The sequence below is a fragment of the Salinisphaera sp. T31B1 genome (genome assembly GCF_040361275.1).
In the GTDB taxonomy this organism is placed as follows: Bacteria; Pseudomonadota; Gammaproteobacteria; order Nevskiales; family Salinisphaeraceae; genus Salinisphaera.
On record NZ_APNH01000003.1, the window covers coordinates 108,152 to 165,822 of the forward strand.

Sequence of the window (57,671 nt, forward strand, 5' to 3'; positions counted from 1 at the left end):
TGACCTGGACCAGCAGCTGGTCCGCACCGGGACGCGGCACCGGGACATCGTCACGGTAGACGAGCTGTTCGATTCCCCCGTGGCCGATAAGCTGCATCGCGGCCATGCGATCTGGAACAAACGGCTGGCTCATGAAAGACTCCGCTGGAGCGGCGTCGCCTTGCGGCGCCTGGATAGGCACTCGATGTTAGTGGCTCGATCGACGGATGCAAAACATGAACGACGCGCATGCCCATGAAGCACATGGCCGACGGCTGCGTTGCGCCTGGCCCGGCGACAACGCGCTTTTGTGCGCCTACCACGACGGTGAGTGGGGAGTGCCCGAGTACGACGGTCGGGCGTTGTGGGAAAAGCTGATGCTCGACGGGTTTCAGGCCGGTCTGTCGTGGCTGACGATATTGCGCAAGCGCCCGGCGTTCCGGGAGGTGTTCGCCGGTTTCGAACCCGACGTGGTGGCTCGCTTCGACGAGCGCGACGTCGAACGGCTGCTCGCGGACGCGCGGATCGTGCGCTCGCGGTCCAAGATCGAGGCGGTGATCGGCAACGCCCGGGCATGGCTGGCGATGGAGTCGTCCGGTGAGGCGTTCGCGCCGTTCGTGTGGTCGTTCGTCGGCGGCGAGCCGGTATGCGGCGACGGAGTGCATGTGCCGACCGCCACGCCGGTGTCGGCCGAGCTGTCGAAAGCGCTCAAGCAGCGCGGTTTCAAGTACGTCGGCCCCACGATCGTCTATGCCTGGATGCAAGCGGTCGGCATGGTCAACGATCACGCCGAGCACTGTTTTCGACGCGACGAGGTCACACGCGAGGCGCGGCCGCTCCGATAGCGGATTCATGAACGCAACCGGCAGGGACATATGAATTGTCCGGGTTTCACCAGGCCCCGGCGCCGACGGCTGTCAGTCGAGACGGCGGATGTCGTAGCCACGTTCGCGTAACAGTGCGATCAGCCCGTGCGGGCCGACCAGATGCGCAGCGCCGACCAGCACCATGGCATTGTCCGGACTGTGCAGCACGGCCGTGATCGGCGTCAGCCAGGCCCGCGTGCGATCGAAGATCAGCCGGTCGTAGAGGGCGGGATAGGCATCGGCCTGGTCGGTGACTGATGCGGTAAAGCCCGCTACGTCGCCGTGGTGCCAGAAGTCGTAGAGTTCCTGAGGCGCAGCAGCCAGTTCGTCGGCGTTGTCGAGCGTGGCCGACAGCTGATCGCGCGACAGCGCCTCGGGCATGTCAGTGACCACCGCCAGATGAGCGGCGACCGGCTGCAGCGGCAGGATCGTCTTGCCGTCTGCCTGGGCGCGCGCATAGAAATTTCCGTCCAGCCCGAGATCGCCTCGAAAGCCTGCGTCGCCGAATGCCTTGGCCTCGATCGCCATGGACACGAACCAGGGTCGCGCTGCGGCCATACGCTGGCTCGACAGCCCGAGCCGTTCCAGCAGTGCTTCGGTGCGTCGATACGTGTCGGCATCCAGATGACCGGCCAGGTCACCCTCGTCGTAGCGGGCGGCGGCGAGCATCGCGCGCCGTGTCTGATCGCTTTGCAGCGCATCCTGGTCGGCTTCCACGACCAGCAAGGCCGAGTCGGCATACGCACGCTCGTAGGCTGTGGGCAGCGGATAGGCGCGTTCGGGAAGCAGATGCAGTGCGCCGGCCAGATAGACTGTGTTCGAATGGCCCTGGATGCGCCATACGAACGTCTGTGCCTGGGCCGCGCTGCCCACGAACAACGCCATCCAGACGACAAGCCGGAGGTGGCGGTGCATGAAGTCTATCCAGGATGGGCCGTGATTCACATTAACCGGATACGACGCCCGTGCTCCAGCGGTTGCCGGCGGCTGGTCGGTTACTCGAGCTGATCGTGATCGTCCTGGGTGAGCAGATAGGCGATCCGTCGGGTGCTGCTGAACTGGCGACCGCCGATGATGAAGGCTGCGGTCAGCGGCACGGCCAGCAGCGCGCCGGCAAAACCCCATAGCCAGCTCCAGAACAGCAGCGACAGGATGATCGATACCGGTGGCAGCGACAGACCGCGCGATTGCAGCATGGGATAGACGAAGTTGCTGATCACGATCTGGAGCACCGCATATCCTGCGAATACCACTGCCGGCATCGTCCAGCCGTCGTACTGGATCAGCGCATACAGCGTCGGCGGAACGATCCCGGCAATGTTGCCGACCACCGGAATGAAGTTGAGCAGGAAATTGAGCACGCCCCACAGCGTCGCGAGATCGAGCCCGATGGCCAACGCCCATGCCGTCGATGCCACGCCCGTGATCAGGCTCGAGATCACCGTCATGATCACATAGCTGCGGAAGTTGGCCGCGATGCGCAGCGAGGTGACATACAGCTCGCGGCTCTGGTCCCGATCGAACTCGTGGGCGAATTTGCGACCGAGGGCGGGGATTTCCGGCAGCCCCATGATGACGATGACCGCGATCAGGCCCAGATAGCTCAGAATCGTGTAAACATCCGAGAGCAGCGATCGCGCGATACCCGTCAGGCGGTCGAACCCGCCGCTGTTGCCGAACACCGGTAATCCGTTGGCTTCCGCCCAGCCGGTATACCGGTTGTAGAGCGCGCGAAACTCCTCCTGATGATCGTAGAAGTGCTGCGCGACCTGGGCCACGGCGTAGTACATCAGCGCAAAGAAGCCGAGAAACAGCACCATGAGCATGATGACCGTGCCGATATAGCTCAGTACGGTGGGCATACGCGCGTCGAGCCAGTTCTTTACCGGCCAGGCCGTGGCAATGATGAACAGGGCCGTGATCGCGGGCATGATCACCGGGTAACCGACCCGCATCGCGCCAATGGCCAGAATTACGCCGATCAACGTCAGCAACTTGAGGTGCACGGACTCGTTGTGCATCGGGCTCCTTGCGGCAGGGGTTGCGCGGACGGCCGGTCGGCCGGTATCGCATCATCCTACCGGCCGCGACCAACCGCGGAGCAATCCGTAGAATGCCCCGGTTGGCTTCAGCGGCGGAAAGAACTCACCGCCGCGCGACGTGCGGGCGCGACAGGTATGGCTTTCGGCGACGCCGACTGCTGCCCGGCAGGCCCGCCGCCGCGACGGGTGACCCTGCGCAGGCCATGTACGACGCCCGCCGTGCCCACGAAGCCTGATCCGTCTCGCCCCGCGCAGTCGCCGATCACGATAGGACCGCCGGCGTCGCGCGAATCGAACGGATAGCGGTCAGCGTGTCGTGTGCGTCGTGGCCGCGAGCCGTCGTGCGTCGAGCGCCTGGGCCCGAGCGGCAGCGTACACACACACGCCGGCCGCGAGCGCAAAAACGACACATACACCCAGTACGCTCGTCCACCCGATCTGCTCGTACAACCACACCATCGCGCTCGAGCCCAGCGTGCCTCCTGCGAACACGGCCGCCACGAACAGTGCGTTGACCGTGCCGGACTGGGACCGGGCGAAGTAGTCGTTGAGCAGCACGATCTGTGTGGCTTGCAGAAAGACCATGCTGCCGCACAGCATCACCACGCCGACGACCAGTGCGGCGAATGCGCCCAGAATCACACCGAGCAGGCCCAGCGTGAACACGATCGAAGCCGCGAGCGTGGCATTGGGCAGGCCGCGGCTGACCCGGGTGATACGCGGCGCGCCCAGCGACGTGACGATACCCACCGCATAGCCGCCGTAAACGATCGCCAGCATCAGCGTGCCGCCGCGTTCGTAGCCGATCTCGAACGGGAGACAGGTCAGGATTGCGGTCAGCGTGGCGAACGACAGCGCCAGGCCAAGATAGGACAGGCTTACCGCGCTTTGCCAGCTCTTGCGCGCGACGACGGGTGCCGGTGTGGTGCCCTGAATGCCGTTACCGGTGATCTTGAGTTCCGAGGCCAGCGTCGGCGGATGACGCAGCAGCGCCGCCGAGAACAGTAGCATGGCCGTGATTGCCAGGCTGCCGAGCTGCCAGTGCGACAAGGCGATCGAGCCCACCGCTACCAGCCGGCCGCCGACCCCGCCCACGATCGTGCCGGCCGTATAGAACGCCAGATCCCGCGCGCGATTGTCCGAGCCGCGAATATTCGACGACCCGGTGATCACGGCCGGAATCAGCAGCGGCAGCAGCAGTACCTGCAACCCGCGGATGACGAAATAAGCGTTCGCCGAACTCACCAGCGCCTGAGCGGCAAACAGCGCTGCCAGCGCCAGTTCGGTGACCAGCACCAGTCGCATGGCCCGGGCCACGGTGATGAACCGCCCGAACAGCACCGGACCCGAGGTCAGCACGATGAACGCGGCGGTCATGGGCATTGCGCCCCACAGCGCCGACAGATCGAACGACGACTGGATACGCGCGGCCAGCGGCTGCGGATAATAGATACAGGCCGCAGCGGCGGCACCGGCCACGGCGAGCTTGAGAGCGTCACGAACAGCGGTCATGCGTCGTCCATCGGAAAGAACCATTGAGGTTCACCAGGCCAGAATGTGGCCTATACATCAAGTTCTATGCGCCCGCTGATGTGCCCGGCCGAGCCAAATATGCGCACGACCGTCGCCGCGCAGCGCGCAGACACGGCTCCTCGCCGCGCGGCGCGAGTCGTCGTTCGGCCGAGTTGTATCAGTCCGCTGGCTCAGTCCCGGTGGGAGTGGGGCCTGGCGAGCACGCACTGTCGCAGCGCGAGCCATTGGCAAGAGCGAACGGCGTTTTCTGTCGATATCCGAATTCCGTCAATGCTGTGACACAGAGAGGCCGTAGCGACGGGGGGCCGGCGCCTGGGGAGGGTGTACGCCGCCCGTCCGAGCAGTGGCAACGCGATCCGCCCGCGTCGATGTTCGACGGCGCCATGCCCGGTGGCCGCTGGGCGTCGGCGTGCACCAGCGTTCGCTGACGCGGCGGGGTCGTTTTTCCTTTACCGACTGGCGTGTGTAAACGCAAGGCCGTCGTATCTCCATGCGACGTCAAGCGGCCGACCGATGCTCGAGCGCGCCACGGCACCTCGCCCGCGCCCGCAGCCGAGGATCAGTTTGGCTCGCGCAGACGCTGACGCAACGCCGCGTTCTCGGCCTCCAACGCTTGCACCCGTGCTTCGAGCTCGGCAACCCGCGCGGTTGCCGCGGAGCCGCTGCGATTGGCGGCTGCCTTTTCGGCATGCGCCGATCGGTCCACCGGCCCGCAGAGCTGATGCATCAGCTCTGCTTCCTTGCGGCCGGGCGTACGCGGCAGCTCGACGAGCAAGGCGCTGTCGTCCTCGCCGACCCGCTCCGCGACGGCGGCGGTGACCGCGGCGTTGTCGGCAAAGTCGTGGAGGCGGCCGCTACGGGCGCGCAGCTCACCCGGTGTCTGCGCACCGCGCAGCAGCAGCAGGGTAAGCACGGCGAACTCGGCGCGGTCGAGCTTCAGATCGGCGAACTGGGTGTTGCACAGTCGCTGCTTGTATTTTTCCGTGCCGTTACGAAAGTTCTCCTCGATATGCAGCAGACTGCGCTGGCCGAGCGCGCGGCAGGCGCGCTGAACTTCGGCCGGCTTGAGCGACATGACCGGATCGCGTGCCGATTTCTGGTTGGCCGCGTTGGTGAGCGCGTTGAGCGTCAGCGGGTATTGATCCGGCGTGGTGACCGATTTCTCCATGAGACAGCCGAGAATCCGAGCTTCGATATCGGTGAGCGTGGGCAGCATGGCATTCGCGCATTGAAGACAGGGGCGACCATGCTAGGGCTTGTCGGGGTTTCGTACGAGCCCGGCCGGTGGCGTACAGCCGGTTCCAGGCGCGCCGCGCCACGCGATCCGGGCGCTATCGGAGCGCGATCGCCGCGGGGCACGGTGCCGGGTGGTGTGGAATCAGCGGGCCGGCCTGCTCGCAATGGCCAGGCGATGCGCATGAGCGTACAGGCTGGACCCGGCTCGGTGTCGTGGTCGCACCTGCGTTCGAGGCGTTGCCCCAGGGGATGGCCGGTTGGTCGAGTCGGGATTCGGCCGGTGATTCAGAAGGCCTGGCCCCAGCTTTCGCCTGCCAGCGCGAGGACCTGTTCGATCTCGTCGTCCGGTACGGCCTGTGCGTCGCCCTTTTCCAGAGGGTCGTCGTGGAATACGAACAACCGCGAGGCGAACTGCGCGAACGGCAGGCTGGCCTCGCCCGCGATTTCTCCGTGGCCGCGGGTCGCGGTAACGATGCTCTGGCCCCAGTCCTGGCCGCTGTCGTTGTTTGGGTTGTAGAAATACACGCGCATCTTGTGGTTCGGGTCCAGCCCGACGCGCAGGATAGTGATGGCATGACGGCCGACATAACGCGCTGCGCTGTCGGTGACCGCGATGCCGGCCGGCTGCGGGTGGATCACCGGCAGATTGCCGTTGTAGTACGGGTGGTAACTGGCATAGAACTGACGGATGAAGTCGTCGTGGTGTTCGATCTTGCCGGTGACATGGTGGGCGACGGTGCGAAAGCCCTGGCCGACCCACCAGCCGTAGAACGCCGGGTTGATCCAGCGATGCAGGTCGTCGTCGCGCGCTCCGCAGAGCCGTCCCATCTCGATATAGATTCGGTCGAGATGCGGTACCAGCACCATCGAAACGGCATCGACATCGAGCGGCCGCTGTTTGGCCAGACCGGCGTCCAGGCCCTTGGATGAGACGGTCTCGCCTTCGAAACGGATGAGGATCTCGTCGTCACGAGCGGCCCAGGCGATCAGCTGCAGCAGATAGTCGGGGTCGTTATCGGCCCACATCGACAGCCCGATCACCGACTGGCAGGTCGGATTGTTGCCCTGACCGACGCCCAGCGGCTGGCCGAGCAGCTTGAGCACGCCGGCCAGCAGATACACGCGCGGTTTGTGAGCGGGTCCAAAGGCCTGTGTCAGCATGTCGGCGGTTTCGGCCGACAGCGGCAGCTGAATCTGTCGCCACAGCCCGGCGGCGACCGGCGCCGAATAAAGCACCGCTCGTTCGATCAGTCGTGCCAGCCCGTAAATGGCCTCGGCGGTTTCGACATGCACGGCTTCGTCGATGAGCGTATGCACCAGCGCCTGGTAGCACAGCAGTACATCGCGGCCTGTCGTGCTCAGTCCGAGCGCGATCGGAATCAGCTCGTCGCCTTCTTCGCCAAGACTGCGCAGATGGCGCAGGAAAACCGCGTGATAGACCGATGTCAGGCCGCTGTCGTGCATGGCCTGGGCGAAGCCGTGGGCTTCGTCGGACAGCGCGCCCGGCTGCATGGCGGCCAGGCGTTCGGCATACAGCTCGATGCCCGGATCCTCGCGACAGCCAGGGGTGGGCGCAAACAGGCAGTCGACCAGCCGCGCCGCGTCCGGGTTGTCGGTTTCCAGGGAACGACCGTAGAGACACTGGGCGATCTGTACGACCATGGTTCGGGCGCTGGATACGTCGATAGGGCGCTGGTCGAGAATCCGCCACACCTCGGCGACGAGGCTGTCGAGGATGTTCTCGTAGCCCATGCGCTCGACCAGAAAGGCATACAGGTTCTGGACGGCTCGCGTGAGCTCGGGCTCGCGTTCGCGATCGGATTCGGTGAGCTGCCCGGACAGCAGGTCCAGGTTCAGTGCCATGACCTGTTTTATGAAATGCTCGGCTCGTTCGGCGCTGATGCCCGGGTGTTCATAGTCGCCGGCGGCTACGGCCAGCAGACGCAGTTCGCTGAGCGATTCGATCACGGTGATATGGGCATCGCCGGCGCGCAGCGAGCGGCGGGCCAGCGCCGGCTGCAGGATCGAGGGCCGCGCCCAGTCCGTGCCCGAAAACACGCCCGCCGACTCGAACTTGGATACGCGCTCGTAGAGCACCTGGGCGCCGCCGGGTTCGGCCAGTACCGTGGCAGCGGCGGCAAGTACCCCGTGGGCAGGAATCGCCGGATCGGTCTGGCGGGCCTGGCCCAGCTGCAGCAGGGCGGTGTCGAGTGCGGATGTATCGGGCATCTATCGTCGGCTTTTCAGAGCAATGGACGCTAGCCTGCGCGCTTTCGCAGGCTGCGGCAAAGTCGTCGGCCGGAATTGCGCCCGAGCCGGGGCTAGCGGTAGAACAGTTCTGGCAGGATCTGGCTCAGCCACGGCAGGCAGGTGATCAGCGCCAGCGCGACCAGCGAGGCGAGCAGGAACGGCACGATCGCCACCCAGATTCGTTCGATCGGCTCGCCGCTGACGCGCGCGCTGACGAACAGGTTCACTGCCACGGGCGGAGTGATCTGGCCGATGGCCAGGTTCAGCGTCATCATCACGCCGAACCAGACCGGATCCCAGCCGAGCTGCTGCATGACCGGGATCAGCACCGGCAGGGTCAGGTAATAGATGCTGATTGCATCCATGAGCATGCCCAGCACCAGCCACATCAGATTGAGCAGCAGCAAGAACCAGGCGCCGTTATCTGCGATCGACAGCAGGGCATTGCTCAGTGTGTCCACCAACCCGACGGTGTCGGCGGCCCAGGCGAACAGGCCTGCCCAGGCGACGATCAGCAGAATAACGCCGCTGGATACCGCCGAGCTGACGAGCGTGGCATGGATATCGCGCCAACCCAGGCTGCGATAGATGAATACACCCACGAACAGCGCCCAGAACACACCCACGGCGGCGGCTTCGGTGGGCGTGAACAGCCCGCCGTAGATACCGCCCAGAATGATGACAGGCGTCATCAGCCCCCAGAAAGCATCGCGGACGGCGCGTGCGGTACCGCGCGGCGGCGTGTCGCTGGCGTCAGTCCGGCCCCAGCCTCGCATGCGTACCGTGATGATCGCGGCCACGCCCAGCAGCAGGCCGGTGAGCATGCCGGGAATGATGCCGGCCACGAACTGTTCGGCCACCGAGCCGGACACGATGGTGGCGTAGATGATGAACGCGATCGACGGGGGAATGATGATCGAAACTTCCGAGGCCGCCGCTACCAGTGCGCCGCCGAACGGGCGTCCGTAGCCCTGGCGGGTCATCATCGGGATCAGGATCGGGCCGAGAGCGGCCACCGTCGCCGGCCCGGAGCCGGACACCGCGCCCCAGAACATCGCCACGACCAGCGTGGTGATCGCGGCACTGCTGCCGCGCTGGCCGAACATCGCCATGGCCAGAGCCACGATGCGCTGGGCGATGCCAGCCCGGTCCATGATCGCACCGGCGAGGATGAAAAACGGTATCGCCAGCAGCGGAAAGTTGGCGATGCCGGCCTGAAAATTGAACGACACGATGCCCACGCCCAGATCGGCCTGCCAGATCACGAACACTGCGGCCGCACCCAGCGCCACGCCGACCGGCACGCGCAGGATCAGCAGCAGTGCGAAGATCGCAATCAGTGCCCAGTGCGGCATGGCCTGAACGTCAGCCCCGGCGCCAGACAGCGGCCGCGCCCAGCAGGGCGCGCACGGCCACCCAGGCCGAGAGCACCGGCGTCGGCCCGGTATACATCCAGTTCGGCCAGCCGAGCGCCGGCGAGGTCATGCCCAGCAGCAGATCGTCGGCGAGCTGGTAGTAACTCAGCCAGGCCAGCACGGCGAACAGCCCCGCTGTGACGACGAAGCCGAAGACGACGGCGCCCCGGCGCAGTGGCTCCGGCAGGAATTCCGTGGCTGCAACGAAGCGGATGTGCGCGCCTTCGCCGCCCTCGCGCAGGCCGATGGCGATACCGATGAGGGTCAGCCATACGAAGGCATTGACGATGATCTCGTGGGAAGCCGCCAGTGGGTAATGCAGCAGGTAGCGCGTCAGCACGTTGGCGAACGCCAGCGTGACCATGGCGGCGAGCACCAGGGCAGCCAGACCCTCCTCGAGCCGATCGACCCAGCGCGCTGCGATCACGCCGGCCGGCTCGCTATTTCGGCCGGCGTTTCATCTCGTCCGCGCCAGAGTCCGTGGCCGGTCGCGATCGCGACGCGGCCACAAGACACGGCAGACGAATCCGACACCGGCTAGCGCGCCTGCTGCTGATCGGTGCGCGCGGTATCAACCAGCTTGGCGCCGATGGTGTCTGTCCACTGGTCGACCACGGGGGCCACCTTGGCCTTGAAGGCGGCCAGCTGATCGTCGCTCAGCCGAGTGATGGTGACGCCGTTTTCCTCGAGCACTGCGTATGGGTCGGTGACGTCCGGCACCTCGTCGTGCTCTTTCAGCCAGGCGAGCGCGGCGCCGTCGTCCAGGCCCACGCGGGCCAGCGCCTTCTGATACTGCGCGGCATCCTCGGCGGACCGGCGGATCGCCTGCTTGATATCGTCGGGAAAGGCTCGCCATTCACGGCCGTTCACCGCATAGATGAGCGGGTCGACCACATAGTTCCATACGGTCAGCTGGTTCTGGCCGTACTGCCAGAGCTTGTAGGGCACGATCACGCCCGCCACCGGGTTTTCCTGGCCGTCGACCACGCCCTGCTGGAGCGCGGTCAGCGCCTCGGAGTAGGGCATGGCGGTCGGATTGGCGCCCAACGCCTGGAAGGTGTCGATGAACAGCTTCGAGCCCACCACGCGGATCTTCAGATCGTGCAGGTCGTCGGGTTTGACGATCGCGCGCTGGCTATTGGTCAGCTGGCGATAGCCGTTTTCGCCCCACGCGAGCGGCTGGACGCCCAGTTGCTCCAGACGGGCAAAGATCTGCTCGCCGGTCTTGCCATGGACGACCGCGTCCAGGCTGCCCGGCTGGGAAAAGAAGAACGGCAGGGAAAAGAGGTTCAGCTCTTTGACCTGCGGCGACCAGTTGATCGTCGAGGCCAGGGAGAAATCAGCCACGCCCTGTCGCAACAGGGTGAACTCGTTGGTCTGGTGGCCGGCGAACAGAGCGCCGGAATAGTAGACCTTGATGTTGATCCGGCCGTCGGTGCGCTCCTTGACCAGATCGGCGAAGCGCTGTGCGCCCATGCCCCAGGCGGTGTTGGGCCCGACCACCATGGACAGTTTGTACTGGGACTTGAGCGCCAGCGCCGGCGTGCTCATCAGTGTCGTCAGACACAGTACGGCCGCGAGACGCATCCATTTGTTCGACATGATTCTCCCCTGCATCGGTAGGCACTGGGCGCCCGGTGTGGCCGCTCGGTGGGCCGAGCGGTTCACGACCGCCCCCGGCGATCTGTTGTTATGCGCGAAATCGGTACGATCCAGGCTGCCCCTGCGCCATACAGTCTTTTCCGCGCGAGAAGTTTAGGCCTGCCGTGTTCCCACTGGCAACCGCGGCGCTCATGCCCCGGCAAGACGGTTACAAAGATGGCTCGCCAAGGCGGCGCCGGCGGCCGCCACGCTCACGCGCAACAGGTCAGCTTCGGCGCGCGTGTGCTGGATGGTTGCGAACGGCGGCTGCAGCGGCGGCGTTCATTCCGTAGCGGACGCACAGTCCAGACAGCGCAGTACCGTAGGGTCGTGTTTCAGACGGGGCGCCGCGATCGGTTCGTCGCAGTCCGTGCACAGTCCGAACGTGTCGCTATCCAGACGTTTCCGCGTGCCAGCGATACGCGTCAGGGTCTGGTTGGCCCGTTGGCGCGCGGCGCGGCTCATCGCCTGGGCCTGTAGCGCGTCCATGCGCGACAGCCGGCCCTGACGGGTCTGGTCCAGTTCTACCGCTTCGCCGCTGTCGCGACTGGCGTCGAGATAGTGCCGCGTCTCGGCTTCCATGGCATCCAGACGAGCGGTGAGTTCTGCGCGGGAGGGTTGTGCATCGGTCATGCCCGTCATGGTTGGCTCAATCGCCACGGTCTGCAAATCGCACGTGGCCACGGCGCCGGGCGCGGCTATGGCAGAATCGCGTCTTGTCTGCTTTTCACGATCGTCGGGGAAATGGTTTGGTGAATACGATGAATATCCGGTGGGCCCGGTCGGCAGCGCTGCTTGTCGCCGGTTTGGTCGCGCTGGCCATGGCCGGTTGCAGCCAGGACGAAGGCGCGACCGTCGACGGCATCCATCTAGTCCAGGCCGACGCTCTGACGGTCTGTACTCATCTTCCCTACAAGCCGTTCCAGTTCACCCGCGACGGCGATGTGGTCGGCTTCGACGTGGATATCCTCAAGCTGCTTGCCGACGACCTCGGTGTCGAGGAAAAGGTCGTAAGCATGGACTGGAACCAGATCACCTCGGGCGCGGTGTTCGCTGCCGGCAAGTGCGATATCGCCATGGGCGGGGCGACGATCACGCCCGAGCGCGCCGAAGCCGTGCTGTTCTCCGACCCTTATTTCAATGCCACGCAGGCCCTGCTGGTCAAGGATGACAGCGGCATTTCCGGGCTGGCCGATCTCAAGGGCAAGCGGCTCGGCATACAGACCGACACCACCGGCGCGCTGTATGCGAACAAGCATGCCGACCAATATGGCTATACCACGGTCGTGTTCGACGATCTGGCGCTTGAGACCGCGGCCGTGAGCGCCGGCCAGGTCGCAGCCTCGATCGGCGACAACGGCCCGCTCTACCAATACGCGGCCGACAATCCGGGCACGGCGGTCGCCGCGGAGCTCGACACCGGCGAACACTACGGGTTTCTGGCCGAGAAGAACGACGACAACGCCCGCAAGCTCGTCGATCGTTTGAACAAGCTCATCGCCCAGGCTCGTGAAAGCGGTGCCTACGATCGCATCTACGAGCAGTGGTTCGGTCACAAGCCCGGCCAGGCCGAAGCCCCCAGCCAGGCCGACGACGCCGGCAACGCGTCCTGATTCGCCAGGTGGACTAGCGATGGCCAGCGAGCGCAACACGCGTGGCACGCCCCGTCGCGGGCTGAGTCCACGCCGGCGCGCACAGCGCGTGCGCGCCATCCAGTACGCCGTACTGGTCCTGTTCGTGGCCGGGGCGATCTTCATGGCCGACTGGGCGACCATCGGCCACACCTTCTTCGCGCCCGGACTGATCGTCGATACAGTCGTCAACGGCCTGTGGCTCGCGCTATGGAACACCGTCGTCTATTCGGCCGGCGGGTTCGTGCTCGGGCTGGTCGCCGGGACCGTACTGGCGTTGATGCGGTTGTCCGAGATCGGGCCCTACCGCTGGCTGGCCACGATCTATATCGAGTTCTTCCGGGGGCTGCCGGCGCTGGTGGTGTTCATGGCGTTTTCGCTGCTGCCGCTGGCGTTCCCGGGTCTGGTGATGCCATGGGCGCCGTATGGCACGGTGTGGGCCGCGCTCGGTATTGTCGGCAGCGCCTATATGGCCGAAACCATCCGTGCCGGCATCCTGGCGGTGCCGCGTGGCCAGATCGAGGCCGCACGATCGCTCGGGCTGTCGGCCGGTCAGACGCTGCGTCGTGTCACGCTGCCGCAGGCCTTCCGTATCATGATTCCGCCGCTGACCAACGAGCTGATCATGCTCATCAAGGATTCCTCGCTTGTGTTCATCGTCGGCCTGTCAGCGGCCAATTTCGATCTGACCAAGTTCGGCCGGGCCGCGGCCAATACCCACGTCAACATCACGCCGCTGGTGGTCGCGGGTGTGGGCTATCTGCTGATCACGCTGCCATTGTCGATTCTGGTGCGCCGCATGGAAGCCGCGGCCGGACGTGGCCGATGAGCGCATCGTCGCCGTCGCTGGTCGACATCCGCGGGCTGAACAAGTCGTTCGGCGCCCACCACGTGCTGCACGATATCGACTTCTGCGTGGAACGCGGCGAGGTCGTCTGCGTCATCGGACCGTCGGGCTCCGGCAAGTCCACGCTGCTACGCTGCGTGAACCTGCTCGAGCGACCGCAGTCCGGTGCGGTGATCGTGCAGGGCGAGGATCTGACCGATCCGGACTGCGATATCGATGCCGCTCGACGCCATATCGGCATGGTGTTCCAGCAGTTCAACCTGTTTCCGCATCACAGCGCGCTGGCCAACTGCATGCTGGCACTGACCACCGTGGCCGGCTACAAGCGGGACGCCGCCGAACGTATCGCCCGTGCCAATCTCGAACGCGTGGGCCTGGCTGACAAGACCGATGCGTATCCGGCACGCCTGTCGGGCGGCCAACAGCAGCGCGTGGCCATTGCCCGGGCGTTGTCGATGGACCCGGCGCTGATGCTCTTCGACGAGCCCACGTCCGCCCTGGACCCGGAGCTGGTCGGCGAGGTGCTGGCGGTGATGCGGGGCCTGGCCGACGACGGCATGACCATGATCGTGGTCACCCACGAAATCGCGTTTGCGCGCGAGGTCGCCGATCGGGTGGTGTTCATGGACGGCGGTGCGGTCGTCGAGCAGGGGCCGCCGGCTCAGCTGCTCAGCGAACCGCGCGAGCCGCGGACGCGGGATTTCCTGCAGCGCGTACTGACGCCCGCACGGGCGCGCTGAACGACGACCGGTCGGCGGGCCGGGCTTTTCCGGTGCCGCCACGCCGCGGCCATCGCGATTGACCGCAGGCGCTGTACGCGCCAGCGTTGGGCCATCGTTTTCAATCCGGATCGGCAATGGACGACATTCACAATCGCGTGGCGCTGGTGACCGGCGCGTCGCGCGGCATCGGGCATGCGGCGGCAATCGCGCTCGGCCGCGCGGGCTGCCGAGTCGCGCTCGGCTACCACCAATCCCCTGAGGCCGCAGAAACGGCCGTACAGACGATCGAGCAGGCCGGCGGGACCGCATTCGCCGTACAGGCCGACCTCGCCGAATCCCGCGCGATCGCGGCCATGGTCGATACCGTCGAGGCAAGGCTCGGCGAGGTCGAGATCCTGGTCAACAATGCCGGCATCAACCCGGTCTATCCCCTCGAGGAGATCGACGCCGAGCGCTGGGCCGAGACCCTGCAAGTCAATCTCACCGGCTGTTTCCTGCTGTCGCAGCGCGTGCTTCCGGCAATGCGCCGACGCGGCTGGGGCCGCTTGATCATGATGTCGTCGGTGGCTGCCCATATCGGCGGTGTGATCGGGCCGCACTACGCCGCCAGCAAAGCCGGCCAGCTCGGGCTCATGCGCAGCTATGCCCGTATGCTCGCCACCGAAGGCATCACGTCCAACGCCATCGCGCCGGCGCTGATCGAAACGGACATGATCGCCCACAACGACGCGATCACCCCGGACCTGATCCCGGTCAAGCGCTTCGGCCGGGTGGACGAGATCGCCGACATGGTGGTCCACATGGCTCGCAACGCTTATATGACCGGCCAGACCGTCAATATCGACGGCGGCATGTATATGAGCTGAGTCCGCTGCGGGTCTCGACTCGCAGCTCAGCCGGCAAAGGTGAGCCGGGCATCGGCGATACGCGCCAAGCCGGCGTAACGCCAGGCATGGTTGACCGTGCCGTGGCCGACCGCGAGGCCGCGATACAGCGCGATGCCGCGCGCGCCGGTGTATTCGCCGATGATCCCGGCCAGCGATGACATCCCGTCGGCGAGGTCGCACCCCTCGAACACGCCGAGGCAGACGGTCCTCAGGCGATCTTCGTCGAGCGACGCGATCAGCTGGTGAAAACTGCGTTCCAGCCGGAACTCGGCTTCGCCGACGTCTTCCAGTAACAGAATCGAATCCGTTTCCAGTCGCAGCGCGGCGGCGGTGCCGACCATGCTGGCGAGTGTGGTCAGATTGCCGCCGACCAGTTGGCCGGCCACGCCCGTCGTGGGGGCCGCCGTCGAGGCGAGTGACCAATCAGTCGCCCGGCCGTGCAGCAGATCGACCAGTGATGCGATCGAGGCCGCGCGCTGTTCTTGTTCTTCGGCTGTGTCTCCGGGCATGGCCAGTTGGGTGGCGACCGGGCCGTGGATGCCGGCGCGTCCGTGCTGGCGAAAGGCTTCGAGCAGCACGGTGATGTCTGAAAAGCCGATGAGCGGGATATCGCGCGGGATGCGTGACCAATCAATGTGATCGACCAGGTGCGCGCTGCCGTAGCCGCCGCGCAGGCACCAGACGGCAGCGACATCGGGCAACTCGAATGCCCAGTGAAGATCGGCCAGGCGAGCCTCTGCGGTGCCGGCAAGGTAGCGGTGGTGATCGCGGGCGTGGGCACCCAGCTTCGCATCGATGCCCGCCGCCTCGAGCACCGTGAGCATGATATCGATACGTTCGTTCTTGACCCCGCCGGCGGGGGCGATCAAGGCGATGCGCTGGCCGGCCAGCGGGCGCAGCACCTCGGCCAGCCGTGCGAGCGGGGCGCTCAGTTCGTGGGTGTCAGAGGTCATGCGTGTGTACCCGCGGGCCCAACCGTTCGGTAGCCATATCGCGCAGATGCTGGTGATGGGTGAAGAACAACACCTGGGTCTTTTCGGCGAGCCCCGCCAGCGCGTCGAGCCCGGCCATGGCGCGTTCGTCGTCGAAGTTGATGAACAGATCGTCGGCCACCACGGGCAGCGGCGCGGCGCGTTCCAGATAATCCTCGATCGCGGCGATACGCAGGGCGAGATACAGCTGGTCGCGCGTGCCTTCGCTCATGCCGATGGGGGCCACGCGTGAGCCGTCCGGCCGTACGCCGACGATCTGCAGTTCGTCGCGCTCGTCAAATTCACCCGTGAGCCGTTCGAAGGAGCCGCCGGTGAGCTGGTTCATGAGCGCGGAGCCGCGCTCGATCAATGGGCGCTGCTTGTCCATTGCATAACGCTGGCCGGCCCATTTGAGCAGCAGCGCGGCGGTGCCCACGCGCAGGTAGCGCTCGGCGGCGTCCTCCATATCGGCGAGCGCGGTCTGGCGCTCGGCCGCGGCGGTTACGGCGCGATCGTCGCCGCCGATGGCTTCGAATTCCGTGCGGGCTTCGTTGCGGGCATCGCGGGCGGGGCCGAGTTCGGTTTCGAGATCGGCCAGCTGGTCGGCCAGCGCATCGATCTGTTCGCGCAGGGAATCGAGATCGCTGGCTTCGACCGCTGCGATGAGGTCTGCCACCGGCTGGCCGTCGCCCTGTTCGGCCAGTGTTTCTGCCGTAGCGGCGTGTTCGGAGGCCAGCGCCTGGCGGCGTTCGGCGCGGGCGATGACGGTTTCCAGCGACTCGGGGTCGGCCACGCCGGCCTGGCGGGCGAGTGCGTCGAGCTGGCGTTCGGCCCCTTCGCGCGTGGCCTCGTGTTCGGCGATGCGTTCGCGATGGGCGGCGCGGTCGGCTGTACGAGTTTCGAGGCGGTCGTATTGCGACTGGGCCTCGCGCAGCGCGGCGGTGAGGCGCTGTACGGTCTGTTCGGCCGCCTCGCCTTCGCGGGCCTCGCGGCCGGTGGCTTCCAGCACCTGGGCGAGCCGGTCCTCGAAGCGGGCCTGGCGGTCCTGCTTGTCGCTGCGTTCGGCGGCCAGGTCGCGGCTTTGTCGGGCGCGTTCGTGGCCGGCGTCCAGTACGTCGAGCGCGGCCCGGCCGGCGGCGGCATCGAGTTCCGCACCCAGCCCCAGTTCGGCCAGCGCGGCGGCCCAATCGTGCTGCCAGTCGTCCAGTGCTGTCCTGGCTTCGTCGTAGTCGGCCTGCAGCTTGTCTATCCGTCGCGCCTGTTCGCTGCGTTCGCGTTGTAGACGCTGGCGTTCGTCGCGGCGCCGGTTTTCGCGCTCGACGAGCTGGCGGGCGTGTTCGATCAGCTCGGCAAGCGAGGCCTCGGCGAGCTGGCTTTCGTTGACGCCGAGTGCGGTGATCTGCGGCGTGGCGCGTTGCCGATGCTCGGCGATACGCGCGGCCAGCTCGTCGCGGGCGGCTTCGGCGTCGATGCGCTCGGCGCGCTTCTCGAGCACCGCATCGCGGCGATCGAGCCAGTCGCGCATGGCGGCGGGTCCGGTGGGTTGCAGTTCCGTGGCCAGCCAGAGCGTGGCCCATTCGGTGCGCAGGCCGTCCAGCCGAGCCTTGGCTTCATCGCGCCGGGCCGTGGCCTGTTCGAGCGCCTGTTCGCGTTCGGCGACCTGGCGCTGGCGCCCGGCGTCGTCGGCGATCGCCTCGGCCCGCTCGAAGCGGGTATCAGCCAGGTCGTCGGCCTCGCGGCTGGTGCGCTCGAAGGCGTCGACCGGATGCTTCTCGGCCGTCTTGTCGAGCTTCGGCGTATCGGCCGTGTCGAACAGATCGGGCTCGCGCTGTTCGACATAGCGACGGCGCACGAGCTGCCATGCCGCATCGCGTTGTGCGCGCGTCTCGGCCAGGGCTTCGGCGCTGGGCAGCGCGTCGTCGGCGCGGCGCCGGGCGAGGGCGTCGCGGGCGCGTTCCACTTCGTCGGCCAGTTCGTCGGCGCGCTGCGCATGGCGCTTGTAGGCCTCGTCGGCCTCGGCGATTTCAGCCTCGAATTCATCGATCCGATCGCGGGCCGGCACATGCAGCGCGGCCAGCGTGTCGCTGTCGGAAACCGCCGGCTTGAGATGTGCCAGCCGCCGCTCGATATCGCGATTCAACCGGTCGACATCGCTCTGGGCACTGCGCCGCTCGGTTTCGAGATCGCCTTCGCGGGTGGCCGCAGCCAGCCAGGCTTCCAGTGCATCGGTGTCGGCCGCCATGCCCAGCGCCTCGGCTTCGGCGGCCTGTTTGGCATCGGCCTCGCGCGCGGCGTCCAGATTGGCCGCGGCGTGGTCGACGCTCTGGCGGCGGGTGGCTTCGTCGGCGGCGAGATGGCGGGCCCGGGCGAGGGCGGCCGCGGTGGGCCATTCGGCGGTCTCATCCGCCCAGCCCAGTTCGGCACGATCCTGGGCGAGGGCATGGGCCAGCCGGGCTTGTTCATCGTCGATCTCGGCGATGCGCTCGCGATCGGCAGCGATCTGGCCGCGTTGTTCGGCCAGGCGCTCGATCGCCTCGTTTGCCTCGCGCAACGCCGGGTCGTCGGTGAGCGATTCGATTTCGCTCTCGAGTCGCGCAATCTGGTCTTCGATGGAGGCGATCGCCGCGCGGGTGGATTCGATGCGCTCACGCGCGGCCTCGAACGTCGGGCGCGCGTCGGCGTCCAGCGCCGGGGTGTCGCCGAGTTCGGCCAGCTCGGCATCAATCTCGCGATAACGCCGCGCCGGCTGGGCCACGCGCCGAATGCGTTCGAGTTCGCGCCATTGATGATTGAGCGCGCGGCGGCGTTCGGCCAGTTCCTCGTAGCGGGCTTCGGCGGCCTCGAACGCCTCGCGCCGGCGCTGCCAGTCGCCGACCGTGACTTCGTGTTCGCGGATATCGGTATCCGCCGTCTTCAGCCGAGCCTCGGCCTGGTAGTAGCGCCGGTTCTGCGAAGGGTTGGGTGACCACAGGCCGTCGGCCTCCGCTACCAGCGCCTCGCGTTCGGCGAGCACGTCGGCCAGCCCGGAGCCGGCCGATAGCAGCGCCGTATCGGCGTTCGCATCCGCCGCGGCCAGCGTCTCGCCGCCTTCGCGCAGACCTTCGTGATCGAGGCTGAACATGCGGGTGAAAAACGCCCGGTCGGCGCCGGCGAGCTGGCGTTCGAGATCGCTTTCGAGCGCGTTTGCGGCCTGGCCTTCGGCGTCGAGCAGCGTGTTCTTGCGGCCTTTCTTGCGGATCGCCTCGATCTCGGTGTCGCCCGTTTCGATACGCGCGCCAATGCGCAGCGCGTTGTAGGCATGCACGAAGTTCAGCGGCGTCTGGGTGGGAAAGCCGAACAGGAAATCGCCGATCGCGTTGCGGGCGGTGGATTTACCGGCCTCGTTGGCGCCGAAGACGATATGCAGATCGGTTTCGCCGCGCGTGAAGGCCAGCCGCCGATCGGTGAAATGGCCGTAGGCGAGCAGATTGAGGTCCGCGAACCTCACGTCGCGCGCTCGTCGGCGGCCAGACGCGAGAGCAGATAATCGCCCGCGCCGTGGATCAGCGTGGCCGTATCGCCGTCGATGGCCGCGCGTAGCAGGGCGTCGTCGGCGTGTTCGCGAATCTCGTGCGGCAGGCGTTCGGCCAGTCGGCGGACGTCCTTCTCGATCATCTCGCGGATATAGGGATCGTCCACGGCATCGTCCAGCAGGCGCTGCAGCTCGCCGAGCGCATCCTGGCGTTCGCGGCGGGTGGCGGCATCGAGCTGCGGCGCTGTGGCCAGTTTGATCTTCTCGACATAGACCTGGGCGGTGCCCAGCCCGGCGGCGGCCGCGCGTGCTTCGGCGAGCAGGCGTTCCGGGGCAGCGGCGAGCTGGTCGTGCAGGGCGGTGGTGCCCGTGAGATGCAGCCGCACGGCAAGCAGCCGGCCTTCTACCGCGTCCGCGCCGGTTTCGATCGCCCGGCGCATGGCGGCGATCACATCGTTGAAATCGTCGGCGGCGGAGACGTTGATCGACGTCTCCGCCCAACGGGCGACATCGCAATGAATCGGCCGCAGCGCGGCGACGCGCCCGTCTTCCACGATCACTTCATAGGCACTCTTGGCCCCGGTCTCGCGGATCGAGCGGCCCTGGAGGTTGCCGGAAAACACCACATGCGGGTGCTCGGCCAGCACCTCGGCGCCGTGGACATGGCCGAGCGCCCAGTAGTCGTAACCCTTGGCGGTGAGCTCGTCGAGCGAGCAGGGCGCATAGTTGGCATGCCCGCCGCGACCGCCCAGGCCGGTATGCAGCACGCCGATATTGAACACGCCGGCCACCGGCGCCGGGTAGCCGGGCACCAGATTGTCGGTCACCGCGCGTTCGGCATAGCTCATGCCGTGCAGGGCCACGTCGAGGTGTTCGATGGTCTTTGTTTCGGCCGCCTCAGGCGAGAACACGTGCACGTTGCCGGGCAGCGACAGGCTGCGTGTCATCTGGTTCTGGGCGTCGTGGTTGCCGTGGATCAGATAGACGGGGATCGATTCGCCGGCCAGCCGGTGCATCTGGCGCACGAAGAACACGCCGGTCTGATAATCGCGCCAGTCGCCGTCGTAGACATCGCCCGCGATGACGACGAAATCCACCGCGCGCTCGATGGCCGCATCCACCAGTGCGGTGAGTGCTTCGCGCGTGGCCAGCCGCAGCCGTTCGGCCACGCCGGGCACGTCATCCGACAGACCGCGCATGGGGCTGTCGAGATGAATATCGGCGGTATGGATGAAGCGAAACGAGCGCAAGGACGAGCCGAGCCGGCGAACTGTGCGCACATCTTAGCCTCGCGGATCGGCTGGACCCAACGCCGGGTCTCGCATCCGCGGCGCGGCTCGGGCAGAGTCGCGTTCATGTCGATTTCTGTTCGTATGCGTGCCGCGCGCACGGTGGTGGTTCTGAGCGCGCTGTGGCTGGCGGGCTGCGCGACGCTGCGTACGCCCGAGGTGCCGCGTCGCCCGGCCGACGAGGTGCGTGCCGAGCTGGTCTCGCTGATGCCGGCCAGCGTGGCCGATCGCGCCGGCTGGGCCGCGGATATCGAAACCGCGTTCGCCGCCCAGAACATCGAGGCGTCGACGCCCAACCTGTGCGCGACGCTGGCCGTGATCGCACAGGAATCCAGCTATCGGGCCGACCCGGTGGTGCCGGGTTTGCCGCGTATCGCCCGGGGCGAGATCGAGCGCCGGGCGCGTGCGGCGCATATTCCCGACTTCCTGCTCGACAAGGCGCTGGGGCTGGAATCCTCCGACGGCCGGACCTACGACGAACGCCTGGACACCGTACGCACGGAGCATGACCTGAGCGATCTGTTCGAGGATTTCATCGACCGCGTGCCGCTGGGCAGTACGCTCTTCGGCGGTTTCAATCCGGTGCATACCGGCGGGCCCATGCAGGTGGCGATCGATTTCGCCGAGCAGCACGGCGAGGATTATCCCTACGACGATGCGCAATCCGTGCGCGAGGAAGTATTCAGCCGCCGTGGCGGGCTGTATTTCGGTATTGCCCATCTACTCGGTTACGAAGTGGACTATCCGAGCCCGCTGTATCGCTTTGCCGACTACAACGCGGGTTGGTACGCCAGCCGCAACGCAGCCTTCCAGCGCGCGGTGAGCCAGCTCAGCGGCACCGATCTGGCGCTCGACGGCGATCTGATCGCCTACGGCGCGTTCTCGATCAGCAATACCGAACGCGCGACCAAATCGCTGCGGGATCGCCTGGATATGGACGAAGGCCCGATCCGGCGCGATCTCACCGAGGGCCACGGCCCGGACTTCGATCGCACGCGGTTATACAAGCGGGTTTACGCCCTGGCCGATGAAGCGGCCGGCGCGCCGGTCGAGCGCGTGATTCTGCCTGGCATCGAACTGGAGAGCCCGAAGATCACGCGCAACCTCACCACCGCCTGGTTTGCCCAACGGGTGTATGCGCGCTGGCAGGCCTGCATGCAGCGCGCCGCACCGCGTTGATCGAGTGCGGGCGACCGCGGCTGGCTGCCGGTTGAACAAGGAACGCCGCCGCGGCGAGAAAAACCGCGGCGGCGTGTCGGGCGGGCGTGGCTAGGGCGTGACGATGGCGAAGTCGCGATCGGGCGCCTGCAGCAGCGAGAAGAAGCGGCCGAGACTGGCGCGGTCGCCGTCGACCTTGAGCTGCTTCGGTGACAGCTTGCCGCCGATCAGTGCGAGCAGCGCCGGGTGGGTGAGATGCACGGTGGCGTTCGCATCGTCGGCGAGCGGGCGTTTCCAGTGGTGGAGCACGCCGTTCTCGATGGTCAGTACGTGATTCTCGCCGAGGTCCTTGAAGTCGAAGTTGATGGTGAGATCGCTCTTTGCGGCCTCGGGGCCGTTCAGCCGCGCGGCCATGGCATCGAAGAAGCGCTCGATCGGCACCTGGCGCAGCAAGCCGATGCCGCGCGACATATCCAGTGAGGTGCCCTGGGCGCCGTCGCGCAGTTCCTTGGCACCGGTGAGATAGACGTCACGCCACGGCCCGGATTGGGCGCGATAGCCGAGCTGGTCGTAGGTCTTGGCCAGAAGCGCTTTGGCGGCGTCGTTGTCCGGCTCGGCGAAGACCACCTGATTGAGCACCTCGGCGGTCCAGCGATACTCGCCCGCGTCGTAGGATTGCTGTGCCTTGTCGACGACGGCGTCTGCGCCGCCCATGAATTCCACGTACTTCTTCGCCGCTTCGGTCGGCGGCAGCGGGTCGAGATTGGCCGGGTTACCGTCGAACCAGCCGAAGTACCACTGGTAGACCGCTTTTGAATCGTGGCTGACCGTGCCGTAGTAGCCGCGGTTGTGGAACGGTTTGGCCAGGGATTCGGGCAGGGTGAGCTGTTCGGCGATCTCGCGCGGCGTATAGCCGGCGTTGGCCATGCGCAGCGTCTGGTCGTGGATGTACTTGTAGGTGTCGCGCTGGATCTTGAGATAGTTCACGATCGTGTCGTGGCCCCAGACCGGCCAGTGGTGGCTGTTGAACACCACCTCGGCCCGGTTGCCGTAAAGCTGTAGCGCCTCGTCGATATAGTCGCTCCACTTGAGCGCATCGCGCACCTTCGCGCCGCGCAGGGTATAGATGTTGTGCAGCGTGTGGCTGACGATTTCCGCGCCGCAGAAGGCCTTGACCTGGGGCAGATAGAAGGTCAGCTCGGCGGGCGCTTCGGATTCGGGCGCGTACTGGAAGTCGAACTCGAGGCCGTCGACGGTCAGCGTCTGGCCGGTGTGGTCGATGATGTCCGTGGGCGCGAGAATACTGAAATGACCCTTGGACGGCGCCTTGCCGAGCCCGGAATCCACATGCCCGCGCGGGCCGCGCGCCAGCGCGCCGCCGTACATATAGGTCGCACGCCGGCCCATCGCCGGCCCGGCCAGCAGGTTTTCGCTGGTCGATTCGGCCATGAACCCCTTGGGCGCGATGATGCGCACGTTGTCGCGTTTGGCCTGCTCCGCAGTGAGCACGCCCTCGATACCGCCGAAATGGTCGATATGGCTATGGGTGAAGATGACGGCGACGATCGGCTTGTCGCCCAGGATGTGGGCCTTGGCCATGCGCCAGCCCGCGGCGGCCGTTTCGGCGGTGGTCAGCGGGTCGACCACGATCCAGCCGCTGTCGCCCTCGATCAGGGACATGTTCGACAGGTCGTAGCCGCGTAGCTGGTAGACGCGGTCGGTGACCTTGTACAGGCCATGCAGGTCGTTGAGCTTGGCCTGGCGCCAGAGGCTCGGGTTGACGGTATCCGGGGCGTCGCCTTCGATGAAGTCGTAGGCGGTCATGTCCCAGACCGTATGGCCGTCCGAGTCGGCGATCACGAGGTTCGGATCGCGTGCGATCAGGCCGCGCTCGGCATCCTTGAAGTCGGCCCGGTCGTCGTCGGCCAGGCTCTTGGCAACCGCGGCGTTGGCCTGGCGGGTCGTCGCAGTCGCTGCGACCTGCCCTGCGCCGTCCTCGGGTTCAGCCTGGGTGGCGGGTTGGGCGCGCGCCAGTGGCAGGCCGCCGCTCAGCGCCAGTGCCGCGATTACGGCGACGGTGTATCCGGTTTTCATGGCGGTCTCCTTGTGGCGCGCCGGTCACCGTTCTCGTGTCGGCCGGGGCGCTGCAGCGCGTGTGACTCTGTGCTCAGAAATAACGATCCTCGCGCGGGAGGGAGCGGCGCGTATTGACAGCGCATGCCAAATTTTTAACTTTTGGTGACAGCGCCGTGCCGGCGCGCCTGAAGAGCAATTCGATGACGAGCCTGGTGCGTAACAGCGCGTTGGACGGTTTCGGCGCATTCGTACGACAACTCGGCGGCGAGCCCGAGCTGCTGCTTGCCCGATGCGATATTCCGCCGGATATCGAGTCGCGACAGGATGCGTTCCTGTCGTACCGTTCCTTGATCCAACTGTTGGAAGAGTGCGCCGACCGTTTGTCCTGCCCGGATTTCGGCATGCGCCTGGCCGGCACACAGGGCATCGGTATCCTCGGGCCGCTCGCTGTGGTGATCCGCCATTCGAGTACCGTCGCAGAGGCGATCGACCAGGCCGCCAGATATCTGCACGTGTTCAATCCGGGCCAGCGCGTGACGGCGCGCCGGGTGGGCAGCGCGCTCTGTCTGCGCTTCGAGATACTGCTCGAGCATCTGGCCTGTCCGCGGCAGGCCAACGAGCGCGCGCTGGTGTTTTTGAAACGGCTGACGGAACTGGGCGGCAACGCGCCGCTGCCCACCCGCATACTCTTCGCACAGAGCCGACTCGCACCGATGCCTGCCTACAAGCGATTCTTCGGTGACACGAGTCTTTGCTTCGAGCAACCCGTGTGTGGTCTCGACATCGAGGCCCGCGCGATGCAGGCATCGCTGCGCCGTTCGGACCGGCATATCCGCTCCATGGCGATTGCGTTTCTCGAGCACAGTGATTGTGCCCGCGATCGGCCGATAACCGCCCGTGTCCGTGAGATCGTGCGCCGGTTGCTGCCGACCGGTCAGCTTGGGATCGACCTCGTCGCAGAATCACTCCATCTACAGCGTCGCACGCTGCAGCGGCGGCTGGACGGCGAAGACACGACCTTCGCCGTCGTGCTGGACGGCGTGCGCCGAGAGTTGGCCATCCGTTACCTCTCAGAGCACGATATGCCGTTCAGCCAGGTCGCGTCGTTGCTCGGTTATACCGAGCAGAGCGCCTTGAATCGCGCCTGCCAGCGCTGGTTCGAGACTACGCCGAGCCAGTACAGACGGCGTACGGTGAAGATGGATCATTGAAGCGCCGTCGATAAGCGCGTGTTTCGAATTCGCTTGTACGCGTGCACTGCCCATGCGCGCACCGCGCGGCGGATCAGTCGGCGAACCCGACGCCGGGCCGGACCGTTTAGCCGGCCGTGTTCTGCCCTGGGTATCGCGACTTGGCGCCGCGGTCGCTGAACACGGCCACGCCGCTGCCGCGGCGCGTGTACAGGATGATGTCGTGCCGCGTGGAGATCGGCAAAACGCGCTTGCACGCGCTGGCCGATGTCGCGGGCAGGCGGGGCGGCCCGATCGTTGGCGCCGGCGTTGGCCGCGAGAAGCGGATTCGTCGAGGCATGCAGTTGCCGCGCCAGCCAACGGGAATCCAAAGTGGTCGGTGGTGCGTGTATGCGTGCGGCCCGTCCGGCGACCGGGCGTCGCGGATGGCGCGCGGGGTCGGCTACGCTTGTGGGCGCCGGGACGGGTGCACTGAAACGCGCGATCTCGCCGGATCCGGCATCGTCAGGCCTGCTACAGTTCCCGCGCCTGGTAACCCGATGCCATGTTCGACGCCTGGCTATGCTGGAGTGATGCAAATGTCGAAAAAGAGAATCCCGAACGGCCGAACCGCCCTCGTCGGTGCGGGCCTGATCGTCGCCACGCTGGCCGTTCACGCCGAACCCGGTGCGACGTCGGCCCCGGGCGATGTACCGCCCGTTCTGCAACAGGCGGTCGACGGCGGCACTCTCACCATCGTCAAGCAGTTCGAGACCGATGTGCCGGGCATGACCGGCTATGTGATCAAACGCGGTGGCAAGCATCAGATCGTCTACGGTGAAGGGGGTTATCTGTTCATGGGCCAGCTGGTCTCGCCGGAGGGCAAGAACCTCTCGGCCGACTATGCCGATCGGTATGTGCCCAAGCCCGATATCGCCAAGATAGTCGATCAGTTGAAGCAGACCGGCCAGCTCATCCAGCAAGGCCCGGACGATGCACCGCTGATGTACGTCTTCGCCGACCCGAACTGCACCTACTGCCATCGGTTTTACGAGCAGGCCGCACCGCTGGTCGAAGCCGGTACGCTTCAGCTCCAGTGGGCCATGGTCGGTTTCGTCAAGAAGTCGAGCATCGGCCGTGCGGCTGCGATTCTGGCTGCCGACGATCCAGCATCGGCGCTGGCGAAGAACGAGGCCGGGTTCGACGAGTCGACCGAGGACGGCGGCATCACCGCATTGGATCCGGTGCCGGCCGAGCTCGAAAAGACGCTCGATGCACACGCTCAGCAGATGGCCGCCGCCGGCGGGACCGGGACGCCGACGCTGCTCTATCGGAAAGACGGCCAATGGGTGGCCAAGGTCGGCGCGCCCGGCACCGCCTGGTTGCAGGCGTTCATCGACGAACAGAAGCACTAGTCGCTCCGAGCCGAGGCGGATCGATGTCTGTACGGGCGCACCATCATGCCCGGGCGGTGTTCATGCGGTTGAATCCGGCGCTTGTGGAATCGGCGTATCAGTCGTCAAAGACCGAGAGTTCTCGGCCTAGCGCGCACATCGGTCGAACCGTCACGCGATTGGTCGGATAAAAGCTCGTCGGACGCCTGCCGATAGTGGGTCGGCTGCGGGGCGGTCCCGCGCGTGTGTTCATTGTGTCGGCTCTACGGGGCGGGTGGGGTGTCATGGCTGAAGTGCTGAACGAAGCGGAGCGCTTGCAGGAACTGCGGTCGCTGGATCTGTTGGATACGCCCTCCGAAGAGCGTTTCGACCGGTATACGCGGCTGATCGCCTCGGTGCTCGAGGCCCCGATGGCACTGGTCACGTTGGTCGATCGGCATCGTCAATGGTTCAAGTCGGCTCATGGCATCGATCGGTGCGAGACGTCGCGCGAGGACTCGTTCTGTACGCATGCGCTGGCCGACGGCTTTCTCGAGGTGGCCGATACGCGACGCGATGCTCGGTTCCGGAACACTCGGCTCGTGACCGGCCCGCCTCATATCCGTTCGTATGTCGGCGCCGTGCTGCGAGGGCGCACGGGCCAGCCGTTGGGTACGCTGTGCGTGCTCGATGTTCTGCCCAGACGCTATTCGGCGGTACAACGGTCGCATCTGAGAGCGTTTGCGCATCTTGTCGAAGAAGAGATCAACCGCCACGTACAGTTCGAGTCCTGGTCGCGTGCGCTGCAACGGCGCGCGCTGCGCGACGAGACCACGGGGTTGCCGGGCGTTGCGCTGTTCGAGGAACTGCTGACCAGCCTGGTCACACAGGCGATCTCTCAGACACGCCCCATCGGGCTGGTACATTTTCATCTGGCCAATTTCGAAGTGTTGCATGCGCTGGTAGGCCAGAGCGGCAGCGTGCGCGTGCTCCGGATCGTGGCGCGCCGGCTGCGCCAGAACGTACGCGCCGATGACCGGATCGGCATGCTCGGCCCCGATCGCCTGGGCCTGGCGATGACCGGCACCGGCCACCCCAGCGAATCGATCGAACGCGTGACGCGCCTGTGTCGCATTCTGAGTGCACCCATTCGTATCGACGGGGTCCGTCTACCCATCGATATCCGGGCCGGTATCAGCCGCGCCCCGGACGATTCGACGGACCCGCGCAGCCTGATCGGTCACGCGCGGACGGCCGCCGCCGCTGCGGCCGAGGTATCGTCGGCGGTGCGGGCGTACTCGCGTGACGCACACCGCACGACGACCCGTAATCACGAACGTCTGTACCGGTTGGCCGAAGCACTGAGTGTCGACGGACTGGACCAGGTCTATCAGCCGATCCTGGACGGCATGAGCGGCCGTATCGTGGGCGTGGAGGCACTCGCGCGCTGGACCGACGGGCGCCACGGACCGGTCAGCCCGGCCGAGTTCATCCCGCTGGTTGAGGCTGAACCGGAGCTGCGCCGCCTGCTGACACGTCGTACGCTCGATCGCGCCTGCGCTCAGCTGGCGGACTGGAACAGCCATATTCTGACCCGCTCGCTGTATGTCGCGGTCAACGTCCCCGGGGCCGAGCTCTACTGCGACGACTTCACCGAGCTGGTGCTGACGATCATCCGTGCGCACGGGATCGCACCCTCGCGGGTGGTGCTCGAAATCACCGAGAAGAGCGTGATCACCGACATCGATACCGCGGCACGTTCCATGCGCGCGCTGCGCGAACACGGGCTGCGATTCGCCGTCGACGATTTCGGGACCGGCTATTCGTCGCTGCGTTATCTCCAGCAGCTGCCCTTGGACATCCTCAAGATTGATCGAAGCTTCACCCAGCTGATCACGCACGACAAGACCAGCCATGACCTCACGGCCAGCATGCTGCAGATTGCGCGTACGCTTGGCCTGGCGGTGATCGTCGAAGGCGTGGAAACCACCGAGCAGTACGAGCTGCTGCAGCGTATGGGCGCGGACAATCTGCAGGGATATCTGTTCGGCCTGCCCGAGACCGCGGCGGCGCTGAGTCGGCAACTGGCCGGCCTCGCCGGGGTGGCGTCGTTCGCCGGCTGAGTGCTTAGATCAGCGCGCGCAGCTTGCCGCTCCAGGCTTTCAGGTCCAGCAACAGCTGCAGCTTGGCCGGCTCGCCCTGGACGTGTTCCATCAGGCGCGCGATGACCTCGTCGTAGTCGTCCAGCGTCAGCCCGCCGTCCGGAGCGAATTCCAGACGCTTGGACAGCCAGTTATTCCAGTCGTCGCGTTCGGCATCAGCCAGTGTTTCGGGGTAGTGACGGGCGCGGTAGCGGAACAGCAGTTCGTTGAGGCGGTTGTCTGAGAATACGATCGCGCCCTCGGCCAGTTCGGCCGCCGAGGTACGGCGGACTTGGTCGGCGAGCTTGCGGTCGTCCTTGTCGACGAAGCCGTCGTAGAGGGCCGCCTCGGCGTCGCCGTCCGGCTCGAAGCGGTGCGCCTCGAACACGGCGGTGGCCTTGACTTCGACTTCCGCGAGCTGATCGTGGATCGCTTTCCAGTTGCGCCGGCACTGGTTGATATCCAGATGCAGGCGTTCGGCCTCGGCCTCGCGCATCATCTCGAACGGTGCGAGCACCGGGCATTTGTTCAGATGCACGCCCTTGAGCGCCACGCGCGGCGTGTCCTCGGGCAGATCGGCCGTCGGCGTGAAGATGCGCTCGTAGATCTCGTCGGGCGCCAGCTCCAGCAGCGGGGCCGGATCGACGCGCAGGTCGTAGACGATCACACAGTTCTTGTTGGTCGGGTGCGGCGCGATCGGCATCACCGGCGACAAGCAGCCGTTGCTGGCCGGGAATTTGGACGACACATGCAGGGCGGGCTTGCGGCTGTCCATGTCCAGCAGCTTGCGGGCGCTGTGCTTGTCGCGATGGCTGACGACGTAGTCGTACAGCTTGGGCTGCTTGTCACGGATCAGCTTTGCCAGGCCGATGGTGGCGTGGACGTCCGACAGCGCGTCGTGGGCCCGTTCCTGGGCCAGGTTGTTGGCCGGGGCCAGCTGGTCGAGCTTGAAGCTCGGCGCGCCGTCCTCGCGCAGGGGCCACTCGATGCCGTCCGGGCGCAGCGCATAGGCCAGGCGCACCATGTTGATGATGTCCCAGCGCGAGCAGCCGTTCTGCCACTCGCGCCCGTACGGGTCGAAGAAGTTGCGCCAGAGGGTATGGCGGGTGACTTCGTCGTCGAAGGCCAGGCTGTTGTAGCCGACGCTGCAGGTGCCGGGCTCGGCCATCTCCGCCACGATGGTCTCGATGAACTCGGGCTCGGGCACGCCGCGCTCGAGTGCTGCCTGCGGCGTGATGCCGGTGATCAGCGTGGCCTCGGGGTGGCCGAGCATGTCGACCGGCGGCTGGCAGTAGAGCACCACCGGCTCGCCGATGATGTTGAAGTCGAGATCGGTGCGGATACCGGCGAACTGGGCCGGCTTGTCGCGCCGCGGGTCGGCGCCGAAGGTTTCGTAGTCGTGCCAGAAGTAGGTTTCGGTGGCCGCCATTACGCCGCGCTCGCTTTCTGAGCTTCGAGGGCCTCGGCGTTCTCCATCCACACGGCTTCGGCGGCGTCGAGCTGCTTGCGCAGCTTGCCCTGTTCCTGGGACAGGCGCGCGATTTCGGTCTTGTTGCCGTAGACGCTCGGCTTGGCCATCTCCTTCTCGATCGCCGTGATCTTGTCTTCCAGCCGGCCCATGTCGGCCTCGGCCTGCTTGATCGCCCGCCGCAGCGGTTTTTCCTTCTCGCGCTGGGCCGCCGCATCGCGCCGGTTGTCCGCGCCGCTGCCGCCGGCGGTGGTCGCCTTCTTCGGCTTGTCGCCGCCTTCGCGGGCCGCGTTCTGGCGCGTGAGCCACTTGGCGTAGTCGTCCAGATCGCCGTCGAAGGGGGCAAGCGAACCGTCGTCGACGCGCCAGAGCTGGTCGCAGGTGGCATCGATCAGGTGGCGATCATGGGCAATCATGATCACCGCGCCGGTATAGCCGGCCAGTGCCGTCTCCAGCGCGTGGCGCATGTCCAGGTCGAGATGGTTGGTCGGCTCGTCGAGCAGCAGCAGGTTGGGTTTCTCATAGACCACCAGCGCCAGCGCGAGCCGCGCCTTCTCGCCGCCGGAGAACGGGGCGATGGGTTCCAGCGCCTTGTCGCCGTGGAAATCGAAGCCGCCGAGGAAATCGCGGATCTCCTGTTCGGAGGCGCGCGGGGCCTGGCGCTGCAGGTGGGTGGCCGCACTGGCGTTGTCGTCGAGCACTTCGAGCTGGTGCTGGGCGAAATAGCCGATCTTGATGTACTTGTCGTGCTGGACGTCGCCGCCGATGGGGGCGAGCTCGCCGGCCAGCAGCTTCATGACCGTGGACTTGCCGGCGCCGTTGCGCCCGAGGATCGCCAGCCGGTCGCCGGGTACGACGCGCAGCTTGATGTCCGATACGAGCGGCACGCCGTCGTAGCCGGCCTCGGCGGCGTCCAGCCGCAGCAGCGTCTCGGGCAGGCGATCCGGTTGCCGGAAGGCGAACGAGAACGGCGTATCCCAGTGCGCCGCCTCGACCTTTTCCATGCGCTCCATCTGCTTGAGCTTGCTCTGCGCTTGGCGGGCCTTGGTGGCCTGGGCGCGGAACCGATCCACGAAGCCCTGCAGCTGGGCCAGCTTCTTCTGCTGGTTCTCGTAGGCCGCCTGCTGCTGCAGCTTGGCCTCGGCGCGCATGGTCTCGAACTCGGAATAGTTTCCGGTATAGAGCACCGCACGCCCGCCTTCCAGATGCAGCGTGTGGCTGGTCAGCGCGTCGAGGAAATCGCGGTCATGCGAGATGATGATCAGCGTGGCCGGATGAGAGGCCAGATATTCCTGCAGCCAGAACACCGCATCCATGTCGAGATGGTTGGTGGGCTCGTCGAGCAGCAGCAGGTCGCAGCGGCGCATGAGCGCGGCGGCCAGGTTCAGGCGCATGCGCCAGCCGCCGGAGAACGAGTCCAGCGGCGCGTAGTGGGTTTCGGGCGCAAAGCCCAGGCCGTGCAACAGGCGCGCGGCACGGGCGACGGCAGCATAGCCGTCGATCTCACCCAGGCGGCCGTGCAGTTCGGCCATGGCGTGGCCGTCGCCGTCTTCTTCGGCTCTGGCCAGTTTCGCTTCCACCGCGCGCAATTCGCTGTCGCCGTCGAGTACGAACTCGATCGCCGGCTGTTCGCCGGCGGGTGAGTGCTGGCGCACGGTGGCGATATCCAGGTTCGGCGGAATCTCGATGTCGCCGGAGTCGGCCGACAGCTCGCCGAGCATCAGCGCGAACAGGCTGGACTTGCCGGTGCCGTTCTGGCCGACGATGCCGATACGCTGTCCGGCCTGGAAACGTACGTTGACGTTTTCCAGCAGTTTGCGGGAGCCGCGGCGGAGTGTGAGGTTCTTGAGAGCGATCATGGGCGTAATTGTAAAGCAAGGGCGTGCGGCGGCCGGTCGCCGACCGCTTGTCTATGGGTTGGTCGGGCCTCGAAACGCCAGCAGCATGCTCACGCCGACGGCCACCGCCGCAGTGCCGGCCAGCTGGGCCGCGCCGATGGAGGTGCCCAGCCAGGCCCAGCTGCCGATCATCACCACCACCGGCAACCCGTTGAGACTGATGGCCGCTACCGTGGGCCCGACCGAGACCACGGCCCGGTTGTAGATGATGAACGCCACGAACGAGGGCCCGAGGCCCAGATAGGCCGCACCGGCGAGCGCGTCGTTCGATCCGTGCCATGGCATGCCAAGGACCGCGTGTTCGATCAGGGCCAGCGGCAGCAGGCAGATCACGGCCGAAGCGGTCAGCGGCACCATGGTGGAAAAGATCGGCAGCCCTGCCAGCCCGCGGCGGGCGAGTTGGGCATAGACGATCCACGCGCCGATCGCCGCCAGCATGAGGCCATCGCCCACGGCCATATCGGCCAGAATCGTCCACGGCGCGCCGCGGGCGACCACGACCGACGCGCCTACCGCCGAAACGAGCACGCCCAGCCACGCACGCCGACCGAGCCGCTCGCCGGCGAACAGCCACATCACCGACGCGGTGGCCACCGGAATCATCGCTTCCATGACCGCCACGCTGGTGGTATCGGTGGTATGCAACGCCGCGTAGAGCAGCGCATTGAACAGCCCGATGCCGCTCGCGCCGATGACGAACAGACGTACGCCACGCGCATAAAAAAGCGCGCGATGACGCCAGGCGGCTGCACCGAAGCACAGGCTCGCCGCCAGACAGGCGATCATCGAGCGCGCCAGGGCCAGGGTGAACGGAGCCAGCGCATCCGCGGTAGCCTTGCCGACCAGGATATTGCCGGCAAACAGCATCACCACCACGATCAACAGCGCTGCCTCGCGCATTGGATCCGACCTATGCGACGTGTCTCGCCCGACGATCGGCCCGGCCGTTCGGCCGGCCGCGCCGTCGATCATCCGCCGCTAACGGGTGGCCCCTAGTTGGCACCACCGCCCGAACGCTGGCCGCCGCGCTTGCCGCGACGCGGCTTGCGGCGGCGCCCGGCCGGATTGGCCTTGGGCGCTTCGCCGCCGGCGTTGGCTCGGTTGGGGCCACCGCGACCGCCGCCGCGCTTGGGCGGGCGATTGCCGCCGCCGTTGTCGCGCCGCGGGGGCCGATCGTCTTCGGGCTCGTCGTGGCCGGCCGAACGGAGATCGATACCTTCGACGACCATGCGCTCGATAGAGCTGCCGATCAGCTTCTCGATGTCCTTGAGATACTTGCGTTCGTCGGGGCCGACCAGCGAGACCGCTTCGCCGGCCGAGCCGGCACGGCCGGTACGGCCAATACGATGCACGTAATCCTCCGGCACGTTCGGCAACTCGTAGTTGACGACATGAGGCAGGGCGTCGATATCGATGCCGCGGGCGGCGATATCGGTGGCCACGAGGACACGCAGCGTGCCGGCCTTGAAGCCGTCAAGCGCCTTGGTCCGAGCGTTCTGCGACTTGTTGCCGTGCAGGGCGGCCGCACTCAAACCATCGGTCTCGAGTTGTTTGACCAGTCGGTTGGCGCCGTGCTTGGTCCGCGTGAACACCAGCACCTGCGACCAGTCACCGGTACCAATGAGATGGCTGAGCAGCGCGCGCTTGCGCGACTTCTCGACCATCACGACCTTCTGATCGATACGGTCGGCTGTGGCGTTGCGCGGGGCGACGTCGATCTCGACGGGCTTGTGCAGCAGGCTTGCGGCCAGCTTGCGAATATCCTTGGAGAAGGTCGCCGAGAACAGTAGCGTCTGCCGCTTGGCCGGCACATGCTTGAGCACGCGCTTGATGTCGTGGATAAAGCCCATGTCGAGCATGCGGTCGGCTTCGTCGAGCACCAGGGTTTCCAGACCCGACAGATCCACGTTGCCCTGCTGAAGATGGTCCAGCAGCCGGCCGGGCGTGGCGACGATGATGTCCACGCCCTTGCGGAAGGCCGAGATCTGCGGCTGGTAGCCCACGCCGCCGAAGATCACGGTGCTGCGCAGGTGGCCGCCGCGGCCGTAGGTCTTGACCGACTGTTCCACCTGCGCGGCGAGTTCGCGGGTCGGCGTGAGCACGAGCACGCGCGGCTTGGTGGCCGTGTCCTGGCCGAGTCGGTGCAACAGCGGGAGCGTGAAGGCGGCGGTCTTGCCGGTGCCCGTCTGGGCGGCGGCGAGTACGTCCTGGCCTTCGAGAACGGCCGGTATGGCCTTGGCCTGGATCGGCGTGGGCGTGCTGTAGCCCTCGGCGGCGACCGCCTCGAGAAGCGACGGCGCCAGGCCGAGTTGATCGAACGACATAAGAGTTCCTGATTTGACTGCGGCGATTCGTGAATCACGACACCGGCTGCCGCATGGCATGATGGCGTGGCAGACGCAGTCGAAACCGGGACACTTCATGTAGCCGGGCACTGCGACGGGGTGTGGTGGTGGCCGCCGGTTGGCGCAGGATGCGCGACAAGGGTTGGCCAAGCCGATCAGTATACGCGCCGGGCCGACGCTTGGACAGCCGGGGTCGAACCGAACGCCGTCGGGTCTGTCTCATTTGTTCGTATCGTGCGCGTCGGCGCGCGATCCACCGTCAATCCGGATGCTTCATGCTGCTGCTGTTCTTCTATCTGTTTCTTGCCCTGGGCGTATCGTTCTTGTGTTCGATTCTCGAGGCGGTGCTGCTGTCGATCACCCCGTCGTATATCACGCTCGTCGAACAGAACCATCCGCGTGTGGGTGCACGGCTGAAGACGCTCAAGGACGACGTGGATCGACCGCTGTCGGCGTTGCTGAGCCTCAACACTATTGCCCACACCGTCGGCGCGGCGGGCGTGGGGGCACAGTCGCAGGTGCTGTTCGGCAGCGGCTATCTGGCGATTACCTCGGCACTGGTCACGCTCGGTATCCTGGTGGTCTCCGAAATCATCCCGAAAACGCTGGGGGCGACCTACTGGCGCGGGTTGGCACCGTTCGCGGCGGTGGTGTTGCGCTGGATGGTGATCGGGCTGTATCCGTTGGTGGTGCTGTCGATGGGCATCACCCGGCTGCTTACGCCGAGCGAGCGCGAACCGGCATTCTCGCGCGCTGAATTCGCGGCCATGGCCGATCAGGGGGAAGCCGAGGGCGTGTTCGCGGTCGAGGAGTCGCAGATCCTGCGCAATCTGCTGCATTTCGAATCGCTGCGGGTCAAGGATGTGCTTACCCCCAGGGTGGTGATGGTCGCCTTCCATGAATCGGCCACCGTCACCGAGGTCTTCGATACCCTCGGACGCCGCCGGATCTCGCGTCTGCCGGTGTTTTCCGACGAGAACGAGGACATCACCGGCTTCGTGCTGTTGTCCGAGGTGCTCATCGAGATCGCACGCGATCGGCACGATACGCCGCTGTCGGCGATCAAGCACGATGTGCTGGTGGTGCCGGAGACGCTGTCGCTCTATGGGCTGTTCCGGAATCTGCTCGAACGCCAGCAGCAGCTGGCCGTAGTGGTCGACGAATACGGCGGCATCGTGGGCGTGGCAACCATGGAAGACATCGTCGAGACCATGCTTGGCATGGAAATCATGGACGAAGGCGATGCCGTGGAGGACATGCGCGTCATGGCACGCCAACGCTGGCTCAAGCGCGCACGAAAACTCGGGCTGGTCAGCGAAGACGACGAGCGTATCGAACGCGCGGCCGGCCGCGCGCCGGGTTAGCGCGGCCCGGTACGCATATCACGACTGAGCGGAATCGTCGGGCGTCGCGTCGATCGGCCGTATCGAGGCCCGGTCCTCGGGGCTGCGTTGGCGGATATCGGCTACGGCTTCGCGCATGCAGTCGACGAATAGCCGGGCGGCCGGCGACAGCCCGTCGCGCTCGGTATGGACATAGCCGAACGAGACCCAGCGTTCGGGTGTCAGCGGCCGCATCACCGCGCCGGTCATGTCGATAGACGGCGCGCATAGCCGGTCGAGCACGGCTACGCCGGCGCCATCGCGAGCCATCTGACAGGCCAGTAGCGACGAGCTGCTCTGTACTGCATGGCGTGCTTCCACACCGCCGGCCTGCAGGAAGTTATCGATATGGTCGCGCCAGACCTGGCCGCGACCGAGCCCGAGCATGGGTTGGCTGGCCAGGTCTCCGGCGCTGATCTCGGCCCGGGCGGCCAGCGGATGATCGGCGGCCATGAGCGCTTCGGCACGGACCATCACCAGGGGCCGGGCGACGATCTCGAGTAACGAATGCGCCACGGGCAGCGAGATTACGCCCAGATCGTAGATGCCGACACCGAGCTGTTTTTCGAGCTGGGTACGCGAATAGACATCCACCTGAATCTCCATGTCGGGGTGGTGTCGGCGCATGCGCACCAGCGCGGGCGCAACCAGCCCCTGACCGATGCGCGCCGCCGTGATCACCCGGAACCGCTGGGCGCGCCGCGTGCGTATGTCGGCGGCGATCCGTGGTATTTCATCCAGACCGGAGACGATGTGCTCGGCTTCACGGAAGAAGCGTTCGCCTTCCTCGGTGAGCAGCAGGCGGCGCCGCGAACGATGAAACAGGGCAATACGAACTTCGGCCTCGAGCTGCGAGATCAGGCGGCTGGCGGCTGGCTGGCTGATATGCAGCGACTGCGCCGCCGCCGACAGCGACCCCTGGATGACGATCTGGCGAAACAGACGAAGGGCCTTGATATTCATCGTTCATACCTCCGGCAACCCGCGGCGCTCACGCAAAAAAACAACGAATGATCCGATAATCGCATCAATTGATCGACTATTTCTATTTCTGAAATGAAAAGGGCTTTGCTAGCGTCCGAACATCGCGACGGCCCGGGCAGTCGCCGAGGGAATAACAAGCCGTCCTGCCGCGGCGGTGCGAACGACAAAGGGGAGAACGCATGAAACGTGTCTTGTATGCACTGCTGCTGTGCCTGACCGCGCCCTGGGCGCTGGCCGCCTCGGCCGGGGGGCTGGCCACGGGGGCCGGCCAGTACCAGTACCAGGATCCGGCCACTCAACGGCCGGTAACGGTCTACTACTACAAGCCGGCAGGCTATCGTCCCGACACGCCGGTGGTATTCGTGATGCACGGCTTGCGCCGCAATGCCGCCGAATATCGTGACAGCTGGGCCGGCTATGCCGAGCAGAACGGTCTGATGGTGTTGGTGCCCTTGTTCACCCGTGACCCCTATCGGGGCGCCGCCGGCTACAACCTCGGCAACGTCTTCCACCCGACCAACAGTCTGGAGGCCCGTGGCCGAGCCAAGCCCGAACGGCTCAATCCGCGGCCGCTGTGGGCGTTCACGCTCGTCGAGCGCCTGTTCACCGATTTCAAGGCCCAGCGCGAGGTCAACGACAACCCGCGCTATTACCTGTATGGCCACGGGGCCGGCGCCCAGTTCGCGCATCGCTTCGCGCTGTTCATGCCGAACGCACACGCCGAGCAGATCATCGTGGCCAATTCCGGCTGGTACACCATGCCGGATGCCTCGATCGAATGGCCATACGGCATCGGCGGTGTGCCGTTCATCGACCAGGCCATGCTTAAGTCCTTCTACGGCCAGCATGTGCTGTTGCTGTCGGGCGGCGCGGATACGGCGACCTCGAATACCGTGATGCGCCAGAACCGCTTCACCAACGCGCAGGGCCCGCACCGCCTGGCTCGGGCCAAGAACTATTACGCGTTTGCCCGGGATCGGGCCGCCGCCTTGAATACACCGTTCAACTGGCAGCAGTGGACCGTGCCGGGCGTGGGCCACAGCGACAGCCAGATGGCCCCGTTCGCTGCCCGCTATATCGCCACCATGGCGAACATGAGCGCCAACTAGCCGAGCCGTTCGTCGCGTCGGCCCGCGCCGGCGTGCCGGGTCACCGAAATACAATAGCGCCCACAGGGGCAAGGGGAGAGCATGTCCGAACTTCACCCGATTCGTACACGACGGGCCTGGCCGCTGGCCGCCGCTGCCGTACTCACGCTGGCGCCTGGCGTCTGGGCCGGTGCCCACGCCGCCACCAACGACGAACTGGCCGAACTGGTTCGCCAGCAGTCGGCCATGCTCAAGCAGCAGGCCGCCCAGATCGAGAATCTCCAGCAGCGACTGGACAACGTCGAGCACAGCCAGGATATCGTCGAGCACACGAGCCCGGCACCGGCTGTTGCCGAATCCACGCCGGGCGAGCGCATGCCCCGCACCGCCGCTGCCGATACACCGGCCACCGGCCAGGACGAAGACGAATCGCTGCGCGCATTGCGTAGCCGCGTCGCGTTGCTGGAGGCCGGCAATGCCAGCCAGTCGGGTATCGACTGGTCCGAAGGCGCGCCGGAATTCATCAGCCCGGACGGCGAGCGCAGCTTCCGTCTCGGCGGCCGGCTCATGTTCGATGCCTCGACCACCCATGGGTCGCGGTTCGACGACGTCGACGCCGATCGCAACATCAGCGGCACGGAGGCGCGTCGACTGCGTATCGATGCGTCGGGCCGGCTGGCGCGGTGGCTCGGCTACAAGCTCGAGTACGACCTGGCCAACAACAGTGCCAGCGTGCGCGATGCCTTCCTGTCGACCGGTTTCTCGCTGGGCAGCAACGACGTGAAGCTGTATCTGGGCAACAAGTACGACGACCGCACCCTGGACGGCGCAACCTCATCCAACAAGACCTGGTTCATGGAGCGCAGTCTGGTCAACGAAGCCGTGGCGCCGGATCGCGGCAGCTACGGGCTGGGCGTCAAGGGCAAGATCTACGACGGCGGCCGCAACTGGCACGGATCGTTCGCGATCACCAGCGGTGAGATCGGCCGCGACAACGATACCTCGGACAACGTCACCTATATGTCGCGTGTGCACTGGAACCCGTGGCGTTCCGGAGAGAACATGGTGCACTTGGGAACCTGGGGTTTCTACGAAGACTTCGATCAGACCGACGGCACCGTCTACAAGCGGACCCGGATCGCCGATCACTTCAACGACAACGTGCGCGTGCGCAGCCGTGCGATCCGCGATCCGGACAACAGCACGGCCTACGGTTTCGAGCTGGCCACGTCGCTGGGCTCGTTCGCGGCCGCGGCCGAATACGGAGAGCGAACCGTCGATCAGCGCGAGGACCGGGGCGACGAATCGCTGCGCTACGACGCCTACAGCCTTCAGGCCGGCTATTTCCTGACCGGCGAGCATCACGGCTATTCCCACAAGTCGGGTGTCTGGAAGTTTCCCGAGGTCAAGCGGCCGGTATCGGCCGGTGGTATCGGCGCGTTCGAGGTCGCGGCCCGGTATCAGGCGCTGGATTATTACGATGCGCCGGACTACCCGGGCGGCAACGGCCGCTCGCGCACGCTCGGGCTGAACTGGTATCCCAACGGTTGGTCGCGGCTGATGCTCAACTACACGCTGTGGGATACGAACAATCGCAGCGGCGATTTCCAGGGGCCGGATGACGGCAACACGCTGTCGGCCCGGGCACAGGTCATCTTCTGATGGCTCTCGCGCCCGCCAGGCGCAGCGACGGGGTGCCGGCATGGGCCGGTATCCTGCTCGCCGGCGTGATTGCGGTGGCCGGCCTGACCGGCTGTACCGACGAAACCGCCGGCGACGACGTGCTCGACGTCGCCTTCCAGGAGCAGATCAGCAATCTGGATCGCACGTTCACCACCAAGCGCGAATACATCATCCTGTCGCAGCTGATCGACGATTTTCTGTTCGCGGTCGACCCGGATACCCTCGACTACGAGCCGCTGCTGGCCGAGTCCTACGATTTCATCGACGACACCACCCTGGACGTCACCCTGCGTCCGGGCGTGCACTTTCACGACGGCTCGGTGCTGTCCGCCGACGATGTGGTCTATACCTATCGCTTCGTCATCGATCCGGCCAACGGCGCAAGGGCCCAGCAGCATATCGCCAAGTGGCTGGATTCGGTGGAGAAGACCGGTCCGCGCTCGGTCCGCTTCCATCTGAAATACGCTTATCCGCTGACCCTGCGCGATATGGCCGTGACCGTGCCGATCCGCAAGGCGGGCAGCTATGAACGCGATGGCGTGCTGGACAAGTCGACGCTCGTCACCCGCGAGAACGGTCTGGGGCCGTACAAGGTGGTGCAGTTCGATCCCGGCCGGGAAGTGCGGCTGAAGCGCTTCGACGACTACTACGACGGCTCGCCCAAGGGCCGGCCGGCCATCGAGACCATTCGGATCCATACCGTATCCGACTGGGGCTCTCAGCAGGCCGGTTTGCTCAGCGGGGAGCTGGACTGGCTCTACAACGTGCCCGGCGATATCGCCGAGAACCTTGCGGCGTCGGGGTTCGCCAAGCGCGAGGTCGGCACGTCCATGCGGATCGGTTTCGTCGTGCTCGATGCCAAGGGGATCACCGGTGCCGACAATCCGCTGACCAAGCTCAAGGTCCGGCGCGGAATCAATCATGCGATCAACCGGACCTCGATCGTGGACAACATCGTCCGCGGCGGAGCGCAGGTCGTGGATGCGTCTTGTCACCCGGTGCAATTCGGCTGCGATACCGATGTGCGCCACTACGATTTCGACCCGGATCGGGCACGCGAACTGTTTGCCGAGGCCGGCTACCCGAACGGGTTTCCCATGCAGCTATGGGCCTATCGCAACCCCTACGTGGCAGAAGCCATGGCCCAGGACCTGCGCAACGTCGGCGTCGATGTGGATCTGCGCTATGTCAAGCTGCCGGTACTCAACAAGGCGCGATCCGGCGGACGGATCCAGTCGTATTTCGGCACTTGGGGGGCCGGCGGTACGCCCGATGTCGATGCCACCCTCAGCGTGCTGTGGAATGCCGATACCGACCGCAATTTCAGCGGCGATGCCGAGGTATCCGCGAAAGTCGCCGAGGCGTCCCAGACCCGCGACAAGGCTCTGCGAAAGAGACTCTACAGCCAGGTGCTCAAGCGCATCGCCGACCAGGCCTACTACGTGCCGCTATACGCCTTCCCACAGAACTATGTGCTCTCCAAGCGGCTCGTCTTCCCGGCACCCAAGGACGGCATGCCGCGGTTGTACCGGGCGCACTGGGCGCAGTCGTCGGAGCCGGCCGACGGCGCCGTCACGGAGTAGACCATGCTGCGCTATGCGATGAAACGTTTCGTACTGGCGATTGCGGTGGCGTTCACCGTGTCGGTCGGCGCGTTCCTGGCCCTGCACCTGGCCACCGATCCAGCCCGTGCGATCGCCGGCGAGGACGCCGAGCCCCAGGTGGTCGAACAGATCCGGCTCGAGTATGGCCTGGACCGACCGCTACTGACCCAGTACGGCGACTGGATAACCGGGCTGGCCCAGGGCGATCTCGGCGAAAGCTACTACTGGCACCAGTCGGTGGCCCATCTGATCGTCGAAGCGGCGCCGACCACGCTGCGCCTGGCGGGCTTTGCGCTGTTGATCACGATCGTCGTCGCGATTCCGCTGGGGGCGCTGGCTGCGATCAATGCCAATACCTGGATCGACCGAACCGCGCTGTCGGTCGCGGTCTCGGCCCAGGCCATTCCCAGCTTCTGGCTCGGCCTGGTGATGATCGTGCTGTTCGCCGTCGAACTGCGCTGGTTCCCGGTCTCGGGCGGCGGCAGCTGGGCACACTTCGTGTTGCCGGCGTTCGTGCTGGGCATGCGCTCGGTCCCTGCGGTCATGCGTCTGACGCGTGCCGGACTGATCGAAGTCTATGAATCGGACTATATCCGCACCGCCCGTGCCAAGGGCTTCCGGGGCCGCAAGCTGCTCACGGCCCAGGCGCTGCGCAACGCGTTGCTGCCGGTGGTGAGCGTGCTGGCTGTCCAGCTCGGCCACAAACTCGGCGGCTCGATCATCATCGAATCGGTGTTCGCCATGCGCGGGCTCGGCCGGCTTGCGCTGGACTCGATCCTGGGCGGGGATATTCCCACCGTGCAGATGCTCGTTTTCCTGTTCGCGCTGACCTTCGTGTTTCTGACGTTCCTGTCGGACCTGATCAACGCGTGGATCGATCCGCGCCTGCGGCTGAGGTAGGCCCATGAGTACGACACCCGAGGCATTGACCGAACGCCAGTCCACGCACGACGTCTCCGCCGACGAGGCGCTGGCGCCGCTGACCCCGCGCCAGCTGCTACGCCGGCGGGCCCTGTCGCACTGGGGATTGATGATCGGGGCCGGCCTGATTTTGTGTCTGGTGCTGGCGGCGGTCTTCGGCCCCATGCTCGTGCCCCACGACGCGTATGCCCAGGATCTGGCCGGGCGGCTGGCGCCGCCGGTATGGGCCGGTGGCAGCTGGACGCATCCGTTGGGCACCGATCATGTCGGCCGCGACTATCTGGCCCGGCTGCTGGTCGGTGCGCGTATCTCGCTTACGGTGGGCTTCTTCGCGGCCATCGTCGGCAGCGTCATCGGCGTCGGGCTGGGCATCTGTGCCGGCTATTTCGGCGGCCGGGTCGATCAGGTGGTGTCCTATCTGCTGACCTGTCAGCTGGCTCTGCCACAGATCCTGCTGGCCATGGCGCTGGTGTTCCTGATCGGCCCATCGATGATCGTGGTCATCGGCGTGATCGGGGTTCTGCACTGGAGCTACTACCTGGTCGTGTCGCGTTCGGCGGCCATGCGTATCCGTGAACTGGATTACGTGGCCTCGGCACGGGCGATCGGCAGCTCCACCTCTTCGATCCTGTGGCACGAAGTACTGCCGAACCTTCGCAGCCAGGTGATCGTGATCTTCACCATCGAGATGGGCACGGCGATTCTGTCCGAGGCGGCCCTGTCGTTTCTCGGGGTGGGCATCCAGTCGCCCACGCCGTCCTGGGGGCTGATGATCGCTGAAGGCCGTCAGTCCATGTTCTTCGATCCGTGGCTGACCATCCTGCCGGGGATCGGTCTGTTCGTGCTGGTCATGGGTGTGAACCTGTTCGGCGACGGATTGCGCGACGTCCTGTCGCCGGAGGGCAAGAACTAGATGTCTGATCTGACCCCTTTGTTGTCCGTCGATCGCCTGTCGGTCGAACTGTCGCTGCCCCAGGGCGGGGTGGTGCGGCCGGTACGCGATGTGAGTTTCGAACTGGCCCGCGGCCAGGCGCTGGGCATCGTCGGCGAGTCCGGCTCCGGCAAGTCGATGGCCATGCTTGCCCTGATGGGCCTGTTGCCGCACAACGCCCAGCGCAGCGCGACCCGGCTGACCCTGGGCGAGACCGATCTGCTGGCATTGCCCGATGCACAGTTCGCGCGTCAGGTTGCCGGCAAGCGTATCGGCATGATCTTTCAGGAGCCGATGACCTCGTTGAATCCGGTCTATTCGATCGGACGACAGCTGACCGAAACCATGACCCTGCACGGGCAGGCCACGGCCCGGGTCGCACGGGGCCGCGCCCTGGAATTGCTGGAGCGAGTGGGCGTGCCCGAACCCGAGCTGCGGCTGCGCCAGTACCCGCACCAGCTCTCCGGCGGGCTGCGCCAGCGGGTGATGATCGCCATGGCGCTGATGAATTCGCCCGAGCTGATCATCGCCGACGAACCGACCACTGCGCTGGATGTGACCATCAAGGCACAGATACTCGACCTGCTCGCCGAGCTGCGTAAAGAGCTCGGTACGGCGATGATTCTGGTCAGCCACGATATCGCCGCGGTATCGCGCGCGGTCGACCGCGTGGGGGTGATGTATGCGGGGACGTTCGTCGAGCAGGGCCCGCTCGACGCCGTGCTGGGCGCACCGCTGCACCCCTATACGCAAGGGCTGTTGCGCTGCGCACCGCGAGCGCTCGCTCCCAGAGGCGGCGGCCGGCTCGGTTCCATCGCCGGCAGCGTGCCCCGGCCGTTCGCACGGCTTTCTCGCTGTGGCTTTGTCGATCGCTGCCCGCTGGCACACGACGCCTGTCGCGACGGCGAGCCGGGCATGAGCGCGGCCGACGACCAGCGTTATCGCTGTGTGCTCGGCGCCGATCGGCTGCGCGACTTCGATTGGGCGGACACCACGGCCGCTGCTGCGTCAGACGGGTCGGCCGAGGATGCCTCGAGGCATCCGGCCGCCAACGACATGCCGGTGCTGTCGCTGGAATCGGTCAGCTGTGAATTCATCACGCGTCGCGGCGTGTTCGGCCGGGCGCATCGCTTGCGCGCGGTCGACGATGCCACTCTGGGTTTGCATCGCGGCGAGATTCTCGCGGTGGTCGGCGAGTCGGGCTCCGGCAAGACGACCATGGCGCGCATGCTGCTCGGACTGCAGAACCCGACGGATGGCATCGTGCGCTTCGAGGGTCGACCACTGGCCGATACCGGCGCCCGCGAACGCGCCCGCCGTATCCAGCCGGTGTTCCAGGATCCGTATTCGTCACTCAATCCGTTGCGCACGGTGGCCGATGCCATTGGCCGGCCGCTGGTGGTACACGGCATCGGCGACGCACGCACACGACGCGAACGCGTGCGTGAGGTGATGGATCTGGTGGGACTCGATGCGCGTTTTCACGACAGCTATCCGGGCCAGATGTCCGGCGGGCAGCGCCAGCGCGTGGCCGTGGCGCGCGCGTTGGCACTGGAGCCGGAGGTGCTGGTATGCGACGAGCCGACCTCGGCGCTGGATATCTCCGTACAGGCACAGATTCTCAATCTGCTGCTGGACCTGCAGGCACGGCTGAACCTGACCTATTTCATCATCACCCACGACCTGGCTGTGGTGCGTTACATGGCCAGTCGCGTGGCGGTGATGCAGCGCGGGCGCATCGTCGAGCGCGGGCCGACCGAGCGTGTCTACACCGCGCCGGAGCATGCCTATACGCGCGAGCTGCTCGCCTCCATGACGGATGCGCCGGGCGACCGTTCGGCCGCTGGCGCGGCGCCGGCATGAATCCTTCGAAAGCAGAGTACTTATATCCATGATCGATCCGTCAAGTGCCGAGGCCGTGCGAGGCTTGTTCAGCACGACTGCCCGCCACCAGTCCTGGCTAGATGTCGAGGCCGCGCTGGCGCTGGCCGAGGCCGAGCTGAACATGATTCCGGCTGCCGCGGCACAGGAGATCGCCCGACACGCCCGGCTCGAAGCCATCGACTGCCAGGCATTCAGTGATCTGGCCGCGCGCAATCGTGCGCCGGTGCTCGCGCTGGTCGAGACGCTGGCGGCCGCCTGTTCTGCCGAGGCCGGCGCCTATGTGCACTGGGGTGGCACGACTCAGAACATCATCCAGACCGCGCGCATCGTGCAGATGAAAAAAGCACATGGCGCGCTGCTTGGCCGGCTGGGCTCGGTGTTCGACAAGCTGGCGACCATGGCCGATACCAGTGCTCAGATGATCGTGGCCGGCCGCTCGAACCGCCGCCAGGGGTTGCCCATCACCTTCGGTTTCAAGGTGGCGGCCTGGATCGACGAGCTGCTGCGCCACGAGCAGCGCCTGACCGGAGCCGAACCGCGGGTGTTCATGTCGCAGTTCGGCGGTGCGCTCGGCGCCATGCATGCGTTCGGCGAAAAGGGCCCGGCGTTGAACACGGCAGTCTCCGCACGGCTCGGCCTGTACCCCGCCGCGGTGCCGGTGCGTTCGGCACTGGATCATATCGCCGAGTACATGCAGCTGCTCGCGCTGCTGGGCAGCACCTGCGCCAAGATCGCCGGCGAGTTCTATACGCTGATGACCGATGAAATCGGCGAGGTGATCGAGGAACTCGAAGGCGCGGTGGGCAGTAGCACTATGCCCCAGAAGGTCAACTCCAAGATCGCGGTCAAGGTGATCGCCCACGCCACCCGTCTGCGGGGTTATGCCACCAGTACGCTGGACGCCATGCAGCCGTCCCACGAAGGCGATGCGGCTTCGAACATGGTCATGTACAGCGCGATCGACGAGGCGGTGCCACTGTCTTACGAACTGTTGTGTCTGTTCGACGAACTGCTGGCCAGTATCCGTCTCATACCCGAGCACATGCGTCGCAACCTCGAGGCCTCGGACGGACTGATCGTTGCGGAAAAGGCGATGATGCTGCTGGCCACGCACGTCGGGCGCTCGCAGGCACATCACATGGTTCAGGACAGCGTGGCCGACGCACGCGCCCGCGGCGGCGGCCTGGCAGACGCGCTGGCCGCCCATCGGGATCTGCCTGAGGCGATCGATTCCGGCCGACTGATCGCCGAACTGCGCCCGGAAGCCTACACCGGCCAGAGCGTGCCCATGGCGCGCGCAGCGATCGGCCGGGCGCGTGCAGCGGCCGAGCGGTTGCGGTCGGGCTGAGATCTGACGGCTCCGCGCTCGCCGCCAGACTGTGGCATCGTGGGCGGCTTAGCCGTTCACCCTGCGAGCATACGCCATGGGCCATTCAACCGAGTTCGTGCCGCTGCATGTCGCAGTGCTCACCGTTTCGGATACCCGCGACGAGGCCACCGATAAATCCGGTCGTTTGCTGGCCGATCGTGTCGAATCCGCCGGCCATGTGCTGCATGCGAAGACGATCTGCCGCGACGATGTCTACGAACTGCGTGCGCGCGTGTCGCGCTGGATTGCCGACGACCGGCCGGACGTGGTGATCACCACCGGCGGTACCGGTCTGACCGGGCGCGATGTCACCCCGCAGGCGCTAGAGATTCTCTTCGATCGGCGGATCGACGGGTTCGGCGAGATGTTCCGGGTGCTGTCCTACGACACGATCGGCACTTCGACGTTGCAGTCACGTGCGATTGCCGGTGTGGCCAAGGCCACGTTCATCTTCTGTCTGCCGGGCTCGTCCGGTGCCTGTGCCGATGGCTGGGACAAACTGATCGCCGCCCAGATCGATGCCCGGACCCAGCCCTGCAATCTGCACGAGCTGCTGCCGAGACTGACCGAACGTTGAGACCCCGTGCCGTCGGCGCGTGCGGCCGGCGGCACGAGTCCATAGCGAACTTCAGCTGCGTGCGCGGCGGCGCATGCCCCAGCCGATGAACACCAGCGCGATGGCGAACAGCGCCAGCGGGGCCGGTTCGGCCACGTCGGTCGGCGGATCGATGCTCGGCGGCACGCGCAGATCGGTATCGAGCTGGCCCCAGATCAGGCCACTCAGCCAGGGATTGCAGAAATCCTTGACCAGAGCGATGAAGCCAGTCTGGCTGCTGGTGAGACCGACCGTGCAGTTCTCGCAGTTCGGCATGCTCACGAACAGTGAGCCCAGCTCGAACGAACTCAGCGCACTGCCATCGTCGGCGATGCGCCCGCTGAACAGGCTGGTGGACAGTGCGGACTGGGTGAAATCGACCGAGCCGATCGACAATCCCCAGCCCAGCAGATCGCTGTTATCGAAGCGGGCGCCGGGCTGAGCGGCCGCGTCGTCGATCTCCAGATAGCCGGTCAATGCATCGCCGGCATGGAACGGTGCCGGCATCGAGCCGAACAGTGTGCTGCCGCCCTTGATCGAGCCCGAGAAATCGATGAACGCGGCCTGGGCTGTCAGCGGTGCGATGGCCAGCAACACGATCACTACGGTGGTGCGGCGAGCCAGTCGTTTGAAATTGAACGTCTTCTTCATGATTGGAATGTGCCTGAAAGTAGTCCCCGATCCATCGGAAAGCATGGAACATGCCAATCGTTTTAAGTCTTTAACGTCAATGCGTTGAGAATTTCATACGTCGCGGGTGACCTGATTTGTCAGGAAAATCGACACCGGAGCCGCGATGACGCGCGACAAACGCGTGCCGCTGTAAGCACCACCGACGTCTGCCCGCCGACACAAGCGTCCTAATGGCCGGTGTGCGCGGCCGCCAGAACGATCGGCTGTTCGGTGTCGGCGGTGGACGGCGTGAAGCGCATGCCGAAGCCTTCGACGGTATCGCGGGCCTCGCGTTCGATCCAGTCGCACACCAGCGCGACATGGCTGTCGGCCAGGCGCTTGTGCGTGGTACTCATCCAGATGTCGGCCGCCCGTCGCAGCGCGGTGTCGAACGGCATGACCAACCGCCCGCTGGCCAGTTCGTTTTCGATCAGCAGCCTCTGTGCGATGGCCACGCCCAGCCCCTGGGAGGCTGCCTGATTGGCCAGTCCCGATTCCCGGAAGGTGATCTCCTGACGTGGAGACAGCGACTCCGCGCCGGCGACTTTCAGCCAGTTCGGCCAGTCCAGGCGCCGATACCGCGATCGCAGCAGCGTGTGGTGGACCAGGTTGTCTATCGGGGGCAGCGGATGACGTGAGCTGCGCGCCAGCGTCGGGCTGCAGGCCGGCACGACGATATCCGGCAGGATGGCGCGGCTGAAATGATCGTCGCGCGGTTCGTTGCCGTATTTGATCGTGATGTCGGCATGGGCGTCTTCGAACTCCTGCGGCTTGGCCGCCGACATCAGGTTGAGATCGATCTCGGGATGGGCGTCGCGAAAACGGCCGAGCCTCGGGATCAGCCAGTGCATCAGAAAGCCCTGATAAGTGCACAGGCTCACCACGGTCGCACCGTTGCGCGGAATCAGGCGCGCGCCTTCGTCGAGCATGTCCAGAGCGGCGGTGATCGAGGGCAGCAGGGCAGCGCCGTCGTGGGTCAACTCGATGACGTTGGCGTGCCGGATGAACAACGGTTTTCCGAAATACTCCTCCAGGACAAGCACTTGACGGCTCACTGCGGCCGGCGTGACGTGCAGCTCTGCTGCCGCTCGCGCGAAACTGCCACAGCGCGCCGCGGCTTCGAAATTACGCAACGGGTTCAGGGGCGGCAGGCGTCGTCTGGGCATGAACGCAGCATAACAAAAAGTTTGTCTAGGCTTATTTATTGCCGCTTTCAGGCGCTTCGACGCGATGGTTATAGTCGATCGGCAGGCCACACCAACGACGAACATAACGCTCGGGTGGCTGCAGCTTGGGCCGGTCCCCGGTTCGAGAGGCATGAGGAGAGGTTCTAAAGATGCATTCGTTTCGATTCGATCCGGTCGAGTTGCCGGCATCGGCTCTATCCTTTCGCGACGACGCACGTGCGTTTCTGGCCGACGAGATCGCCCAGGATCGGTTCACGCCACATCGCAATTCCTGGAATACGTTCGACCCGGACTTCAGCCGTCGTTCGGGCGCGGCCGGTTTCATCGGCATGCATTGGCCCAAACGCTATGGCGGCCGCGAGGCCAGTGCTCTCGATCGTTTCGTGGTGATCGAGGAGATGCTCGCCGCGGGTGCGCCGCTGGGCGCCCACTGGGTCGCCGACCGCCAGAGCGGCAACAACATTCTGGCCAACGGATCGCAGGCCGCCCGCGACGATATCCTGCCGCGTATCGCTGCCGGCGAGTGCTATTTCGCGATCGGCATGAGCGAGCCGAACTCCGGCTCCGACCTGGCCTCGGTCGGCATGCGCGCCACGCGCGGCGACGGCGGCTGGATCCTCAACGGCACCAAGATCTGGACCAGCAGCGCCCACCGCGCCCATTACCTGATTGCCCTGGCCCGCAGCGCGCCGCTGGGCGACGACCGACACGCTGGCCTGACCCAGTTCATCGTCGATCTGGGCGAAGGCAAGGGTGTAACCACGCGCCCGATCTACAACCTCTACGGCGGCCATGATTTCAACGAAGTGTTCTTCGACGATGTGTTCGTGGCCGACGACATGCTCATCGGCGACGAAGGCGGCGGTTGGCAGATGGTCACCGGTGAACTGGCCTTCGAACGAAGCGGTCCGGACCGGATTCTGAGCACGTTCCAGCTGCTGCGCCAGTTGATCGAGAAGATCGCGCAGCACGCCGACGAGCGTCGCCAGATTGCGGTGGGCCGGCTGATCTCGCATCTCGTGTCGCTGCGCCAGATGTCGCTGTCGGTCGCCGGAATGCTCGAGAAAGGCGAATCGCCCGAGCTCGAGGCGGCCGCGGTCAAGGATGTCGGCACCGCCTTTGAGCAGGAGATTCCCGAGATCGCCCGTCTGTTGGTCGATATCGAGCCGTCGGCCGACAGCAACGACCCGTATATCGAATCGCTGGCGCTTGGTGTGTTATCGGCGCCTAGTTTTTCCATTCGCGGCGGAACGCGCGAGATCCTGCGAGGCATTATCGCGAAAGGGCTGGGGCTACGATGAACGACGATATTCGCGACATGGTGCTCGATACGGCCGCCCGGCTGTTCTCCGATCGGGTCGACCGTGATCTATGGCAGGCCAGCGAAGCCGGCGGCTTTTCCGAGGATGCATGGTCGGCGGTCACCGATATGGGGCTGGCCAGCATGCTGCTGTCCGAAGCACAGGGCGGCACCGGGCTCGATGCGGCTGACGGGCTGGCCCTGGCCGAGCTTGCCGGCTATCACGCCCTGCCGCTGCCGCTGGCGGAGTCGTTCGTGGGGCTGATGTTGTTGGCAGGCGCCCGCGATCTCGAAGGCGATGAAGTCGTTGCGCTGGCCGGCGCACATAATCTCGACGACGTGACGCTGGACCGGCGCAACGACGGCTGGGTTTGCCGCGGACGGCTGCACCGCGTCGCCTGGGGGCGGCACGCGCGTTACGTGCTGCTCGATCTGCCGGGCGACGACGGCATGACCCGACGGGTCACCATTGCCGCGGACCGGGTGTCCTGGCAGCAGGGCACCAGCCTGGCCGGCGAGGCGCGCGACAGCGCCGAACTGGATGCGCTGGCGATCCTGGACGACGATGTCCGCCAACTCCCTGCATCCCACCTTGGAATCACGGAATGGGGCGCGCTGATACGTTCGTTGCAGATGGCGGGTGCCATGCGGCGCGCGCTCGAGCTGTCCGTCGAGCATGCCAACGAACGCAAACAGTTCGGTCGGCCGATCGCCAAGTTCCAGGCGATCCAGCAGCAGCTCGCCGCGATGGCCGGACAGGTAGCGACCGCCGGCGCGGCGGCCGCTGCCGCCAGTCGTGCGGTCGACGGCGACAATGCCGCCTTCATGATCTCGGTGGCCAAGGCGAGGGTTAGCGAAGCGGCCTGTGCAACGACGGCCATCGCCCATCAGGTGCATGCCGCCATGGGCTTCACGCGCGAACACACGCTGCACTACTACACCCGTCGTCTGTGGTCCTGGCGCGACGAATTCGGCGCCGAACCCTATTGGCAGAAGCAGGTGGGCGAGCGTGCCTGCGAGGCCGGCCGTGATGGTCTGTGGCCGTTTCTGAGCGCGCTCTGATTTCATGAATACGTGCGTGCGGTTGTCGTCATCAGCCCTGTCGGCTGCGACGTCTGCCGTGGCGATCGATCGCCATTTCGAACGGAGCCCGCGATGACGACCATGCTTGCCAAGGACACGTTCGCCGGACGGGTCGCCCTGGTGACCGGCGGCGGCAGCGGTATCGGCTATGAGATCGCCCGTACGCTCGGACGGCTGGGTGCCAGTGTCGTCATCGGCAGCCGGCGTCGGGACGTCATCGAGCAGGCCGCGGATGAGCTGCGCGCCGACGGCTCCGAGGCGCTGGCCGTGCCGCTTGACGTACGCGAACCCGACCAGGTCGAGGCCTTCATGAACGCCGCCGAGACGGAGTACGGACGGCTCGACATGCTCGTCAATGCCGCGGCCGGCAACTTCCGGGTCAAGGCCGAGGACATGTCGGTCAATGCCTGGCGCGCGGTCGTCTCGATCGTGCTCGATGGCACATGGTTCTGCACACAGGCGGCCGGACGCCGGATGATTGCCGCCGGCGGCGGTTCGATTCTCAACGTCGGCACGGTGGGGGCGTTTCATGGCGGGCCGCTGGCGGTCCACTCGGCCAGCGCCAAGGCCGGCGTGCTGGCGATGACCCGGACGCTGGCCGTCGAGTGGGGCGCCCATAACGTGCGCGTGAACGTGGTCACGCCCGGTTCGACCAACGATACCGGGGCCGTGACTCAGCTGTTTCCGACGGACGCCGATCGCAAGCGCATCCTGCGCAACGTGCCGCGTGGACGGTTCGCCGAACGGATCGAGATCGCCAACGCCGCCGCATATCTGCTCAGCGACTATGCCGATTTCATTACTGGCGAGAATCTGGTGATCGACGGGGGCCGCTGGCTCGGGCGCGGGCATCTGGAGAATTGAGCGTCCGTGGCGGCCGATAGCGCAGCCGTATGCGTGATTTTTCGCAGAACATCCAAGGATCGAGGTTTTCTATGCATCAGGCCGGGCGAGACAGTGGCATCGACAGCAGACGCCGTGCGACACAGGCGCCACGCAACGACGACGCCCAAGCAAACGAGCGTGACCTGATGGCCGCTGACGCGCCGCGACGCCCCCTCGAGCGCATGTTCAGACCGCGTGCGGTGGCACTGGTCGGGGCGTCCGGGCGTGCCGACAGCGCCATGGCACGGCCGCTTCGCTATCTGCAGGAACACGGATTCACGGGTGAGATCTATCCGGTCAATCCAAACTACGACGAGCTGGGCGGACGGCGCTGCTACCCGACGTTGACCAGCGTGCCCACGCCGGTCGACCTGGTGCTGGTGATGGTGCCGGCAGCGCATGCTGCACAGACCGTCCGCGATGCGGGCGCGGTCGGCGCCGTGGCCGCGATCGTGTTCGCCTCCGGTTTTGCCGAGGTCGGCGCCGAAGGCGCGACGCATCAGGCCGAACTGGTCAAGGCCGGCCGTGAGGCCGGCGTACGCGTGCTCGGCCCGAACTGCCAGGGCGTGCTGTACACCCCGATCGGGTTGTCGGCGACTTTCACCGCAGCAGCTGACCGGCCATTGAATTTCCACGGCAGCGGCGGCGCCTATGTCGGCCAGAGCGGCGCGGTCGGCGGCTCGATTCTCGACCTGTCGATGGAGATGGGCCTGGGGCTGACGGCCTGGGTGAGCACCGGCAACCAGGCCGATCTGAACCTGTACGAGATCGCCGAAGAGCTGCTGGAAGAGCCTGACGTCCGCTTTCTGATGCTCTATGTCGAGGCTGTGGCCGACGGCCAGACCTACGCCCGCCTGGCCCGCAAGGCCCGGTCGCTGTCCAAGCCGATCGTATTACTGCAGTGCGGGCGCTCCGAGGCGGGCCGACGGGCTGCCGCCTCGCACACCGGCGCCATGCTCAGCGAAAACATCGCCTTTACGCTGGTATCCCGCCAGTACGGGGTCAATCTTGTCAACGATATCAGCGAGCTGTTGTCGGTGGCCGCCGTGCTCGCTGCCATGCCCAGGGCCTCGGGCCGTCGCATGGGCGTGGTCACCAGTTCCGGCGGTGCCGGCAGTCTGGCCGCCGACCAGGGCGAGAAATACGACATAGGCTTGCCGGAACTCGATGCTGCGACACAGACCGCGCTGGCGCCGATGATCCCTGCCTTCGGGGCGCTGGCCAACCCCGTGGACGTCACCGCCCAGCTGTTCAATCAGGGCGCCGATGCGTTCGGCCGTGTCTGCCAGCTGGTGGCTGATGACCCCAATATCGATGTGGTCGCGGTACTGCTGACCATGGTCACCGGCCGTGCCGCCGCGGAACTCGCCCGTGACATCGTGCATACCGCGCAATCGCTGTCCAAGCCGCTGCTCGTGGCCTGGATGGCCGGCCACGAGCTGACCGCCGAGGCGCGCGAGATCCTCAAGGCCGCCGGGATGCCGGTGTTCCATTCGGTCGGTGAGCTGACACGCACGGCAAGCCTGATCATGCCCGCGATGACCCCGCAGTCGATGCCGGAATCGTTGAAGCCGGCCGCCGAGATCACTGCGGCACAGATCGAGTCCTGGCTGGCCGCCAACGACGACACCGGCATGGCGCTGCTCGATACGATCGGTATTTCACGGCCCCGGTCGTGCGTGGTGCACGACGCTGCCCAGGCCGCAGACGCCGTCGCCGGCCTGCGCGGGGGCGCGGCGATGAAGCTGCAGGCACATACCCTGGCGCACAAGTCGGACGTGGGCGGCGTACGTCTGGACGTGGATGCCAATGACGCCGCGCGCGTCTACGACGAACTCGTCGCGAGTGCGAAGACCCACGGCGTGACCGACGTGGACGGCGTGCTGGTCCAGCCGATGGTCCCGTCGGGTGTGGAGTTGATTCTGGCGACCACCGCCGGGCGCGACGGCTATCCGCCGGTGGTGACCGTCGGCCTGGGCGGGGTGACCACCGAGATCTACCGCGACGTTGCCTCGGGTCTGGCGCCGCTGTCGCCGGGCGAGGCCTACGACATGTTACGCAGCCTGCGCGCCTGGCCACTGTTGGCCGGTTTTCGCGGCGCGGCGGCCTGCGACGTGGCCGCCGTGGTCGATGCCATGGTGCGGCTGAGTCAGGCCGCGGCGCTGGCCGGCGCGCGTCTGGGCGAATTCGAGATCAATCCGATCATCGTCGCGGCCGAGGGCCGGGGGGCGATGGCGGTCGATGTACTGATGCGAATCGATGGTCAGGCCTAGCGAGAACGGCTTGGCGGTCGAGCAGGCCCGATCGGGCCAACCCTGTCGAAGACAAGTCTGAGTAAGGAGAACGGTTGATGGGACAGATACTGATGGAACGCCGCGAAGGCGTTGCGTTGATCACGATCGATTCGGTCGAGGTCAAGAACGGGCTTACCCCGGAGATGGGGCGCCAGCTCGCCGATTTCTGCGACGAGATCGATGCCGATGAGTCGCTGGGCGCGGCGGTGATCCAGGGCGCCGGGGGTACCTTCTGCTCCGGCGCGGATCGGCGGCGCTGGCAGCCCGGCGCAGACCAGGCTGAGGACAAGACCTACCGCGAAACCGGCCTGATCTACGGCGCGTTCATGCGAGTGGGCTCGCTCAAGGTGCCTACCATTGCCGCAGTTCGCGGGGCCGCGGTCGGGGCGGGCATCAATCTGATGCTGGCCACCGACCTGCGCATCGTCGCCGACAACGCCCGTATTCTGTCGGGCTTTCTGCGTATCGGCCTGCACCCCGGGGGCGGGTTCTTCACGATCGCCGGGCGTACCGCCGGCCGTGAGGCGACATCGGCCATGGGGCTGTTCAGCGAAGAGCTCGACGGCAAACGTGCCGAAGCCGTCGGCATGGCCTGGCGATCATTGCCGGACGACCAGGTCGAGGATTTCGCCATGGAACTGGCACGCCGGCCGGCCAAGGATCCGGCCCTGGCCCGGGAAGCCACGCGCTCGTTCCGTACCGAACTCGGCCCGCCCGGCATCGGCTGGGAGAACGCGCTGCAATTCGAACGTGCCACACAGATGTGGTCCCAACGCAGACGAAATGAATCATGATCGATAACTAGATCGCCCGAGGGCGTCTTCCGAAACATAGACCGGCATCAGATCGGCATTCGGAAGTGCGCTCCGGCAGCGGTCGACAACGAATGAGCTCGGCAACTAGGTTTGAGGAGGCCTTATGACGACAATCATCAGAAAGTCGGGTTGGATGTGTGCGAGTGCGGCCGCTGTGCTGCTTTTGGCCAGTATCCAGGGTTGTGGCAACGGTAACGACAACGGCGGTGACAAGGTTCAGGTCGCCAACGGGGGCGGGAGTGCGGCCGGCTCCGAGGCGGCGGCCTCGAGCGCTGGTCAGGGCAAGCCGACCGAGGTGAACGATCCGCGTTGTCCCGAGCTCACCGACGGTATCGATCAGTCGAAGACCTTCACCTGGATGTACAGCGTCGGCAACACCAGCTTCGATCCGGACAAGATCAATACCAACAACAGCCAGATGTATCTGTTCCCGATCTACGACAGCCTTGTGTATGTCGACGACTCGGGCAAGCCGCAGCCGATGCTGGCCACCTCCTGGAAGCTCACCGACGAGGGCAAGACGCTCGAATTCAAGCTGCGCGAGAACTGGACCTACCACGACGGCACGCCGTTCGATGCGGCGTCGGTCAAGGCCAATATCGAGCGCTCCAAGACGCTGCCCGGTTCGTTCAACGCCAACTCGCTGGAGTCGGTCCAGTCGGTCGAGGTGGTCGATGCCCATACGGTACGGCTGCATACCGACGGCGGTGCCGGCGCGCTGGTCGGCGTACTGGGCGGCTCGGCGGGCATGATGATGAGCCCGGCTGCCTTCGACAAGTCCGGAGAGGATATCAAGCCGACCGGCGGTTCCGGGCCGTACCGGATGACCAGTTATCAGCCGGGCAACAAGGTCGAATACACCGCGGTCGACAACTACTGGGATGACGACGCCCAGAACGTCGCCAAGATGGTGTTTCTGATCTCCGGTGACGACAACGCACGGCTCAACGCGGTGATCACCGGCGCGGCGGACTCGACGTTTTTGCGAGCGAGCATGTACGAGCCGGCCAAGCAGGCGGGGCTGGTGGTCTGTCAGCGCCCGAGCCTGTCGAGCTACAACGTCAAGCTCAACACCAAGCGCTCCGAGTTCGACGACAAACGCGTGCGGCAGGCGATCAGCTACGCGATCAACCGGGAATCGGTCAAGCAGGTCACCGACGGATTCTGCGAGCCGTCGCGCCAGCTGTTCCCGCCGTCCTATTTCGCCTCCAACCCCGAGATCGACAACGAAAAACTCTACGATCCGGACAAGGCCAAGCAGCTGCTCAAGGACGCCGGGCTGGCCGACGGTTTCTCGTTCGATCTGGAGGTGATCAATCTGTCGCTGTATCAGCAGATCGCCGAGATCATTCAGTACAACCTGGCCCAGGTCGGCATCAAGATGTCGATCACACCCAAGAGCATCGGGCTGCTGTCCGAGAACTTTTCGGTCAAGAAGTCGGCTGATGCCGTACTCGAAGAGCAGAAGGCGTCCTCGGATCCGAGCATTCTGACCTCCGAGTATTACCTGGCCGACGGCTTCAGTAATCCGGGCGGCTACACCACCGATGAGATCACGCGTCTCAACAGCGAGGCCATGAACAGTGCCGATGCCAACAAGCGGGCACCGATCTACGCCAAGCTGTTCAAGGCGGTCGCCGAAGAAGCGTATCCGAATATCACCTTGTGCCATCTGACCACGCCGTTCGTGATGAACAAGACCGTGGTAGGCCTGAATATCCATACCGACGGCGCACGCGAGTTCCGCGGCGTGGGTATCGATCCGGGCCGCAAGTAATCCGGGGCAGTGGCCGGCGTGGGCGAATGGCCCGCGTCGGCCGGCTCGACGCAGATTAATCGGACAAGGCGTGTTTCATGCTCAAGATTCTGATTTCCCGCATAGCCGCGGCCGTCCCGCTACTGGCGATCATCAGTTTTCTGATCTTCAGTCTGATCGTGCTCATTCCCGGCGATCCGGCCGTCAGCCTGGCCGGGCAGAATCCCACGCCGGCGCAGATTGCCGCCATTCGCGACACTCTGGGCTTGAACGAACCCTTTCTGGTGCGCTACTGGCACTGGGTGAGCGGGCTGCTGCAGGGCGACCTCGGCCATTCGCTGTTCAGCAGCCAGCCGGTCTGGGTCGATATCACCGCACGGTTGCCGACCACTGTATCGCTGGTCGGATTGTGCATGCTCATCGCGGTGGTGCTGGGTGTGGCCTTGGGTGCGGTCGCCGGGCTGCGCGCCGGTAGCTGGATGGATCGTGCGGCTACGGTGCTGGCCAGCATCGGCGTGGCCGTACCGTATTTCTGGGTCGGGATGCTGCTGATCATGACGTTGTCGGTCACCTATCCGCTGTTTCCCTCGGTCGGCTACGTGCCGCTGACCCAGGATCCGTGGCAGTGGTTTCGTCATCTGGCACTGCCTGCGTTCGCGCTGTCGCTCACGCCCTCGGCGATCATCGCCCGTCAGACTCGGGCGTCGCTGGTGACGGTCATGTCAGAGGACTACATCCGTACCGCGCGGGCCAAGGGGCTCAGCCCGGTCCGGATCGTGGTCAAGCACGC

At 65.9% G+C, this 57,671-nt stretch carries 46 protein-coding genes (2 of these 46 running past the window's edge); 25 read left to right on the top strand and 21 right to left on the bottom strand.

The genetic code is table 11. The features are described from left to right. Positions 1–133, bottom strand: partial view of a zinc-binding dehydrogenase gene (locus T31B1_RS11985; RefSeq protein ID WP_353249742.1) — the 5' end (the start) only. Its footprint begins 1,031 nt before the window's first position; 133 of the gene's 1,164 nt are visible here — the first part of the coding sequence; the start codon lies at positions 131–133; the stop codon falls past the left edge of the window. An 82-nt stretch (positions 134–215) separates the two neighbouring features. Here T31B1_RS11985 and T31B1_RS11990 point away from each other — a divergent pair, with 82 nt between their 5' ends. Beyond that, a complete protein-coding gene (locus tag T31B1_RS11990) occupies positions 216–824 on the top strand; it encodes a DNA-3-methyladenine glycosylase I (RefSeq protein ID WP_353249743.1) in 609 nt (202 codons plus the stop codon). 72 nt (positions 825–896) lie between these two features. Here T31B1_RS11990 and T31B1_RS11995 read toward each other — a convergent pair whose 3' ends face one another. The 9 genes from T31B1_RS11995 to T31B1_RS12035 all read right to left on the bottom strand — a co-directional run bounded on the left by T31B1_RS11995 (position 897) and on the right by T31B1_RS12035 (position 11,604). Continuing rightward, positions 897–1,760 (bottom strand): TraB/GumN family protein, encoded by an 864-nt coding sequence (locus T31B1_RS11995; RefSeq protein WP_353249744.1) that lies wholly within the window; start codon positions 1,758–1,760, stop codon positions 897–899. A gap of 80 nt (positions 1,761–1,840) precedes the next feature. Beyond that, complete coding sequence (locus tag T31B1_RS12000; protein ID WP_353249745.1) at positions 1,841–2,866, bottom strand: AI-2E family transporter; 1,026 nt, start codon at positions 2,864–2,866, stop codon at positions 1,841–1,843. Between the two features lie 327 nt (positions 2,867–3,193). After that, a complete protein-coding gene (locus T31B1_RS12005; protein ID WP_353249746.1) occupies positions 3,194–4,399 on the bottom strand; it encodes an MFS transporter in 1,206 nt (401 codons plus the stop codon). A 580-nt stretch (positions 4,400–4,979) separates the two neighbouring features. Continuing rightward, complete coding sequence (locus tag T31B1_RS12010; RefSeq protein WP_353249747.1) at positions 4,980–5,636, bottom strand: YceH family protein; 657 nt, start codon at positions 5,634–5,636, stop codon at positions 4,980–4,982. A gap of 305 nt (positions 5,637–5,941) precedes the next feature. Beyond that, positions 5,942–7,885 (bottom strand): hypothetical protein, encoded by a 1,944-nt coding sequence (locus T31B1_RS12015; RefSeq protein WP_353249748.1) that lies wholly within the window; start codon positions 7,883–7,885, stop codon positions 5,942–5,944. A gap of 92 nt (positions 7,886–7,977) precedes the next feature. After that, positions 7,978–9,261: a TRAP transporter large permease gene (locus T31B1_RS12020; protein WP_353249749.1), complete on the bottom strand. Its 1,284-nt coding sequence runs from the start codon at positions 9,259–9,261 to the stop codon at positions 7,978–7,980. Positions 9,262–9,271: 10 nt separating this feature from the next. After that, on the bottom strand, positions 9,272–9,748 hold the full coding sequence (locus tag T31B1_RS12025; protein ID WP_353249750.1) for a TRAP transporter small permease: 477 nt from the start codon (positions 9,746–9,748) through the stop codon (positions 9,272–9,274). Between the two features lie 110 nt (positions 9,749–9,858). Then, a complete protein-coding gene (locus tag T31B1_RS12030) occupies positions 9,859–10,923 on the bottom strand; it encodes a DctP family TRAP transporter solute-binding subunit (RefSeq protein ID WP_353249751.1) in 1,065 nt (354 codons plus the stop codon). A 321-nt stretch (positions 10,924–11,244) separates the two neighbouring features. Next, a complete protein-coding gene (locus T31B1_RS12035; RefSeq protein WP_353249752.1) occupies positions 11,245–11,604 on the bottom strand; it encodes a TraR/DksA family transcriptional regulator in 360 nt (119 codons plus the stop codon). 119 nt (positions 11,605–11,723) lie between these two features. On the opposite strand from T31B1_RS12035, the gene T31B1_RS12040 reads away from it, so the two are divergent. The 4 genes from T31B1_RS12040 to T31B1_RS12055 all read left to right on the top strand — a co-directional run bounded on the left by T31B1_RS12040 (position 11,724) and on the right by T31B1_RS12055 (position 15,028). Beyond that, positions 11,724–12,575 (top strand): transporter substrate-binding domain-containing protein, encoded by an 852-nt coding sequence (locus T31B1_RS12040; RefSeq protein WP_353249753.1) that lies wholly within the window; start codon positions 11,724–11,726, stop codon positions 12,573–12,575. 19 nt (positions 12,576–12,594) lie between these two features. Beyond that, entirely contained in the window at positions 12,595–13,422 is an 828-nt protein-coding gene (locus tag T31B1_RS12045) for an amino acid ABC transporter permease (RefSeq protein ID WP_353249754.1), read from the top strand. After that, positions 13,419–14,180, top strand: a complete 762-nt coding sequence (locus T31B1_RS12050; protein ID WP_353249755.1) for an amino acid ABC transporter ATP-binding protein — start codon at positions 13,419–13,421, stop codon at positions 14,178–14,180. The genes T31B1_RS12045 and T31B1_RS12050 overlap by 4 nt, the downstream gene beginning before the upstream one ends. 116 nt (positions 14,181–14,296) lie before the next feature. Next, the gene (locus T31B1_RS12055) at positions 14,297–15,028 is read left to right on the top strand and encodes an SDR family NAD(P)-dependent oxidoreductase (protein WP_353249756.1); all 732 of its coding nucleotides are present in this window, start codon (positions 14,297–14,299) and stop codon (positions 15,026–15,028) included. A gap of 26 nt (positions 15,029–15,054) precedes the next feature. On the opposite strand, the gene T31B1_RS12060 is transcribed toward T31B1_RS12055, so the two are convergent. Genes T31B1_RS12060 through T31B1_RS12070 form a run of 3 tightly spaced genes read right to left on the bottom strand, consistent with a single transcriptional unit; the run spans position 15,055 to position 20,811 of the window. Further along, entirely contained in the window at positions 15,055–16,002 is a 948-nt protein-coding gene (locus T31B1_RS12060) for a S66 peptidase family protein (RefSeq protein ID WP_353249757.1), read from the bottom strand. After that, positions 15,992–19,507, bottom strand: coding sequence for an ATP-binding protein (locus T31B1_RS12065; RefSeq protein WP_353249758.1), 3,516 nt, complete (start codon positions 19,505–19,507; stop codon positions 15,992–15,994). Before T31B1_RS12065 ends, T31B1_RS12060 begins: the two co-directional genes overlap by 11 nt. Continuing rightward, positions 19,504–20,811: a metallophosphoesterase family protein gene (locus T31B1_RS12070; RefSeq protein ID WP_353249759.1), complete on the bottom strand. Its 1,308-nt coding sequence runs from the start codon at positions 20,809–20,811 to the stop codon at positions 19,504–19,506. The genes T31B1_RS12065 and T31B1_RS12070 overlap by 4 nt, the downstream gene beginning before the upstream one ends. Before the next feature lie 93 nt (positions 20,812–20,904). On the opposite strand from T31B1_RS12070, the gene T31B1_RS12075 reads away from it, so the two are divergent. Continuing rightward, a complete protein-coding gene (locus T31B1_RS12075) occupies positions 20,905–21,999 on the top strand; it encodes a DUF1615 domain-containing protein (RefSeq protein ID WP_353250275.1) in 1,095 nt (364 codons plus the stop codon). 90 nt (positions 22,000–22,089) lie between these two features. On the opposite strand, the gene T31B1_RS12080 is transcribed toward T31B1_RS12075, so the two are convergent. Continuing rightward, entirely contained in the window at positions 22,090–24,072 is a 1,983-nt protein-coding gene (locus tag T31B1_RS12080; protein ID WP_353249760.1) for an alkyl/aryl-sulfatase, read from the bottom strand. A 182-nt stretch (positions 24,073–24,254) separates the two neighbouring features. Between T31B1_RS12080 and T31B1_RS12085 the strand changes: the two genes are divergently transcribed. From T31B1_RS12085 to T31B1_RS12095, 3 genes are all read left to right on the top strand, one after another. Then, the gene (locus T31B1_RS12085) at positions 24,255–25,265 is read left to right on the top strand and encodes an AraC family transcriptional regulator (protein ID WP_353249761.1); all 1,011 of its coding nucleotides are present in this window, start codon (positions 24,255–24,257) and stop codon (positions 25,263–25,265) included. A 557-nt stretch (positions 25,266–25,822) separates the two neighbouring features. Then, the gene (dsbG, locus tag T31B1_RS12090) at positions 25,823–26,638 is read left to right on the top strand and encodes a thiol:disulfide interchange protein DsbG (RefSeq protein ID WP_353249762.1); all 816 of its coding nucleotides are present in this window, start codon (positions 25,823–25,825) and stop codon (positions 26,636–26,638) included. A gap of 263 nt (positions 26,639–26,901) precedes the next feature. Next, positions 26,902–28,719, top strand: a complete 1,818-nt coding sequence (locus T31B1_RS12095; protein WP_353249763.1) for a putative bifunctional diguanylate cyclase/phosphodiesterase — start codon at positions 26,902–26,904, stop codon at positions 28,717–28,719. Positions 28,720–28,723: 4 nt separating this feature from the next. Here T31B1_RS12095 and sbcB read toward each other — a convergent pair whose 3' ends face one another. From sbcB to T31B1_RS12115, 4 genes are all read right to left on the bottom strand, one after another. Beyond that, complete coding sequence (gene sbcB / locus T31B1_RS12100; protein ID WP_353249764.1) at positions 28,724–30,166, bottom strand: exodeoxyribonuclease I; 1,443 nt, start codon at positions 30,164–30,166, stop codon at positions 28,724–28,726. Then, a complete protein-coding gene (locus T31B1_RS12105) occupies positions 30,166–32,064 on the bottom strand; it encodes an ATP-binding cassette domain-containing protein (RefSeq protein WP_353249765.1) in 1,899 nt (632 codons plus the stop codon). Before T31B1_RS12105 ends, sbcB begins: the two co-directional genes overlap by 1 nt. 51 nt (positions 32,065–32,115) lie before the next feature. Further along, a complete protein-coding gene (locus T31B1_RS12110) occupies positions 32,116–33,003 on the bottom strand; it encodes a DMT family transporter (protein WP_353249766.1) in 888 nt (295 codons plus the stop codon). Between the two features lie 92 nt (positions 33,004–33,095). Beyond that, on the bottom strand, positions 33,096–34,427 hold the full coding sequence (locus tag T31B1_RS12115) for a DEAD/DEAH box helicase (RefSeq protein ID WP_353249767.1): 1,332 nt from the start codon (positions 34,425–34,427) through the stop codon (positions 33,096–33,098). Between the two features lie 296 nt (positions 34,428–34,723). Between T31B1_RS12115 and T31B1_RS12120 the strand changes: the two genes are divergently transcribed. Beyond that, complete coding sequence (locus tag T31B1_RS12120; RefSeq protein ID WP_353249768.1) at positions 34,724–35,812, top strand: CNNM domain-containing protein; 1,089 nt, start codon at positions 34,724–34,726, stop codon at positions 35,810–35,812. 18 nt (positions 35,813–35,830) lie between these two features. Here the strand turns inward: T31B1_RS12120 and T31B1_RS12125 are convergent, their stop codons facing one another. Continuing rightward, the gene (locus tag T31B1_RS12125) at positions 35,831–36,793 is read right to left on the bottom strand and encodes a LysR family transcriptional regulator (protein ID WP_353249769.1); all 963 of its coding nucleotides are present in this window, start codon (positions 36,791–36,793) and stop codon (positions 35,831–35,833) included. Between the two features lie 200 nt (positions 36,794–36,993). Here T31B1_RS12125 and T31B1_RS12130 point away from each other — a divergent pair, with 200 nt between their 5' ends. From T31B1_RS12130 to moaB, 8 genes are all read left to right on the top strand, one after another. Continuing rightward, positions 36,994–37,923 carry an alpha/beta hydrolase family protein gene (locus T31B1_RS12130; protein ID WP_353249770.1) on the top strand — a complete coding sequence of 310 codons (930 nt, stop codon included), beginning with the start codon at positions 36,994–36,996 and terminating at the stop codon, positions 37,921–37,923. 81 nt (positions 37,924–38,004) lie between these two features. Continuing rightward, positions 38,005–39,564: a porin gene (locus tag T31B1_RS12135; protein ID WP_353249771.1), complete on the top strand. Its 1,560-nt coding sequence runs from the start codon at positions 38,005–38,007 to the stop codon at positions 39,562–39,564. After that, positions 39,564–41,168, top strand: a complete 1,605-nt coding sequence (locus T31B1_RS12140) for an ABC transporter substrate-binding protein (RefSeq protein ID WP_353249772.1) — start codon at positions 39,564–39,566, stop codon at positions 41,166–41,168. The genes T31B1_RS12135 and T31B1_RS12140 overlap by 1 nt, the downstream gene beginning before the upstream one ends. A gap of 3 nt (positions 41,169–41,171) precedes the next feature. Beyond that, positions 41,172–42,089: an ABC transporter permease gene (locus tag T31B1_RS12145; protein WP_353249773.1), complete on the top strand. Its 918-nt coding sequence runs from the start codon at positions 41,172–41,174 to the stop codon at positions 42,087–42,089. Positions 42,090–42,093: 4 nt separating this feature from the next. Then, entirely contained in the window at positions 42,094–43,023 is a 930-nt protein-coding gene (locus T31B1_RS12150; RefSeq protein ID WP_353249774.1) for an ABC transporter permease, read from the top strand. Further along, the gene (locus tag T31B1_RS12155) at positions 43,024–44,904 is read left to right on the top strand and encodes a dipeptide ABC transporter ATP-binding protein (protein ID WP_353249775.1); all 1,881 of its coding nucleotides are present in this window, start codon (positions 43,024–43,026) and stop codon (positions 44,902–44,904) included. Between the two features lie 28 nt (positions 44,905–44,932). Further along, positions 44,933–46,273 (top strand): lyase family protein, encoded by a 1,341-nt coding sequence (locus T31B1_RS12160; RefSeq protein ID WP_353249776.1) that lies wholly within the window; start codon positions 44,933–44,935, stop codon positions 46,271–46,273. A 76-nt stretch (positions 46,274–46,349) separates the two neighbouring features. After that, entirely contained in the window at positions 46,350–46,871 is a 522-nt protein-coding gene (moaB, locus tag T31B1_RS12165; protein ID WP_353249777.1) for a molybdenum cofactor biosynthesis protein B, read from the top strand. 51 nt (positions 46,872–46,922) lie between these two features. Here the strand turns inward: moaB and T31B1_RS12170 are convergent, their stop codons facing one another. Together T31B1_RS12170 and T31B1_RS12175 are read right to left on the bottom strand one after the other, a co-directional pair. Further along, positions 46,923–47,540, bottom strand: a complete 618-nt coding sequence (locus T31B1_RS12170) for a hypothetical protein (RefSeq protein ID WP_353249778.1) — start codon at positions 47,538–47,540, stop codon at positions 46,923–46,925. 209 nt (positions 47,541–47,749) lie between these two features. Continuing rightward, positions 47,750–48,727, bottom strand: coding sequence for a LysR substrate-binding domain-containing protein (locus T31B1_RS12175; RefSeq protein WP_353249779.1), 978 nt, complete (start codon positions 48,725–48,727; stop codon positions 47,750–47,752). Positions 48,728–48,897: 170 nt separating this feature from the next. Between T31B1_RS12175 and T31B1_RS12180 the strand changes: the two genes are divergently transcribed. The 7 genes from T31B1_RS12180 to T31B1_RS12210 form a co-directional block, all read left to right on the top strand. After that, positions 48,898–50,049 carry an acyl-CoA dehydrogenase family protein gene (locus tag T31B1_RS12180; protein WP_353249780.1) on the top strand — a complete coding sequence of 384 codons (1,152 nt, stop codon included), beginning with the start codon at positions 48,898–48,900 and terminating at the stop codon, positions 50,047–50,049. Continuing rightward, a complete protein-coding gene (locus tag T31B1_RS12185) occupies positions 50,046–51,110 on the top strand; it encodes an acyl-CoA dehydrogenase family protein (RefSeq protein ID WP_353249781.1) in 1,065 nt (354 codons plus the stop codon). Before T31B1_RS12180 ends, T31B1_RS12185 begins: the two co-directional genes overlap by 4 nt. Before the next feature lie 93 nt (positions 51,111–51,203). Beyond that, on the top strand, positions 51,204–51,995 hold the full coding sequence (locus T31B1_RS12190; protein ID WP_353249782.1) for an SDR family oxidoreductase: 792 nt from the start codon (positions 51,204–51,206) through the stop codon (positions 51,993–51,995). Positions 51,996–52,198: 203 nt separating this feature from the next. Next, positions 52,199–54,289, top strand: coding sequence for an acetate--CoA ligase family protein (locus tag T31B1_RS12195; RefSeq protein WP_353249783.1), 2,091 nt, complete (start codon positions 52,199–52,201; stop codon positions 54,287–54,289). A gap of 77 nt (positions 54,290–54,366) precedes the next feature. Next, positions 54,367–55,104, top strand: coding sequence for an enoyl-CoA hydratase/isomerase family protein (locus T31B1_RS12200; RefSeq protein WP_353249784.1), 738 nt, complete (start codon positions 54,367–54,369; stop codon positions 55,102–55,104). Positions 55,105–55,228: 124 nt separating this feature from the next. Then, on the top strand, positions 55,229–56,902 hold the full coding sequence (locus T31B1_RS12205) for an ABC transporter substrate-binding protein (RefSeq protein WP_353249785.1): 1,674 nt from the start codon (positions 55,229–55,231) through the stop codon (positions 56,900–56,902). Between the two features lie 77 nt (positions 56,903–56,979). Then, a protein-coding gene (locus T31B1_RS12210; protein WP_353249786.1) for an ABC transporter permease crosses the window boundary here: on the top strand, positions 56,980–57,671 show its 5' portion. 247 nt of this gene lie beyond the right edge of the window; 692 of the gene's 939 nt are visible here — the first part of the coding sequence; its start codon is at positions 56,980–56,982; its stop codon lies beyond the right edge, outside the window.

Coding starts and splice junctions, on each gene's coding strand:
- T31B1_RS12015 (WP_353249748.1), bottom strand. CDS start 7,885: ATGCCCGATACATCCGCACTCGACACCGCCCTGCTGCAGCTGGGCCAG.
- T31B1_RS12030 (WP_353249751.1), bottom strand. CDS start 10,923: ATGTCGAACAAATGGATGCGTCTCGCGGCCGTACTGTGTCTGACGACA.
- sbcB (WP_353249764.1), bottom strand. CDS start 30,166: ATGGCGGCCACCGAAACCTACTTCTGGCACGACTACGAAACCTTCGGC.
- T31B1_RS12105 (WP_353249765.1), bottom strand. CDS start 32,064: ATGATCGCTCTCAAGAACCTCACACTCCGCCGCGGCTCCCGCAAACTG.
- T31B1_RS12180 (WP_353249780.1), top strand. CDS start 48,898: ATGCATTCGTTTCGATTCGATCCGGTCGAGTTGCCGGCATCGGCTCTA.
- T31B1_RS12020 (WP_353249749.1), bottom strand. CDS start 9,261: ATGCCGCACTGGGCACTGATTGCGATCTTCGCACTGCTGCTGATCCTG.
- T31B1_RS12200 (WP_353249784.1), top strand. CDS start 54,367: ATGGGACAGATACTGATGGAACGCCGCGAAGGCGTTGCGTTGATCACG.
- T31B1_RS12075 (WP_353250275.1), top strand. CDS start 20,905: ATGCGTGCCGCGCGCACGGTGGTGGTTCTGAGCGCGCTGTGGCTGGCG.
- T31B1_RS12170 (WP_353249778.1), bottom strand. CDS start 47,540: ATGAAGAAGACGTTCAATTTCAAACGACTGGCTCGCCGCACCACCGTA.
- T31B1_RS12195 (WP_353249783.1), top strand. CDS start 52,199: ATGTTCAGACCGCGTGCGGTGGCACTGGTCGGGGCGTCCGGGCGTGCC.
- T31B1_RS12190 (WP_353249782.1), top strand. CDS start 51,204: ATGACGACCATGCTTGCCAAGGACACGTTCGCCGGACGGGTCGCCCTG.
- T31B1_RS12130 (WP_353249770.1), top strand. CDS start 36,994: ATGAAACGTGTCTTGTATGCACTGCTGCTGTGCCTGACCGCGCCCTGG.
- T31B1_RS12155 (WP_353249775.1), top strand. CDS start 43,024: ATGTCTGATCTGACCCCTTTGTTGTCCGTCGATCGCCTGTCGGTCGAA.
- T31B1_RS12000 (WP_353249745.1), bottom strand. CDS start 2,866: ATGCACAACGAGTCCGTGCACCTCAAGTTGCTGACGTTGATCGGCGTA.
- T31B1_RS12085 (WP_353249761.1), top strand. CDS start 24,255: ATGACGAGCCTGGTGCGTAACAGCGCGTTGGACGGTTTCGGCGCATTC.
- T31B1_RS12140 (WP_353249772.1), top strand. CDS start 39,564: ATGGCTCTCGCGCCCGCCAGGCGCAGCGACGGGGTGCCGGCATGGGCC.
- T31B1_RS12160 (WP_353249776.1), top strand. CDS start 44,933: ATGATCGATCCGTCAAGTGCCGAGGCCGTGCGAGGCTTGTTCAGCACG.
- T31B1_RS12080 (WP_353249760.1), bottom strand. CDS start 24,072: ATGAAAACCGGATACACCGTCGCCGTAATCGCGGCACTGGCGCTGAGC.
- T31B1_RS12010 (WP_353249747.1), bottom strand. CDS start 5,636: ATGCTGCCCACGCTCACCGATATCGAAGCTCGGATTCTCGGCTGTCTC.
- T31B1_RS12005 (WP_353249746.1), bottom strand. CDS start 4,399: ATGACCGCTGTTCGTGACGCTCTCAAGCTCGCCGTGGCCGGTGCCGCC.
- T31B1_RS11995 (WP_353249744.1), bottom strand. CDS start 1,760: ATGCACCGCCACCTCCGGCTTGTCGTCTGGATGGCGTTGTTCGTGGGC.
- T31B1_RS11990 (WP_353249743.1), top strand. CDS start 216: ATGAACGACGCGCATGCCCATGAAGCACATGGCCGACGGCTGCGTTGC.
- T31B1_RS12115 (WP_353249767.1), bottom strand. CDS start 34,427: ATGTCGTTCGATCAACTCGGCCTGGCGCCGTCGCTTCTCGAGGCGGTC.
- T31B1_RS12145 (WP_353249773.1), top strand. CDS start 41,172: ATGCTGCGCTATGCGATGAAACGTTTCGTACTGGCGATTGCGGTGGCG.
- T31B1_RS12125 (WP_353249769.1), bottom strand. CDS start 36,793: ATGAATATCAAGGCCCTTCGTCTGTTTCGCCAGATCGTCATCCAGGGG.
- T31B1_RS12060 (WP_353249757.1), bottom strand. CDS start 16,002: ATGACCTCTGACACCCACGAACTGAGCGCCCCGCTCGCACGGCTGGCC.
- T31B1_RS12120 (WP_353249768.1), top strand. CDS start 34,724: ATGCTGCTGCTGTTCTTCTATCTGTTTCTTGCCCTGGGCGTATCGTTC.
- T31B1_RS12095 (WP_353249763.1), top strand. CDS start 26,902: ATGGCTGAAGTGCTGAACGAAGCGGAGCGCTTGCAGGAACTGCGGTCG.
- T31B1_RS12135 (WP_353249771.1), top strand. CDS start 38,005: ATGTCCGAACTTCACCCGATTCGTACACGACGGGCCTGGCCGCTGGCC.
- T31B1_RS12110 (WP_353249766.1), bottom strand. CDS start 33,003: ATGCGCGAGGCAGCGCTGTTGATCGTGGTGGTGATGCTGTTTGCCGGC.
- T31B1_RS12045 (WP_353249754.1), top strand. CDS start 12,595: ATGGCCAGCGAGCGCAACACGCGTGGCACGCCCCGTCGCGGGCTGAGT.
- T31B1_RS12050 (WP_353249755.1), top strand. CDS start 13,419: ATGAGCGCATCGTCGCCGTCGCTGGTCGACATCCGCGGGCTGAACAAG.
- dsbG (WP_353249762.1), top strand. CDS start 25,823: ATGTCGAAAAAGAGAATCCCGAACGGCCGAACCGCCCTCGTCGGTGCG.
- T31B1_RS12175 (WP_353249779.1), bottom strand. CDS start 48,727: ATGCCCAGACGACGCCTGCCGCCCCTGAACCCGTTGCGTAATTTCGAA.
- T31B1_RS12150 (WP_353249774.1), top strand. CDS start 42,094: ATGAGTACGACACCCGAGGCATTGACCGAACGCCAGTCCACGCACGAC.
- T31B1_RS12035 (WP_353249752.1), bottom strand. CDS start 11,604: ATGACGGGCATGACCGATGCACAACCCTCCCGCGCAGAACTCACCGCT.
- T31B1_RS12185 (WP_353249781.1), top strand. CDS start 50,046: ATGAACGACGATATTCGCGACATGGTGCTCGATACGGCCGCCCGGCTG.
- moaB (WP_353249777.1), top strand. CDS start 46,350: ATGGGCCATTCAACCGAGTTCGTGCCGCTGCATGTCGCAGTGCTCACC.
- T31B1_RS12205 (WP_353249785.1), top strand. CDS start 55,229: ATGACGACAATCATCAGAAAGTCGGGTTGGATGTGTGCGAGTGCGGCC.
- T31B1_RS12040 (WP_353249753.1), top strand. CDS start 11,724: ATGAATATCCGGTGGGCCCGGTCGGCAGCGCTGCTTGTCGCCGGTTTG.
- T31B1_RS12055 (WP_353249756.1), top strand. CDS start 14,297: ATGGACGACATTCACAATCGCGTGGCGCTGGTGACCGGCGCGTCGCGC.